The sequence below is a fragment of the Granulicatella sp. HMSC30F09 genome (assembly GCF_001806915.1).
GTDB lineage: Bacteria > Bacillota > Bacilli > Lactobacillales > Aerococcaceae > Granulicatella > Granulicatella adiacens.
Window position 1 is genome coordinate 1 of record NZ_KV786404.1, and the last position, 57,671, is coordinate 57,671.

56 protein-coding genes (1 of these 56 running past the window's edge) are annotated in these 57,671 nt (G+C 36.8%); 52 read left to right on the forward strand and 4 right to left on the reverse strand.

The window, feature by feature from the left end; translation table 11 throughout:
- Window positions 1–54 precede the first annotated feature (54 nt).
- Together yidC and HMPREF3103_RS00010 are read right to left on the reverse strand one after the other, a co-directional pair.
- Window positions 55–984 (reverse strand): membrane protein insertase YidC, encoded by a 930-nt coding sequence (yidC, locus tag HMPREF3103_RS00005; RefSeq protein WP_070436635.1) that lies wholly within the window; start codon window positions 982–984, stop codon window positions 55–57.
- A 68-nt stretch (window positions 985–1,052) separates the two neighbouring features.
- Window positions 1,053–1,325 (reverse strand): acylphosphatase, encoded by a 273-nt coding sequence (locus HMPREF3103_RS00010; RefSeq protein ID WP_070436637.1) that lies wholly within the window; start codon window positions 1,323–1,325, stop codon window positions 1,053–1,055.
- Window positions 1,326–1,423: 98 nt separating this feature from the next.
- Between HMPREF3103_RS00010 and HMPREF3103_RS00015 the strand changes: the two genes are divergently transcribed.
- From HMPREF3103_RS00015 to HMPREF3103_RS00230, 44 genes are all read left to right on the forward strand, one after another.
- Window positions 1,424–1,738, forward strand: coding sequence for a DUF1033 family protein (locus HMPREF3103_RS00015; protein ID WP_070436639.1), 315 nt, complete (start codon window positions 1,424–1,426; stop codon window positions 1,736–1,738).
- Window positions 1,731–4,175: a DNA translocase FtsK gene (locus tag HMPREF3103_RS00020; RefSeq protein WP_070436641.1), complete on the forward strand. Its 2,445-nt coding sequence runs from the start codon at window positions 1,731–1,733 to the stop codon at window positions 4,173–4,175. The genes HMPREF3103_RS00015 and HMPREF3103_RS00020 overlap by 8 nt, the downstream gene beginning before the upstream one ends.
- A gap of 124 nt (window positions 4,176–4,299) precedes the next feature.
- Entirely contained in the window at window positions 4,300–5,358 is a 1,059-nt protein-coding gene (locus tag HMPREF3103_RS00025) for a BMP family lipoprotein (RefSeq protein ID WP_371440372.1), read from the forward strand.
- Between the two features lie 100 nt (window positions 5,359–5,458).
- Window positions 5,459–7,009, forward strand: a complete 1,551-nt coding sequence (locus HMPREF3103_RS00030; RefSeq protein WP_070436645.1) for an ABC transporter ATP-binding protein — start codon at window positions 5,459–5,461, stop codon at window positions 7,007–7,009.
- A gap of 1 nt (window position 7,010) precedes the next feature.
- Window positions 7,011–8,069 carry an ABC transporter permease gene (locus tag HMPREF3103_RS00035; RefSeq protein WP_070436647.1) on the forward strand — a complete coding sequence of 353 codons (1,059 nt, stop codon included), beginning with the start codon at window positions 7,011–7,013 and terminating at the stop codon, window positions 8,067–8,069.
- Window positions 8,070–8,075: 6 nt separating this feature from the next.
- Window positions 8,076–9,035, forward strand: coding sequence for an ABC transporter permease (locus HMPREF3103_RS00040; RefSeq protein WP_070436649.1), 960 nt, complete (start codon window positions 8,076–8,078; stop codon window positions 9,033–9,035).
- Between the two features lie 70 nt (window positions 9,036–9,105).
- On the forward strand, window positions 9,106–10,194 hold the full coding sequence (locus HMPREF3103_RS00045; RefSeq protein ID WP_070436650.1) for an ABC transporter substrate-binding protein: 1,089 nt from the start codon (window positions 9,106–9,108) through the stop codon (window positions 10,192–10,194).
- Window position 10,195: 1 nt separating this feature from the next.
- Window positions 10,196–11,782: an amidohydrolase gene (locus HMPREF3103_RS00050; RefSeq protein WP_070436652.1), complete on the forward strand. Its 1,587-nt coding sequence runs from the start codon at window positions 10,196–10,198 to the stop codon at window positions 11,780–11,782.
- Window positions 11,783–12,037: 255 nt separating this feature from the next.
- The gene (locus HMPREF3103_RS00055; protein WP_070436654.1) at window positions 12,038–12,499 is read left to right on the forward strand and encodes a MarR family winged helix-turn-helix transcriptional regulator; all 462 of its coding nucleotides are present in this window, start codon (window positions 12,038–12,040) and stop codon (window positions 12,497–12,499) included.
- A 5-nt stretch (window positions 12,500–12,504) separates the two neighbouring features.
- Window positions 12,505–13,455, forward strand: a complete 951-nt coding sequence (locus HMPREF3103_RS00060; protein WP_070436656.1) for a beta-ketoacyl-ACP synthase III — start codon at window positions 12,505–12,507, stop codon at window positions 13,453–13,455.
- A gap of 26 nt (window positions 13,456–13,481) precedes the next feature.
- On the forward strand, window positions 13,482–13,712 hold the full coding sequence (locus tag HMPREF3103_RS00065) for an acyl carrier protein (protein ID WP_049554630.1): 231 nt from the start codon (window positions 13,482–13,484) through the stop codon (window positions 13,710–13,712).
- Between the two features lie 22 nt (window positions 13,713–13,734).
- Window positions 13,735–14,688, forward strand: coding sequence for an enoyl-[acyl-carrier-protein] reductase FabK (gene fabK / locus HMPREF3103_RS00070; protein WP_039848752.1), 954 nt, complete (start codon window positions 13,735–13,737; stop codon window positions 14,686–14,688).
- An 81-nt stretch (window positions 14,689–14,769) separates the two neighbouring features.
- Window positions 14,770–15,723: an ACP S-malonyltransferase gene (gene fabD / locus HMPREF3103_RS00075; RefSeq protein WP_070436658.1), complete on the forward strand. Its 954-nt coding sequence runs from the start codon at window positions 14,770–14,772 to the stop codon at window positions 15,721–15,723.
- A 4-nt stretch (window positions 15,724–15,727) separates the two neighbouring features.
- A complete protein-coding gene (gene fabG, locus HMPREF3103_RS00080; protein ID WP_070436660.1) occupies window positions 15,728–16,459 on the forward strand; it encodes a 3-oxoacyl-[acyl-carrier-protein] reductase in 732 nt (243 codons plus the stop codon).
- Window positions 16,460–16,479: 20 nt separating this feature from the next.
- A complete protein-coding gene (gene fabF, locus HMPREF3103_RS00085) occupies window positions 16,480–17,715 on the forward strand; it encodes a beta-ketoacyl-ACP synthase II (RefSeq protein WP_049554626.1) in 1,236 nt (411 codons plus the stop codon).
- Between the two features lie 3 nt (window positions 17,716–17,718).
- The gene (accB, locus tag HMPREF3103_RS00090; protein ID WP_070436662.1) at window positions 17,719–18,186 is read left to right on the forward strand and encodes an acetyl-CoA carboxylase biotin carboxyl carrier protein; all 468 of its coding nucleotides are present in this window, start codon (window positions 17,719–17,721) and stop codon (window positions 18,184–18,186) included.
- Window positions 18,187–18,210: 24 nt separating this feature from the next.
- Window positions 18,211–18,642 carry a 3-hydroxyacyl-ACP dehydratase FabZ gene (gene fabZ / locus HMPREF3103_RS00095; RefSeq protein WP_049554624.1) on the forward strand — a complete coding sequence of 144 codons (432 nt, stop codon included), beginning with the start codon at window positions 18,211–18,213 and terminating at the stop codon, window positions 18,640–18,642.
- 4 nt (window positions 18,643–18,646) lie between these two features.
- Window positions 18,647–20,017, forward strand: coding sequence for an acetyl-CoA carboxylase biotin carboxylase subunit (locus tag HMPREF3103_RS00100; protein WP_070436664.1), 1,371 nt, complete (start codon window positions 18,647–18,649; stop codon window positions 20,015–20,017).
- A 25-nt stretch (window positions 20,018–20,042) separates the two neighbouring features.
- Window positions 20,043–20,903 (forward strand): acetyl-CoA carboxylase, carboxyltransferase subunit beta, encoded by an 861-nt coding sequence (gene accD / locus HMPREF3103_RS00105; protein WP_070436666.1) that lies wholly within the window; start codon window positions 20,043–20,045, stop codon window positions 20,901–20,903.
- Window positions 20,900–21,667: an acetyl-CoA carboxylase carboxyl transferase subunit alpha gene (gene accA / locus HMPREF3103_RS00110; protein ID WP_070436669.1), complete on the forward strand. Its 768-nt coding sequence runs from the start codon at window positions 20,900–20,902 to the stop codon at window positions 21,665–21,667. The genes accD and accA overlap by 4 nt, the downstream gene beginning before the upstream one ends.
- An 86-nt stretch (window positions 21,668–21,753) precedes the next feature.
- Window positions 21,754–22,815 (forward strand): M24 family metallopeptidase, encoded by a 1,062-nt coding sequence (locus tag HMPREF3103_RS00115; RefSeq protein WP_070436671.1) that lies wholly within the window; start codon window positions 21,754–21,756, stop codon window positions 22,813–22,815.
- Window positions 22,816–22,915: 100 nt separating this feature from the next.
- Window positions 22,916–23,305 carry an Asp23/Gls24 family envelope stress response protein gene (locus HMPREF3103_RS00120; protein ID WP_070436674.1) on the forward strand — a complete coding sequence of 130 codons (390 nt, stop codon included), beginning with the start codon at window positions 22,916–22,918 and terminating at the stop codon, window positions 23,303–23,305.
- On the forward strand, window positions 23,305–23,766 hold the full coding sequence (gene nusB, locus HMPREF3103_RS00125) for a transcription antitermination factor NusB (RefSeq protein ID WP_049554618.1): 462 nt from the start codon (window positions 23,305–23,307) through the stop codon (window positions 23,764–23,766). The genes HMPREF3103_RS00120 and nusB overlap by 1 nt, the downstream gene beginning before the upstream one ends.
- Before the next feature lie 692 nt (window positions 23,767–24,458).
- Window positions 24,459–25,307 carry a bifunctional methylenetetrahydrofolate dehydrogenase/methenyltetrahydrofolate cyclohydrolase FolD gene (gene folD, locus HMPREF3103_RS00130; protein WP_070436676.1) on the forward strand — a complete coding sequence of 283 codons (849 nt, stop codon included), beginning with the start codon at window positions 24,459–24,461 and terminating at the stop codon, window positions 25,305–25,307.
- 3 nt (window positions 25,308–25,310) lie between these two features.
- Window positions 25,311–26,645 (forward strand): exodeoxyribonuclease VII large subunit, encoded by a 1,335-nt coding sequence (gene xseA / locus HMPREF3103_RS00135; RefSeq protein ID WP_070436679.1) that lies wholly within the window; start codon window positions 25,311–25,313, stop codon window positions 26,643–26,645.
- The gene (xseB, locus tag HMPREF3103_RS00140; RefSeq protein ID WP_005605298.1) at window positions 26,645–26,857 is read left to right on the forward strand and encodes an exodeoxyribonuclease VII small subunit; all 213 of its coding nucleotides are present in this window, start codon (window positions 26,645–26,647) and stop codon (window positions 26,855–26,857) included. Before xseA ends, xseB begins: the two co-directional genes overlap by 1 nt.
- 4 nt (window positions 26,858–26,861) lie before the next feature.
- Window positions 26,862–27,740, forward strand: coding sequence for a polyprenyl synthetase family protein (locus HMPREF3103_RS00145; RefSeq protein WP_246826932.1), 879 nt, complete (start codon window positions 26,862–26,864; stop codon window positions 27,738–27,740).
- 9 nt (window positions 27,741–27,749) lie between these two features.
- Window positions 27,750–28,565, forward strand: coding sequence for a TlyA family RNA methyltransferase (locus HMPREF3103_RS00150; protein WP_070436682.1), 816 nt, complete (start codon window positions 27,750–27,752; stop codon window positions 28,563–28,565).
- Between the two features lie 3 nt (window positions 28,566–28,568).
- Entirely contained in the window at window positions 28,569–30,290 is a 1,722-nt protein-coding gene (recN, locus tag HMPREF3103_RS00155; protein ID WP_083278669.1) for a DNA repair protein RecN, read from the forward strand.
- On the forward strand, window positions 30,287–31,015 hold the full coding sequence (locus HMPREF3103_RS00160; protein ID WP_070436686.1) for a glycerophosphodiester phosphodiesterase: 729 nt from the start codon (window positions 30,287–30,289) through the stop codon (window positions 31,013–31,015). Before recN ends, HMPREF3103_RS00160 begins: the two co-directional genes overlap by 4 nt.
- A complete protein-coding gene (gene miaA / locus HMPREF3103_RS00165) occupies window positions 31,005–31,946 on the forward strand; it encodes a tRNA (adenosine(37)-N6)-dimethylallyltransferase MiaA (RefSeq protein ID WP_070436688.1) in 942 nt (313 codons plus the stop codon). Before HMPREF3103_RS00160 ends, miaA begins: the two co-directional genes overlap by 11 nt.
- Window position 31,947: 1 nt before the next feature.
- Window positions 31,948–33,150, forward strand: a complete 1,203-nt coding sequence (gene hflX / locus HMPREF3103_RS00170) for a GTPase HflX (RefSeq protein ID WP_070436690.1) — start codon at window positions 31,948–31,950, stop codon at window positions 33,148–33,150.
- Between the two features lie 115 nt (window positions 33,151–33,265).
- Window positions 33,266–33,976: a ribonuclease III gene (rnc, locus tag HMPREF3103_RS00175; protein WP_070436692.1), complete on the forward strand. Its 711-nt coding sequence runs from the start codon at window positions 33,266–33,268 to the stop codon at window positions 33,974–33,976.
- A 17-nt stretch (window positions 33,977–33,993) separates the two neighbouring features.
- Window positions 33,994–37,563, forward strand: coding sequence for a chromosome segregation protein SMC (gene smc, locus HMPREF3103_RS00180; RefSeq protein ID WP_070436694.1), 3,570 nt, complete (start codon window positions 33,994–33,996; stop codon window positions 37,561–37,563).
- 444 nt (window positions 37,564–38,007) lie between these two features.
- Entirely contained in the window at window positions 38,008–39,615 is a 1,608-nt protein-coding gene (locus HMPREF3103_RS00185; protein ID WP_049554747.1) for an ATP-binding cassette domain-containing protein, read from the forward strand.
- A gap of 411 nt (window positions 39,616–40,026) precedes the next feature.
- Window positions 40,027–40,995: an ATP-binding cassette domain-containing protein gene (locus HMPREF3103_RS00190; RefSeq protein WP_049554748.1), complete on the forward strand. Its 969-nt coding sequence runs from the start codon at window positions 40,027–40,029 to the stop codon at window positions 40,993–40,995.
- A complete protein-coding gene (locus tag HMPREF3103_RS00195) occupies window positions 40,992–41,771 on the forward strand; it encodes a hypothetical protein (RefSeq protein ID WP_049554749.1) in 780 nt (259 codons plus the stop codon). Before HMPREF3103_RS00190 ends, HMPREF3103_RS00195 begins: the two co-directional genes overlap by 4 nt.
- 4 nt (window positions 41,772–41,775) lie before the next feature.
- Window positions 41,776–42,579 carry an ABC transporter permease gene (locus HMPREF3103_RS00200; RefSeq protein ID WP_083278670.1) on the forward strand — a complete coding sequence of 268 codons (804 nt, stop codon included), beginning with the start codon at window positions 41,776–41,778 and terminating at the stop codon, window positions 42,577–42,579.
- Window positions 42,580–42,884: 305 nt separating this feature from the next.
- Complete coding sequence (locus HMPREF3103_RS00205; protein ID WP_070436696.1) at window positions 42,885–43,706, forward strand: Cof-type HAD-IIB family hydrolase; 822 nt, start codon at window positions 42,885–42,887, stop codon at window positions 43,704–43,706.
- A 14-nt stretch (window positions 43,707–43,720) separates the two neighbouring features.
- Complete coding sequence (gene ftsY, locus HMPREF3103_RS00210) at window positions 43,721–44,725, forward strand: signal recognition particle-docking protein FtsY (protein ID WP_070436698.1); 1,005 nt, start codon at window positions 43,721–43,723, stop codon at window positions 44,723–44,725.
- 33 nt (window positions 44,726–44,758) lie between these two features.
- The gene (locus HMPREF3103_RS00215; protein WP_070436700.1) at window positions 44,759–45,475 is read left to right on the forward strand and encodes a Bax inhibitor-1/YccA family protein; all 717 of its coding nucleotides are present in this window, start codon (window positions 44,759–44,761) and stop codon (window positions 45,473–45,475) included.
- Window positions 45,476–45,615: 140 nt separating this feature from the next.
- Window positions 45,616–46,602 (forward strand): GMP reductase, encoded by a 987-nt coding sequence (gene guaC, locus HMPREF3103_RS00220; protein ID WP_005605317.1) that lies wholly within the window; start codon window positions 45,616–45,618, stop codon window positions 46,600–46,602.
- Between the two features lie 112 nt (window positions 46,603–46,714).
- A complete protein-coding gene (locus tag HMPREF3103_RS00225) occupies window positions 46,715–47,314 on the forward strand; it encodes a DUF6630 family protein (protein WP_070436702.1) in 600 nt (199 codons plus the stop codon).
- Window positions 47,315–47,404: 90 nt separating this feature from the next.
- Complete coding sequence (locus HMPREF3103_RS00230; protein WP_070436704.1) at window positions 47,405–48,907, forward strand: serine hydrolase; 1,503 nt, start codon at window positions 47,405–47,407, stop codon at window positions 48,905–48,907.
- 40 nt (window positions 48,908–48,947) lie between these two features.
- Here the strand turns inward: HMPREF3103_RS00230 and HMPREF3103_RS00235 are convergent, their stop codons facing one another.
- Both HMPREF3103_RS00235 and HMPREF3103_RS00240 read right to left on the reverse strand, forming a co-directional pair.
- Complete coding sequence (locus HMPREF3103_RS00235) at window positions 48,948–49,574, reverse strand: TVP38/TMEM64 family protein (protein ID WP_005605322.1); 627 nt, start codon at window positions 49,572–49,574, stop codon at window positions 48,948–48,950.
- A gap of 10 nt (window positions 49,575–49,584) precedes the next feature.
- Window positions 49,585–50,619: a glycosyltransferase family 4 protein gene (locus tag HMPREF3103_RS00240; RefSeq protein WP_070436706.1), complete on the reverse strand. Its 1,035-nt coding sequence runs from the start codon at window positions 50,617–50,619 to the stop codon at window positions 49,585–49,587.
- A 150-nt stretch (window positions 50,620–50,769) separates the two neighbouring features.
- On the opposite strand from HMPREF3103_RS00240, the gene HMPREF3103_RS00245 reads away from it, so the two are divergent.
- From HMPREF3103_RS00245 to HMPREF3103_RS00280, 8 genes are all read left to right on the forward strand, one after another.
- Window positions 50,770–51,093 (forward strand): hypothetical protein, encoded by a 324-nt coding sequence (locus HMPREF3103_RS00245; protein ID WP_246826933.1) that lies wholly within the window; start codon window positions 50,770–50,772, stop codon window positions 51,091–51,093.
- A gap of 103 nt (window positions 51,094–51,196) precedes the next feature.
- Window positions 51,197–52,375, forward strand: coding sequence for an iron-containing alcohol dehydrogenase (locus HMPREF3103_RS00250; protein WP_070436710.1), 1,179 nt, complete (start codon window positions 51,197–51,199; stop codon window positions 52,373–52,375).
- Between the two features lie 43 nt (window positions 52,376–52,418).
- Window positions 52,419–54,197, forward strand: coding sequence for an excinuclease ABC subunit UvrC (gene uvrC, locus HMPREF3103_RS00255; protein WP_070436711.1), 1,779 nt, complete (start codon window positions 52,419–52,421; stop codon window positions 54,195–54,197).
- A 147-nt stretch (window positions 54,198–54,344) separates the two neighbouring features.
- The gene (locus HMPREF3103_RS00260; protein WP_070436713.1) at window positions 54,345–55,220 is read left to right on the forward strand and encodes a transporter substrate-binding domain-containing protein; all 876 of its coding nucleotides are present in this window, start codon (window positions 54,345–54,347) and stop codon (window positions 55,218–55,220) included.
- A 13-nt stretch (window positions 55,221–55,233) separates the two neighbouring features.
- Window positions 55,234–55,881: an amino acid ABC transporter permease gene (locus tag HMPREF3103_RS00265; protein ID WP_070436779.1), complete on the forward strand. Its 648-nt coding sequence runs from the start codon at window positions 55,234–55,236 to the stop codon at window positions 55,879–55,881.
- 134 nt (window positions 55,882–56,015) lie between these two features.
- Complete coding sequence (locus HMPREF3103_RS00270) at window positions 56,016–57,203, forward strand: DEAD/DEAH box helicase (protein ID WP_070436715.1); 1,188 nt, start codon at window positions 56,016–56,018, stop codon at window positions 57,201–57,203.
- Entirely contained in the window at window positions 57,169–57,534 is a 366-nt protein-coding gene (locus HMPREF3103_RS00275; RefSeq protein ID WP_005605332.1) for a hypothetical protein, read from the forward strand. Before HMPREF3103_RS00270 ends, HMPREF3103_RS00275 begins: the two co-directional genes overlap by 35 nt.
- A 4-nt stretch (window positions 57,535–57,538) precedes the next feature.
- Window positions 57,539–57,671 carry the 5' portion of a TrmH family RNA methyltransferase gene (locus HMPREF3103_RS00280; protein ID WP_070436717.1) on the forward strand. The gene runs 638 nt beyond the window's last position, so 133 of the gene's 771 nt are visible here — the first part of the coding sequence; its start codon is at window positions 57,539–57,541; its stop codon lies beyond the right edge, outside the window.

Here is a 57,671-nt window from a genome sequence, read left to right on the forward strand (position 1 = left end):
TTTGTGTCTAACTTTTGGGGTGCACTTCAAGACTCTCAAAGGTATTTTGCGTTATTATTTGCGGTTTTGTTTTCCAGCGTTTCTTCCAACTGGTTTATTTTGACGCTGAGCAAACGTTTCTTGTTGTGTTGCTTTTTGTGCTGGTTTGCTTGGTGTTTTACGCTCTGGTAAAACGATATTATCATGATTTAACTCTTCGTCAATTTGAGCTTTAATTTTTGGACGTAAGTAAGTATTTTGAATCCAAGATTGTAAGATTTGAATTAAAGCGGAAGCAAAGAAGTAAATACCAACCCCTGCAGGTGATTGGAAAGTCATCATAAACATCATTACTGGTAAAATATAGTTCATAGAACGACTTTGTTTCTTTGTTTCTTCATCCATTCCCATTTGACTTACGAGAGATTGAATGTAGTATAGGGCAGCAGTAGCAATTGCTAATGGAACAAATTCTTTACCTAGAGCAATTCCCATGAAGTCACTGCTTGAAATCTCGTTAGATAGCAAGATTGCATTATATAATCCGCTCCAAATTGGAAGTGTAATTAAGAGTGGAAGACATCCAGAACCAAGTCCGCCCATTAATGAGACGTTATTTAACTTGTATAGATCCATTTGCTCTTGTTGAATTTCTAGTTTTTCTTGAGGAGTTGCTGCTTGTTCTGCACGAGCAGTAATTTCCGCAATATATGGTTTTAAAACAGCCATCTTCTCTTGTTGCACAAGCATTGATTTCATTTGATGGAATTGTGTTGGCATTAAAACCACACGGACTAGAACGGAGACGATAACAATCGCAATAGCATAATTTCCATTAAACATAGAAGCAATTTGATTTAATAACCATTGTGTTGGGACGACTAGATACTCATAGAGCCATCCAACGGGTTGATGATCTGCATTATATTGCGCGGTACATCCTGCTAATAGTAGTGGAAGAACAGTTGCAACGAAAAGCAGTTGCGTTTTTTTAGTAAGTTTCATAATCACTTTCCTTTTCATTTAATAACATGACTTATTTTACACGGGTTTCGTTGAAATAGCAATGTTCTTTATATAATTTCAAATTTTGTAAAAATAGGTGCATCTAACAAGGGACATTCTTCGTATCGGTCGACGCGTCCGTAAGGAGAAGTGGATGCTTTTACACGTTCAATAAAGCGATTGACAGCGTTTGGCTCTCCTTGAGCAACGGCTAAGACAGAACCATCCATTTTGTTTTGAACCGTTCCAGTAATATCTAGTTGAATAGCGAGTTGCTGTGTGAAGAAACGGAAGCCAACACCTTGAACTCGTCCCCAGACGCGAATTTGTCGAGTAATCATAGAAATACCTCCTTAAATGATGATTAATTTGTCTTCTTTATGAAACAAGATTACCATGATTTCCTAAAATTTGGTATACTAAGATACGAGGTGAAAACATGTTTAAAGTGATTGAAACAGCGGGTCATGATGAACCATGGTGGTTTTTTGAAGACTGGGAAAAGATGATTGTTTCGACAGAAGAGTTTGATAAGATTGAAGATGCTCTTTGTGCCTATCAGGCTCTCTATCAAAAATTTGAAAATAACTATCCAGAAAAACGTGAGAAAGGATCTTGCTGTGTTGCATTTTGGAACACAGTAGAAACAGATTATTGTGTTCCTTGTGAATGTGACCTTCAGATTTTTCATGGAATTATGATTGTTGATGAAAAAAATCAATTAGTAGACTTGAAAGGAGAAGAACGTGGCTAAACAAACAAAGAAAAAAACGTCTAGAAGCAAAAATTCTCAAAACTCAAATCCCTTACTTTCTATAGAAGCGTTAGCGGTATTTTTGATTGTCTATTGTTTATTAGCAATATTTCAACTGGGATTCTTGGGTAAATTTTTTGCAAACGTCATTCGTTTCTTTATAGGAGATTTATTTGTGTTCGGAGGCGTTTGCGGAATCCTTGCTGGATTTGGAATGCTCTTTAGAGGACGAATGCCTAAAATTATTTGGAGATGGACTGTGGCAGCAGTTTGCTCAAGTATTGCGTTACTCCTATTTGTATCCGTAATGACTTATAGTAGCTTTACGAGTTCAGGGTCTCCTTTATTTCAAGAGATGATGAATCGATTTATGGTTGATTTTACATCCAATACGATTTCTCAAAATCTTGGGGGAGGGCTCATTGGTACGCTTTTATATGCGGGAACTTATTTCCTTGTATCTCAATGGGGGACTTACCTACTAGTATTCTTACTCCTTGTAAGCAGTGCATTACTTATTTTTGATATTCATTTAAGTGATGTCATGAATTTTGTTCGAACTCACGTATCCAATCTTTCTCAAAAAATTGCTGAGAAAAAGGCAGAAAAAGAAGCCAAACAAAAAGCGCTTGAAGAAGAGGATTTATATACTCCAAATCCAGAAATCCATCAGGTTGCGCCTACTCCAGTAGAAGAACCTGTAAAGGAAGAGCGAAAAGAACATTCCTTATTAAACCGAATGAAAAATGCCTTCTTTAATGATTATGAAGATGAATCAATGGTAGATACGGAGCAGGAATTGTATGAACCTGTCTACAGTGAGCCAGTAGTTTCTCCAGAGCCAGTTTCGCCGGTAACACCAGTAGTTTCAACTCCATCGCCAATCGCTTCTAAAACACAAGAAAACTCTATCCATGTGGATGATGCGTTTGAGGATGATGGGGAAGATATCGGAGACTTAGCAATGGGAGGCGAGGAAAATGATGAAGATTATCAATTACCTCCAGTGACCTTATTGAATCCTGTTCAACAATCCGATCAATCGAATGAACGTACAATTGTGGAACGCAATATGCGTATTTTAGAGCGTACGTTTGCAAGTTTTGGGGTGGATGCTAAAGTCATGCCAAACCCAATGCTAGGGCCAGCCGTTACAAAATACGAAATTCAACCAGCAATCGGTGTGAAGGTAAGTAAGATTGTTAACTTGAGTGATGATATAGCTCTAGCACTTGCTGCCAAAGATATTCGTATCGAAGCTCCAATCCCAGGAAAACCATATGTAGGGATTGAAGTTCCAAATAGCCAAACAAGTTTTGTATCCTTTAGCGATGTGATTCAATCGGCGATTCAATCTCCAAAACCTTTAGACGTACCATTAGGAAGAGATATCTCTGGTAATGTTCGTCTTTGCGATATTACGAAAATGCCGCATATGTTAATTGCCGGTTCAACTGGTTCTGGTAAATCCGTTTGTATTAACGGCATTATCACAAGTATTTTAATGAAGACAAAACCACATGAAGTGAAACTGATGATGATTGATCCGAAGATGGTAGAGTTGAATGTATACAATGGCATTCCGCATCTATTAACTCCGGTTGTGACGAACCCTCGTAAAGCCGCTCAAGCCTTACAAAAAGTAGTAGCTGAGATGGAAAAACGTTATGAATTATTCGCTTCAATGGGAATGCGTAATATCGATGGGTATAACGCTCATGTCGAACAATATAACCGCGAAACAGGCGAAAATAATCCAACACTTCCTTATATTGTCGTGATTGTAGATGAATTGGCGGACTTAATGATGGTTGCAAGTAATGAAGTAGAAGATGCGATTATTCGTCTTGCGCAAATGGCCCGTGCTGCCGGAATTCATATGATTCTTGCAACACAACGTCCATCTGTTGACGTTATTACAGGGATTATTAAAGCTAATGTTCCTTCTCGTATTGCCTTTGCGGTATCTAGCGGTACAGACTCCCGTACGATTATCGATGCCAATGGCGCTGAGAAACTTCTAGGTCGTGGGGATATGCTGTATATGCCAATGGGTGAAAATAAACCAATTCGTGTACAAGGTGCATTCTTAACGGATGAAGAAGTCGAACGTATCGTTGATTTCGTGAAGAATCAGCAAGAAGTGGAGTATGATGAAGCGATGATGCCTTCTGAAAATACAACTTCTTCTGGTGGTAGTGAACCGGAGGACGAATTATTCTACGAAGTAATCGAATTATTAAAAGAACAAGAAACGATTAGTACTTCCTACTTACAAAGAAGATTCCGTATCGGATTTAACCGTGCAGCACGAATGATTGATGATTTAGAAGCGCGTGGGTATGTCGGTCCTGCAGATGGAAGCAAAGGAAGAAAAGTGAATGTTCATGTTTTCAGTGAAAACAATGCTTCCGAAATGACTGAAACAAATACTTAGAAATGTAAAACACGAACATTTTTCAATAGAATCACCTCCAATAGAAAGATTTATCTTGCTTTTCATTTTATTTATGATAGAATGACTGTAGTAAATCATTTATTGGAGGTTTTTTATTGTGAAAATTAAGAAGAGTTTAGCTTTATTCGCTTTATCTATTGGTGCAAGTGCTGTATTAGCAGCATGTGGGGGTTCTTCTACCAACTCATCTTCATCATCAAATGCTTCAAATTCAGGTTCAAATGATAATTTTAAAGCCGTTATGGTTTCAGATACTGGTGGTATTGATGACAAATCTTTCAACCAAGGTGCTTGGGAAGGTTTGTTAGAATGGGGTAAAAACAATGGTGGTAAGACAAAAGGCAATGGCGTTGATTATATTCTTTCTAAGTCAGAATCTGATTACACAACAAACCTCAACACTGCAGTGTTAAATGAATATAATATTATTTTTGCTATCGGATTTAAATTACAAAAAGCTGTTGAAGAAGCAGCAAAAGCAAATCCAGAAGCTCACTTTGCAATCATTGATAGTGTGGTAGAACAACCAAACGTAGCTTCTATCAACTATAGAGACCAAGAGGCTGCGTTCCTAGCTGGGGTTGCTGCTGGTTTAACTACAAAAACAAATAAAGTTGCTTTTATCGGTGGAATGCACGGACCAGCGCTTGACAAATTCGAAGCAGGATTCAAAGCTGGTGTTAAAGCTGTAAATCCAAATGCAACTGTTGAAATTCAATATGCTGAATCATTCTCTGATGCAGCAAAAGCTAAATCTTTAGCAGAAGCAATGTACGCTTCAGATTTCGACGTTATCTATGCGGCAGCAGGTGGTGCTGGTTTAGGTGTATTTGCAGCAGCTAAATCTATCGTTGAAACAAATCCAGATCGTAAAATTTGGGTAATCGGGGTTGACCAAGACCAACAAGCAGAAGGTAAAGTCAACGATTCTCGTAATGTAACATTAACTTCAACTTTAAAAGGTGTTAAACAAGCATTAATGAAATTTACGGATGATGCTGCTAAAGGAAACTATCATGGTGGAGAACAAGTGGTATACGGATTGTCAGATGATGGTGTTGGTTTAACAGATGGTCAATTAACGGAAGAAGTTAAGGCAAAAGTTGCTGAATATAAGAAAGCAATTATCGATGGAAAACAAGAAGTTCCTGCGAAACCTTAATTAGATTTAACGATTAAAACGAGAGGAATAGGAGTGGAAGAGAATGGATATTTCTTCACTCCTACTCTTTTATACATAGATCATTTATGAGGTGAGAAGAGTGGTACAAGATACATTTGTGATTGAGATGAAAGGAATCACGAAGAAATTTGGGGATTTTGTTGCGAATAACCAAATTGATTTAACGTTAAAGAAAGGCGAAATCCATGCGTTATTAGGAGAAAATGGAGCAGGAAAATCTACTTTAATGAATATTCTTTCTGGTTTGTTAGAACCCACAGAGGGAGAAATTAAGGTCAATGGTGTTCCAACGAAAATTGATTCACCAAATACAGCGAACCGATTGAAAATTGGGATGGTTCATCAACACTTTATGCTAGTGAAGAAGTTTTCAGTGGTTGAGAATATTATTTTAGGGAAAGAACAAACAAAATTCGGTTTTATCAATAAAAATGCAGTAAAAGAAGAAATTTTGGCATTGTCTAAAAAGTATCACTTAGTGGTGGACCCTGACGCTAAAATTGAAGATATTTCTGTAGGAATGGAACAAAGAGTAGAGATTCTTAAAACGCTCTATCGTGGGGCAGATATTTTAATCTTCGACGAACCAACAGCTGTATTGACGCCACAAGAAATTGAAGAATTGATTTTAATCATGAAGCAGTTGACGAAAGAAGGGAAATCGATTTTTCTAATCACTCATAAAATTAAAGAAATTCAAGCAGTAGCTGATCGTTGCACTGTTATTCGTCGTGGAAATGTGATTGGGACAGTAGAAATGGGAAGTGTTTCGGATCAGGAACTAGCAGATATGATGGTTGGACGATCTGTTTCCTTTAAAACGGAAAAAGAAGCTGCAAATCCAACGACTGATGCACTTGTGATTAAGAATTTAGTTGTAAAGGATAGTCGAGGAATTAATGCGGTAAACGGTCTAAATTTATCAGTTCGTCACGGTGAAGTGGTTGGTATTGCTGGAGTCGATGGAAATGGTCAAACAGAATTCATTCAGGCTCTTGCAGGTTTAAGAAAAATTGAAGAGGGTTCAATTGAATTAAATGGAAAAGATTTAACACATCTGCCAACAAGACAAAGAACTGAAACGGGACTAGGACATATTCCAGAAGACCGTCATAAACATGGGCTCGTATTACAAATGGGATTAGATGAGAACATTGGAATTCAAACTTATTATAAAGAACCTCTCTCTAAAAGTGGATTCCTCAATAAAAAAGCATTTGTTGATTTAGCAGAACGCTTAATTGAAGAATTTGATGTTCGTACACCAAGTCCTACTATTTCGGCTGGGTCCCTTTCAGGAGGAAATCAGCAAAAAGCGATTATTGCTCGTGAAATTGATCGTGATCCAAGTCTATTAATTGCAGCCCAACCGACTAGAGGATTAGATGTTGGCGCGATTGAATATATTCACAAACGTCTAATTGAACAAAGAAATAAAGGGAAAGCAGTTTTGCTAATGAGCTTTGAACTAGATGAAATTTTAAACGTGGCGGACCGAATTGCCGTTATGTATGAAGGTAAAATTGTGGATGTATTAGACACTAAGGAAACAAACGAAACAGAATTAGGATTATTGATGGCTGGTTCTACAAGAGAACAAGTAAGAGCCATGAAACAGGAGGAGTTATAAAATGAAAGGTGCGAGTTATAAAAAAGTCCTTATTCCTGTCCTTTCAGTTGTTTTAGGGCTATTAGTAGGGGCCATTATTATGGCGGTATTTGGGTTTGATCCTGTTAAAGGTTATTCAGCTCTTTTAAAAGGTTCTCTTGGAAAACCATTTTATATTGGTGAAACTTTAAGACAAGCTACGCCTCTGATTCTTGTAGGTTTAGGTTTTGCATTTGCAAGTTATGCAGGGTTCTTCAATATCGGGGTAGCTGGTCAAGCGTTGATGGGGTGGTTTGCTTCTGTTACAACAGGACTTCTTTTCCCGGATTTACCTAAAATCGTATTACTTCCTCTATGTATTCTTGTAGGGATGCTTGCAGGGGCTTTATGGGCAGGAATTGCGGGTTATTTAAAAGCTTACTTCAATACGAGTGAAGTTATCGTGACGATTATGTTGAATTATACAGCATTGCATATTGTGAATTATGTGATTCGTGAAGTTCTAACTGAAAAAGCAGAAATTACTGCATCCGTTCCAGAAGCCGCTAGCTTAAAGATGCCTTTCTTATATCAATTAACGAGTAAATCTACATTACATGGTGGAATCTTCATTGCGATAGCTGCTGTGTTTGTTGTCTGGCTTTTAATGAATAAGACAACGACCGGGTTTGAATTGAAAACAGTAGGTTTAAATAAACATGCAGCTGAATATTCCGGCATGAGCGCAAAGAAAACTATTATTTTAGCAATGCTAATCTCTGGTGGTCTTGCAGGTCTTGGAGGAGTTATGGAAGGGTTAGGAACTTTCCAACATGCTTTTGCTTCTGAAAGCTTACCAAGTATTGGATGGGATGGAATGGCGGTAGCGCTATTAGGTCTAAGTAATCCATTTGGAATCTTATTCTCTTCATTAGTATTTGCAATTTTACGGATTGGTGGAATTTCTATGCCGCTACTTGCAAAAATTCCAACGGAGGTTGTTTCAATTGTAGTTGCCTTTATTATTTTCTTCGTTGGGGCGAACTATTTAATGCAAGTGATTGTCGATAAATTTCCAAGTTTTGGGAAAAGAAAGGGGTAAATAGATATGGATTTAGTCACACTATTACAAGTAATTGTCGGAAATATGCTCATCTATTCAACACCTCTTATCTTAACTGGACTTGGTGGTGTATTTTCTGAAAGAAGTGGGATTGTTAATATTGGTCTTGAAGGAACGATGGTTATAGGTGCTTTTGCTTCCGCAGTTTTCAATCTAGCATTTGCACCACAATTGGGCGCATGGACACCTTGGGTAGCGCTCCTTGTTGCGGCTCTTGCTGGAGCATGCTATTCGGTGATTCACGCTGTAGCTACTGTTTACTTACGTGCAGATCATATTATTTCAGGAACGGTGTTAAATTTACTTGCACCCGCTTTAACCGTATTTTTATGCAGACTTTTGTATAACGAACTCGGACAAACGGAAATTATTACGAACTACTTTGGGAAGACGACAATCCCAGTGCTTAGTTCGATTCCTATTATCGGTCAAATCTTCTTTACAGATACTTTCCTTTTAGCCTATTTAGCAATTGGGTTAGCCTTTATTTGTTCGATGATTTTAAACAAAACAAAATTTGGTTTACGTTTACGTTCGGTTGGGGAACATCCTCAAGCAGCCGATACATTAGGAATTAATGTTTATCATATGCGTTTTGCAGGAGTATTAATCTCAGGGTTCTTAGCAGGGATTGGAGGAGCAATTGTTGCTCAATCGATTACACTGAACTTCTCTGCGACAACTATTGCGGGACAAGGGTTTATTGCAATGGCAGCGATGATCTTTGGTAAATGGAATTCTGTGAGTGTGATGTTATCCGCTTTACTCTTTGGTCTTGCTCAAAGTTTAGGGGTTATCGGAAACTACATTCCAATTATTAAAGATATTCCGTCAGTAGGCTTGACGATTGCGCCATATTTGATTACTATCATTGTATTGGTAGGATTCATTGGTAAATCGGAAGGGCCAGCTGCGAACGGCAAAAACTACGTTAAATCAAAATAATAATGAAACTGCTTTTAATTTGGATTGGAATCTTTGTTAAAAGCAGTTTTTTAATGAGAAGGGGTTATAAATGAAAAGACTAGTCACTTTAATGATTGCTATCCTTGCAATGGTAGCTATTTTATTTGGAGTAAAAAATATTATTCAAACTAAAGAAGCAAAAGAAGAATCGAGTTCTTCTTCAGAACAACAACAATTGTTCCTATTTAACTGGGGGAATTATATTGACCCAGAATTAATCAAAGAATTTGAAGCAGAAACTGGAATTCAAGTGGTATATGAAACATTTGATTCCAATGATGCGATGGAAGCTAAATTGAAACAAGGCGGAACTCGATATGATTTAGTATTTCCAAGTGAATCAAGTATTACCAAATTAGTAAATCAGAATTTACTTCAAAAATTAGACCATTCAAAGATTAAAGGACTAGAAAATATTTCTTCTTTCTTATTAAATAGTCCCGTTGATCAAGGAAATCAATACACGATTCCTTATTTCTGGGGAACGGTTGGGATTATGGTGAATACGAAGTACATTGATCCTGAAAGTATACAAACGTGGGGAGATTTATGGAAAGAAGAGTTTAAGAACAAACTTCTTGTACTAGATGGAAACCGTGAAGCGTTAGGGATGGCTCTCCAATCCTTAGGGTATTCATTAAATTCTAAGAATGAAACTGAATTAAAAGCAGCGGAAGAAAAATTAAAACAATTAAAACCAAATGTTCGTGCAGTACTCAATGAAGAAATTAAAACTATGATGAAACTTGAAGAAGCTCCGATTGGAATGGGATATTCAGGAGATGCAGCGGCAGTAGCAGAAGAGAATAAAAACGTCCAATATATCTTACCAAAAGATGGAAGTGCCGTTTGGACAGACAATTTTGCAATTGCACATACAGCAGTGAATGTTGAAGGAGCATATGCCTTTATTAACTTTATGTTACGTCCAGAAAATGCAGCAAAAAATGCAGAGTTTGTTGGGTACGCAACTCCAAATGAAAAAGCCAAAGAGTTGATGGATCCAGAAGTGACTTCAGATGAGACGTTCTATCCATCAGAAGACGTTATCCAATCTCTAGAACATTATGAGTTCTTAGGAAATGAATGGATAACAAAATATAATGAAGCCTTTTTAGACTTCAAGATGGGATTATAATATGCACTATTATTTAAAAAGTAAGAATATCTTTATTGGCGATACAAATGAAGCAGTACCTGCGATTTTAGAAATCAAAGATGGCGTGATTGTGAATCGATTGGATTACAATACTACTCTAGTAGGGGAAGTTACCGATGTAGGAGATCAATTGGTTACTCCAGGTTTTATAGATGCTCATGTTCATTTATATTTGTCTGCCTTAATCCATTTAGGGAAAATGAAAGCTGTGGGAGGAGCCTCTATTGAAGAAGTCGTCACACAAGCGGAATCCATTCCTGAATATAATGGTTGGAAGATTGGAATTGGTTGGTATGCAAGTGATTTTGGACAGCAAATTTTGCCAACGAAAGAAGATCTTGATAAAGCTTCAAAGACAATTCCTATTTGTTTAATTGCAGGGGATGCTCATACGATTTGGCTCAATTCAAAAGCTCTAGAATTGCTAGAATTAACGCTAGATGCGATTCCGCAAAACATCGGCGGAGAAGCAGTAATAAAAGAAGGCGAACTTACAGGAGTGTTCCTTGAAGCAAAAGCCATCTATTATTTATCAAAAGTATTATCTGTTTATAAAGACGATGAAGAACAGGCGTTAAAAAATTATATGTCATACTTAAACCAAATGGGTGTGACGGCAGTTGGGGACGTGGCCTTAACGGGGGAGAGTCCTGATGATATTGTATATCCTGAGCTCTACTCAAATGTGGAAAAAGAGGCCACTGTACGTGTAAGCTTCTTCCCAGCGATGCGAGAAGTAGTGGAACAAAACCGTGAACTTTACAAAAATTACCGTTCCGAAATGCTTCAAATGGGTGGCGTAAAGCAATTTTATGATGGAGTGACAAGTTCGCATACCGCTTATTTAAAAGAACCGTATCCAATGCCATTTTTTGAAGGAGATGTCGGAGGGCCACTCTTAACGGAAGAGAAGATGGAACGCTTAACCCTTCTTGCCAATAAAGAAGGATGGCCTATGAGAATTCATACGGTAGGCGATAAGGCTATTGCTTTAACGCTTCAAAATTTTAAAAAGGCTCAAGAAGAAACTCCATTTGATGCACCATATAAGTTCAATACGATTGAGCATTTAGAAGTGATGGATCCTATAGACCTGCCGTTAACGGCACAAGATTCCCTCATTGTTTCTGTTCAGCCAAGTCATTTATTAGTAGGATATGAAACTTTAGATGAAGAAGTTGGAGCAGAGCGGGCGCGTCATATGTTCCCGTTCAAATCCTTCATAAAAGAAGGTGCGACGCTTGGTTTTGGAACGGATACGCCAGTGGTACTGGATGTTACACCGTTTGAGTCGATGTTTAACGCGGTGGCAAGACAAACTAAAGAACAGTTACCGGAACCATGTTTAATGCCAGAACAACGTATTTCTATTGTTGAAGCATTAAAGGCGCATACTAGTGGTGCCGCTAAAGCATTAAGTCGATTAGATATTGGAACACTGGAAGTAGGCAATTTGGCCGATTTTGTCGTTTTAGATAGAAATATTGTTGTAGGACATCCACAAGACTTATTAAAAGTGAAAGTGGTAGCAACCTATGTAAATGGAAAATGTGTTTTTAAGAAGTAGTGTAAAAGCTAGATAGAGCCGTCTATCTAGCTTTTTTCATATGTTTTCAAAACATTCGTATTCTTTCAAAATTGTTATTTTTATGAAAATGAAAAAATTAAAATCCCGTTGTTATCATAATGTAAGCACTAATAAATTTGAAGATAGTTTGAAATTCAAAATAAATTGCAAAAAATAGTTTGACAGTCAAAGTAAAAAATAATATACTTTGAACATCAAATGATTTGATATTCAAACAAAAGGAGAAAATCTTTTATGGAACCAACTCTAGAGACCATAAACGGGTACTTGGTGGACGTCTTTAACCAAATGCTCGACATTGAAGAATCTTCGCTGGCGCAAAGCCAATTTAATGATTTATCCATTAAAGAGATGCATGCCATTGAAGCGATTGGAATGTATAGCGAACATACGACAACGGAAGTCGCTAATAAATTGAATGTTACTGTTGGGACGCTAACAGTTGCAGTTAATGCATTAGTCAAAAAAGGCTATGTAGTTCGTTTGAAGAGCGAAGCCGATCGAAGAATTGTAATTTTAGGTCTGACCAAGAAAGGTCGCTTACTTTATCGTCTTCATCGTAAATTCCATGAAAAATTAGTTTTAAAAACAATTGAAGGAATGAACGCTGAAGAAATGGCAGTTCTTGTAAAGGGACTTCATAATTTATATGATTTCCTACACGAGGCTGTACTAGCAAATCAAGAAGGGAAGTAGACATTGTGGGGGTTCAAGTGATAGCGACAAGTTCCTATCTCCCAACGTCCGTGATCACAAATGATGACTGGGCGAAACGAGTAGATACTTCTGATGAATGGATCGTAAAGAGAACAGGAATCAAAACCCGATATTGGGCAAAAGAACAGACAACAAGTGATTTGGCAACAATTGCCGCAAAACGCTTAGTTGAAAAGAGTCAGATTAATCCTGAATCTATTGAATTTATCATTGTAGCAACGATGACACCTGATGCAGCAAGTCCTTCTTGCGCGTCTCTTGTACAAGGAGCTATCGGAGCAACGAATGCTTTTGCGTTCGATGTGAGTGCAGCTTGTAGTGGTTTTGTATATGCATTGTCTACTGGACTAAAGATGTTGGAACATGGGCAAAGAACATACGGAATCGTCATCGGAGCAGAAACGATGCTCAGTTCACTCGATTGGGGAGACCGCTCAACGGCTATTCTCTTTGGAGATGGTGCTGGAGCTGTTCTTTTACAAAAAGATGAAGAGCCATTTTTTTTGGCGGAAACATTACAAAATGATGGACAGAAATCTGAGGCATTAGTCGCTGGAAAAAGAATGACAAATCAAACAGTTTCAACCATGACAATGGATGGTCGAGGCGTTTATGAATTAGTCAGCAAAACTGTTCCAGTCAATATCCAAGATACTTTACAAAAGGCTGGATATACAGCTGACGATATTGATTTGTACTTGTTACATCAAGCAAATCGTCGTTTAGTCGAACAAGTGGCTAAGAAATTAAAACAACCGATCGAAAAATTCCCAATGAATATCGATCATGTTGGAAACACTTCGGCTGCAAGTATTCCGATTTTGTTAAATGAACTCGTAGAAAATGGAACATTGAAAATCGGAGACCATAAAAAAATTCTTCTATCAGGTTTTGGCGGTGGCCTTGCCTGGGGAAGCATCACAATCACATTATAATTTTTAAAATATTGGAGGAAAACACAATGACATTTGAAAAAATTCAAGCAATTATCGTAGATCAATTAGGTAAAGAGGAAGAAGAAGTACAATTAACTACTCGTCTTAAAGATGAATTAGACGCAGATAGTTTAGATTTATTCCAAATCATCAACGATATCGAAGATGAATTCGATGTGAAAATCGATACTGAAGAAGGTCTAGAAACAGTTCAAGACTTAGTGAACTACGTTGATAAACAATTAGCTGAAAAATAATCACAAAAAAGGATGGTAACACATGAAATCAAGAATCTGCGAAATGATTGGAATTGAATATCCGATTATCCAAGGAGGAATGGCATGGGTTGCAAATCCTGCGCTTGCAAGTGCTGTGTCTAATGCTGGCGGTTTAGGAATCGTTGCATGCGGACATGCTCCTGGCGAAGTCGTTAAAGGATTTATTGAAGAAATGAATCGTTTAACAGATAAACCTTATGGTGTAAATATTATGCTATTAAGTCCATTTGTTGATGAAGTAGTGGATGTTGTCTGTCAGGCTGGCGTTAAAGTGGTTTGTACTGGTGCTGGTAGTCCTGGCAAATACATGGCGAAGTTTAAAGAAGCTGGTATCACAGTTATTCCAGTAGTAGCTTCGGTTGCTTTAGCAAAAAGAATGGAAAAAGAAGGAGCAGACGCTATTGTAGTAGAAGGAATGGAAGCCGGTGGACACATAGGTAAGTCCACAACTATGGCTCTATTACCTCAAGTAGTAGATGCAGTGAGTGTACCGGTGATTGGTGCAGGTGGTATCGGAGATGGTCGCGGAATGGCAGCTGCTTTAATGTTAGGTGCTGATGCGGTTCAACTTGGAACAAGATTTTTGGTCTCTACTGAGTGTACTGCACATGACAACTTTAAAGCTTCTGTTTTAAAGGCAAAAGATATCGATACTGTTATTACTGGACAAATTACAGGTCATCCAGTTCGAGTTTTACGTAATAAATTAACGAAGATTTATCTTCAAGCGGAAAAAGAGGAAACTAGTAAAGAAAATCCGGATTTCGAACGTTTAGAAGAAATCGGACGTGGTGCTTTACGTAGAATCGTAGTGGAAGGGGATACTCAAATGGGATCGATGATGGCCGGACAAATTGCTGGTTTAATCTCAAAAGAACAAAGCTGTTCAGAGATTATTCAAGAATTGATGGCCGAATCTCATGAAGTCATCCAGAAAGAACTTGCACGTTTTTAATTAAATGAAAAAAGGGAATGGTGAAATATGCTTATTTAGCATATTTCCACCATTTTTTTACAGCGCAATAGGAGGAAACTCATGAAAATCGCATTTTTATTCCCAGGTCAAGGAAGTCAAAAAGCACAAATGGGCTTAGAGATTGCTGAGAACTTCGAAGTGGCTAAATCTGTTTTTGAAGAGGCTAGTAACGTTCTGCCATATTGTGTGACTGACATTATTTCAGAAGAGCCTGCTACACGTATCAACCAAACAGAATATACGCAACCGTTGTTATTAACGGTTTCTCATGCATTAGCAAGCGTCTTAGAACAAGAAGGAATCACACCGGATGTGACGGCTGGTTTATCTCTTGGTGAATATTCAGCGCTTGTTGAAGCCGGGGTCCTTGATTTTAAGGATGCTTTAAAATTAGTCGCTAAACGCGGTCAATATATGCAAGAAGCGGTTGTTGAAGGCGAAGGGAAAATGGTTGCCGTTCTAGGTCTTGAAGACAATGTTATCGAAGACATTTGTCGTGAAGTTTCAACACCAGAATCCCTTGTAGTTCCGTCAAACTACAACACACCAGGACAATTAGTGATTGGTGGTCATGCAGATGCAGTTGATATTGCAAGCGAAAAATGTTTAGAAGCTGGCGCAAAAAAAGCTGTGCCACTAGTAGTATCTGGTCCTTTCCATACACCATTAATGGAAGCGGCGAAAGTTCGTTTTGCTCCTGAAATGGAAGCGGCAGAGTTACACGAAAGTAAATGCCCTGTATTAAGCAATACGCTTGGCACACCGCATGAAGGCGTACCTTCAAAAGACGTTCTCTGTGATCAAATTACGAATGCCGTGAAATGGAAACAAAATGTAGAGTGGATGCTTCAAGATGGTGTAGATGTCTTCATTGAAGTAGGTCCTGGAAAAACATTGACGCAAATGGTGAAACAAATTGCTAAAGCAAAAGGTGCTTCTGTTCAATTATTCCAAACAGATAGCCTTAAAGCAATGACAGAAACCATTGAAAAAGTAAAGGAACTGAAAGGATAACGAAATGAAATTTAAAGATAAAACAGTTATTGTAACAGGTAGCCGTCGTGGGATTGGTCTTGGAATCGCATTAGAATTCGCTAAACTTGGCGCTAATGTTGTCTTAAACGGTACTCGTGAAATTGATGCAGAAACACTTGCTCAATTTGATGCTTATCCTGGTGAAGTAATGACATATGTTGGTGACGTTTCGAAATTCGACGTAGCTGAAAGCTTTATTAACGAAGTAAAAGAGCGTTTTGGACGCATCGACGTGTTAGTCAATAACGCTGGAATTACGCGTGATGGTTTATTAATGCGTATGAGTGAATCTGATTTTGACGATGTAATGAATATTAACTTAAAAGGATACTTCAATATGATTCGTTTTGCGACTCCAGTTTTCGTAAAGCAAAAATCAGGAAGCATTATTAACATTACTAGTATCGTTGGGGTTACAGGGAATGCAGGTCAAGCAAACTATGCTGCAAGTAAAGCCGGAATCATTGGTTTAACAAAATCTGTTGCTAAAGAAATTGGTTCTCGTGGGATTACAGTAAATGCTATTGCTCCTGGATACATCGATACAGATATGACACAAGCATTACCTGAAAAGATTCGTAATGAGTGGGAAAAACAAATCCCAGTACGTCGTTTCGGTACAGTAGAAGACATTGCTGAAGCATGTGTGTTCTTAGCGGAAACAAAATACGTTACAGGACAAGTGTTAAACGTTAACGGCGGATTATACATGTAATCTCTTAAAGGAGGAAAACAATGAATCGAGTAGTAATTACAGGAATGGGAGCAATCACTCCTTTAGGAAATGATGTAGCTAGCTTCTGGGAAGGCCTTAAAGAAGGCAAGAACGGAATCGCTCCAATTACAAAATTTGATAAAAAAGATCTAGATGTTTATGTGGCTGCTGAAGTGAAAGACTTCGATGCTACAAAATACATGGATCGTAAAGAAGCAAAACGAATGGATTTATTCTGTCAATACGGACTTGCAGCAGCAATGCAAGCGGTAGAAGATAGTGGGATTACTCCAGAAAATACAGACTACGACCGTTTTGGTGTTATGGTGGGTTCTGGTATCGGTGGGTTAACCGTAATGGAAAGCCAAATCATCAAAATGCATGATAAAGGTCCAACTCGTGTAGCTCCATTATTTGTTCCAATGGCTATCGGTAATATGGTCGCAGGGAACATCTCAATGAAGATTGGTGCACGTGGTGTATGTACGTCATTAGTAACAGCCTGTGCGACAGGAACACATGCCATTGGGGAAGCGTTCCGTAACATTAAACATGGTTACTCAGATGTCATTTTAGCCGGTGGTGCTGAAGGTTCTATCTGTGAAATCGGAATTGCAGGATTTGCTGCTTTAACGGCTCTTTCAAGCAGCGAAGATCCAAATGCAGCTTCGTTACCATTTGACAAAAAGCGTGGCGGATTCGTAATGGGTGAAGGAGCGGGGGTTCTTGTTCTTGAAAGCCTAGAACACGCACAAAAACGCGGTGCTAAAATTTATGCAGAAGTCGTTGGATATGGTGCTACAGGAGATGCTTATCATATGACAGCTCCAAATCCTGACGGAAGCGGTGCTGGTAAAGCAATCCTACAAGCCATTGAAGAAGCAGGAGTAGCTCCAAGCGAAGTAGACTATGTGAATGCTCACGGAACAGGTACTCCAGCGAACGATTCAGCTGAAACAACTTCAATTCGTTATGCATTAAAAGAAGCAGCGGATAAGGTTCATGTGTCTAGTACAAAATCAATGACTGGTCACTTATTAGGAGCTGCAGGAGCAATTGAAGCAATTGCATGCGTGAAAGCTGTTGAGGAAGATTTTATTCCACCAACGATTAATGTTACAGAGCAAGATGAAGCTTGTGATTTAGATGTAACTCCAAATGTTGGTGTTGCAACGAAAGTAGAAGTAGCGATCAGTAATTCACTTGGTTTCGGAGGACATAATGCCGTTATCTGTGTGAAGAAATGGAAGGATTAATACATGAATGTAGAAGAAATTAAAGAACTAATGACTTTGTTCAATGAATCGAACATGACGGAGTTTCATTTATCAAATGAAGAGTTCGAAGTGCAATTTAGTAAACGTGAGGAATACCCTCAAGTCGTTTCTAATGCTGTTGCACCCATTGCAAATGTGGCTAGTTCAGTGGAAGCAGCACCAGTGAGTGTCCCTTCTTCTGCTGAAACTCAAGAAACACCACAAGTCGCAACAGATGCAAAATACATTACAAGCCCAATCGTTGGGGTAGTTTACTTACAATCTTCACCGGATGCAGATCCATTTGTACAAGTGGGTAAACAGATCACTTCAAACGATACTGTATGTATTGTCGAAGCAATGAAAATCATGAATGAAATTAAGAGCGACTTCAACGGTGAAGTGGTGGAAGTCCTTGTAGAAAACGGCCAAATGGTTGATTTCGGACAAAAATTATTTGCGATTCGCTAAACCCAATTTTAGGAGGAAATAAAGATGAACATTATGACTGTAACTGACGTAGCTGAGTTAATTCCTAACCGTTACCCAATTTTATATATTGACCGTGTTGATGAATTAGTACCAGGTGAACACGTTGTAGCACGTAAAAACGTGACATTTAACGAAAGCTTCTTCCAAGGACATTTCCCTGGTGAGCCTGTAATGCCTGGTGTGTTAATCGTTGAAGCATTAGCACAAGCTGGATCAATTCCATTATTGAAATTAGATTCTTTTAAAGGAAAAACAGCTTACTTAGGCGGATTAAACAATGTTAAATTCCGTCAAAAAGTAACTCCAGGGGATGTGTTAACACTTCAAGTGGATATCGTTAAATTGAAAGAATATGCAGGAATCGGTAAAGGCGTTGCTTATGTCGATGGTAAGAAAGTCGCAGAAGCTGAATTAACCTTTATTATTGGACGTTAAGCCTATGTTTAATAGAGTACTAATCGCAAACCGTGGAGAGATTGCTTGCCGTATTATTCGAGCTTGTCGTGAGTTAGGAATTGAATCGGTAGCAGTCTATTCCCAAGCGGATAAAGATGCTCTTCATGTACAATTAGCGGACCACGCTGTCTGTATTGGCCCAGCTGCTTCAAAAGATTCTTACTTAAACGTAGAGAATATTTTAAGTGCAGCTGTAACTACTGGCGCACAAGCAATCCATCCTGGATTTGGATTTTTATCTGAAAATGCAAAATTTGCTAAAATGTGTGCAGAATGTCAAATAACTTTCATCGGACCTTCTAGTGAAGTTATTTCTCAAATGGGAGATAAAGCAGAAGCACGTAAACAGATGATTGCAGCAAATGTTCCAGTTATCCCAGGAAGCGATGATGTAGTGCCAACTGTAGAAGAAGGAATTGAACTGGCTAAGCGAATTGGATTCCCTCTGTTAATCAAAGCTGTCGCAGGTGGTGGAGGAAAAGGAATCCGTCGTGTGGAGTCTGTGGAAGAATTTGAACATCAATTTGTCACAGCTCGACAAGAAGCCTTACAAGCCTTTGGTAATGCAGATGTGTACATGGAAAGAATCATTTATCCTGCAAAACATATTGAAATACAAATCTTAGCGGATCAACATGGAAATGTGGTCCATCTTGGCGAGCGTGATTGCTCACTTCAAAGAAAAAATCAAAAAATCATTGAAGAAGCTCCAAGTCCTTCTCTTTCTACTCAACTTAGAAGAGATATGGGTGAAGCAGCTGTTCGAGCCGCTAAAGCAGTAGGGTATCAAAATGCAGGTACCATCGAGTTTCTTGTAGATGAGGACAAACACTTCTATTTCATGGAAATGAATACCCGAATTCAAGTGGAACATCCTATTACAGAAATGATTACGAATGTGGATTTAGTCCAACAGCAAATCAAAATTGCTGCCGGAGAAGAGCTTCCGTTTACCCAGGAGGATATCTCTTTTTCAGGACATGCCATTGAGTGTCGTTTAAATGCTGAAAATCCGTTTGAAGGGTTCCGACCTTCTCCAGGAAAGGTAACTTTTCTCCATCAACCTGTTGGGGGAATGGGCGTTCGTATTGAATCTGCTCTATACACTGGCTATCAAATTCCACCTTTCTATGATTCGATGTTAACGAAGTTGATTGCACATGGTAAGACACGAGAAGAAGCGATTCTAAGAATGAAACGCATGTTATTTGAATTAGTAGTAGAAGGTGTAGATACCAACCAGGAATTTGTGGAAGATTTACTAGATTCTTCAGCATTCAAACGCGGTGATTATACAACCGCTTATGTTGAATCGGAATTTTTGAAACATTGGAATCAGCCTAAAGAAAATTAGAATGATTTAGTAAAGGAGTGATTAGATGGGTCTGTTTAAAAGACGATCGTATATCACCATCAATCGTATAAAAGTAGACTTGTCTGAGCAGTCTGAGTTACCTACTGTACCAGATGGAAAATGGATTAAATGTCCTGGTTGTGGTAAGACCGTCTACAAAGAAGATTTAGGAGCGCTTAAAGTTTGTCCAAATTGTGATGGACATTTTAGAATTAGTGCTGCAGAACGTTTAGCAATTACAGTTGACAGATTCGAAGAACTTTTTGAAGATGAAAAACCAAAAGCGAATGTCGCCTTCCCAGGGTACGAAGCGAAATTAGAAAAAGCAGCAAAGGTTGCTAAAGAAAATGAAGCTGTTACTGTTGGGATTGCTACCATCGGAGAAGAGAGCTTCATTTGCTGTGTCATGAATTCATTTTTTATGATGGGTTCAATGGGACAAGTTGTTGGTGAAAAAATCACCAAGGCTTTTCAGGAAGGAATCAAACGCCAATTACCAGTAGTTATTTTTACTGCTTCTGGGGGAGCTCGAATGCAAGAAGGAATTTTTTCTCTGATGCAAATGGCTAAAATTTCTGGGGCGGTTGAAGAACATCATCAAGCTGGTTTATTTTATTTAACCGTATTAACGGATCCGACAACTGGTGGTGTAACAGCTAGCTTTGCGATGCAAGGAGACATTATACTTGCTGAACCTAAAGCCATCGTAGGATTTGCAGGGAAGCGAGTTATTGAACAAACAATGAATCAACAACTTCCTGATGATTTCCAAACAGCGGAAACCGTTCTAGAGCAAGGTTTTATTGATGCAGTGATTCATCGTAAAGAGATGAAAAAAACAATTCATAAACTTCTTGTACTTCATAGAAAGGAGTCAAATGCATGAAACCGATGAAAATTGTTTCGTTGGCGCGTGACGTGAATCGTCCAACGACAAAAGAATGGATTAAAGCTGTATTTGACGATTTCATTGAATTACATGGAGATCGTTATTATGCAGATGATAAAGCTTTAGTAGGTGGGATTGCTACCTTAAATGGAACTCCTGTTACCGTTATTGGGATGGAAAAAGGGCATACTCTTCAAGAAAATCTCAAAACGAATTTTGGCCAAGTGCATCCAGAAGGATACCGAAAAAGTGCACGATTGATGAAGCAAGCGGAGAAGTTTAATCGTCCAATTGTTACCTTTATTAATACAGCGGGTGCTTTTTGTGGGGCTACTGCAGAAGAACGTGGAATCGGAGAAGCTATCGCGAATAATCTTCGTATTATGAGTCATCTCAAAGTTCCTATTATTGCCATTCTCTGTGGTGAAGGTGGTAGTGGTGGAGCCTTAGGGTTGGCAGTCGCTAATGAAGTTTGGATGATGGAGTACGCGATGTATTCTATTCTTTCTCCTGAAGGATTTGCATCTATTTTGTGGAAAGATGGATCGAAAGCTGCCCAAGCTGCTGAACTCATGAAATTTACTTGTCAGGATTTATTAGATCAAAAAATTGTTGACCGAGTGATTTTTGAGAAGAAAAAATCTAATGAACAAATTGCATCAGAATTACGTGAGCAATTAAAAGTGCAATTAGATTTTTGGATGAAAAAATCGAAAGAGGAGATTGTATCTCGTCGATTAGAACGATTTAATCAGTATTAAAAATGAGTAAAATCAAGGAGCCTGACTTTGTTGTTAGGCTCTTTTTTGTTATACTAAAGTTACCATTTTCATTGGAGGGATTGTTTATGACACGTTTAGAAAAAGTAAGAAATTCCATGAAAGAACAAGAAATTGATGGATTCATTGTTTATAGTCCATACAATTTACGTTATTTAGCCAACTTTACTGGAACAACTGGGTTTGCATTAATCACATTAACAGATGCTTATTTTGTTACCGATGCTCGTTACACACAACAAGCTCAACAACAAGCAAAAGGATTTCATGTGATTGAACACAAAACAGGTTGGGTTCCAGCATTTGAAAAAATCATTCGCGAAAACGACTTAAAATTTGTTGGGTTTGAAGCAGACCATGTTTCAGTTTCTCAATTAGAAATTTTTGAAGATGCATTTGATACGGCATTGATTCCAACACAAAACATTGTCGAAAAAATTCGTGAAGTGAAAGACGCTGGGGAAATCCAAACGATTCGTGAAGCATGTCGTATTTCAGATGCTGCATTTTTACACATTTTAGATTTCATCAAACCAGGAGTAACTGAAATCCAAGTGGCAAATGAATTAGATTTCTATATGAGAGGACTAGGTGCGACTGGAGTTTCATTTGATACGATTATTGCAAGTGGAGTTCGTTCTTCAATGCCTCACGGAGTTGCGAGTGCAAAAGTGATTGAAAAAGGTGACCTTGTAACACTAGACTTTGGTTGCTATTACAATGGGTATGTGTCAGATATGACTAGAACCATTGCAGTAGGCGAACCTATCGACCAATTAAAAGAAATTCACAATGTTGTCTTACAAGCTCAATTAAAAGTAAGCGAAGCAGCAGGTCCTGGTAAAACAGGTGTAGAATTAGACAAGATTGCTCGTGATTACATTTCTAGCCGTGGCTATGGAGAATACTTCACTCATTCAACAGGACATGGTATCGGTCTTGAAATCCACGAAGCACCAAATGTTTCTCGTATTGCAACACAAGCATTTGTACCAGGAAATGTGATTACAAATGAACCCGGAATTTATCTTCCAGGTGTGGGTGGTGTACGTATTGAAGATGACATTATTATTAATGAAACTGGTGGCGAAGTTATTCAACAAGTTCCTCGTGAGTTAATCATCCTTTAAAATGGACTGTAGTTGTTAGAATACCTGTTTCATGGTAAACTAAATGAGACTGAGAAAATCTTTTAAAGAGTAATTTTCTAGTAAAAAAGGAGGTTACAAAATGGAACAAATGAAGAAATATTCTAAAGATAAAGAACTAGGAGCAATTGAAATTGCACCTGAAGTAATCGAAAGTATTGCAGGGATTGTAGCTGCACAAGTAAAAGGATTTTATCCTGTTCCTGGTTTATTAAATACCATTTTTGGTGGGAAAGAACTATCTAAAGGGGCATACTTAACAGAGGAAAATGGAGCCTTTGTGATCGATATTTACGGAAACGTAGACTATGGGGTTTCTATTCCTAAAATAGCATTATTATTACAAAACAAAATTAAAGAACAATTGCTATTCAGTTGTGAACTCGTTATTTCACAAGTAAATGTTCATGTTCATGAGATTTTACCTGTGAAACAAGAAGAAACTGAATTATTTGAATTGGGGGATGAATAGTGAGTCGTAAACCATTAAAAAGACGAGCACTACGTGTGTTGGCAATTCAAGCATTATATCAATTAGATATGACTCCAGAAATGCACATTGTGGATGCGCTCAGTCTTGCGTTGGAATGCTCAGAAGATTCACCTTATTCTAGCGATGCAATTACGGAAGAAGATTTATTAAACGAAGTTCCGGAAATTACTTACAGCATAGCATTAGTAAGAGGAGTACAAAATAATCTCGAAAAGATTGATGGATTAATTGAAAAACACTCTAAGAGATGGAAATTAAATCGTATTGTACGTTTAGACTTGATCATCATGCGAGTTGCAATCTTTGAGATGACTTCTCCAGAATTAGAAGTTCCACAAACTGTAGCGTTAAACGAAGCAATTGAAATTGCCAAAACTTACAGTGATGAAAAATCAGCGAAATTTATTAATGGTATCTTATCAAACTTTGTAAATGGGTAAGATTCTACTACACGAAGAGTCTGAAGCAAACGTTTCAGACTCTTTTTTAAAGGATGTGAGCAATCACGGCCAGAAATGGAATGTTGGACCGGAACACCGGAAGGAATGTGAAACGTTCCGCGGATGTTTCGGGAAACGAACGCCATTTCTGCGATTGCGAGCTCGACTAAAAATAGGATGTGAGTCTTCGCGGTAAGAAATCGACCACTGGACCAAACCAACGCAAGCATCGTTAAAGACGATGTGCGTATGGTTTGGGAAGTGGACGCGATTTCTGCGAAGCCGAACTCAACTACAGGATGCGAGAAAAGGCGCTTATAGGCGATGACGGTTCGCAGGTTAGCCGTAAGCGGTCTGGAAGACCGTGCGGACTAAACTCGAAAGGCTTGAGCCTATGCCTTTTCGAGCTCAACTAAAAACAGGATGTGAAGCAGAAAGACAGAAGCAAAGAATATTCTCACAGTGCGAGAATATTCTGCTTCGTAGTCTTTCGTTCGCACAGTTTATTAGACTTTCTTGAATCACGAGTGATGAAAAGAAAGTCAATAAACCACTGCGCCTAAGTCATGTCACACCCCATTGAATGCACTAAAAAATTATCATATATGATAATTCACGCATTTGTTAATTTCACTATACATATTTTATTTTTATCAATTTAACAACATTATTTTAAGAAAAAGGAGACTTCTATGACGCAAATTCTAGATGGGAAAGCATTAGCTGGAAAAATAAGAGAAGAACTAAAACAGGAAGTACAACAGCTTTCTAGTAGTGGAGTGATCTCTTCGCTAACGGTTATTCTTGTTGGAGAAGACCCAGCTAGCCAAGTATACGTGCGCAATAAAGAACGCGCTGCTACTGAAGTAGGCATTCATTCAAACGTGATTCGCCTCAGTGAAGAAACGACACAAGAAGAGTTATTAGAATACGTGAATATACTCAACCATGATGTTAGCGTTCATGGGATTTTGGTGCAATTACCCTTGCCAAAACATATCGATACAGATGCAGTCTTAGAAGCAATCGTTCCTGAAAAAGACGTCGACGGTTTTCACCCAGTAAACTTAGGAAAGTTACTTCAAAAAGATGAATCGATTGTCCCATGTACTCCACAAGGAATTATGGAATTCTTCAAAGAATACAATATTGACCTTATTGGAAAAGAGATGGTTATCATTGGTCAAAGTACAATTGTGGGACGGCCAATGGCACTTTTAGGATTGAATCATGGAGCAACAGTTACGGTTTGTCATAGCCGTACAAAAGATTTAGCGCAAGTGGCAAAACGCGCTGATATTCTCATTAGCGCAGTAGGAAAAGCAGGACTTATTACAAAAGACTTCGTAAAAGAAGGCGCTGTTGTGATTGATGTTGGGATTAATCGTAATGAAGCAGGAAAACTCTGCGGAGACGTTGACTTTGAAGAAGTAGCGCCACTCACAAGTGCGATTACACCAGTACCTGGCGGAGTAGGTCCAATGACCATTGCGATGTTACTAGCCCAAACCGTAAAAAATGCAAAAAGTAAGAAGGAGTAGGACATGGAACAAGAATACTTAACCGTCACCGCGTTGACGAAGTATATTAAAACTAAATTTGACCGTGATCCGCACTTAGACCGTGTTTATTTGACGGGAGAAATTTCGAACTTTAATAAAAATAGTGTGCATAAGTATTTCAACTTGAAGGATGAAAATGCGATTATCGCTGCAACCATGTTCCAAGGCGCCTATAAGAAAATTAAATTCCAACCCGAAGAAGGAATGAAAGTTCTTGTGATTGGTCGTGTTACGGTCTATGAGAAATCTGGTAAATATCAAATGATTATTGAGCACATGGAACCAGATGGGGTAGGCGCTCTTTATCAAGCCTATGAACAGTTGAAGAAAAAATTAACTGAAGAAGGAGTATTCTCTGGACCGAAGAAACCAATTCCTGTATTTCCAAAGAAAATTGCGATTTTAACGAGTGATACAGGTGCTGTTATTCGAGATATTCAAACAACGGTAGCTCGACGTTTTCCAATCGCACAGCTCGTGTTATATCCAACCGTGGTACAAGGAGTTCATGCCGTTCCAAGTATTCTTAAAAATTTGGACTTAGTAGAACAGTCGGATGCCGATGTGGTTATCATTGGTCGTGGTGGTGGTTCCATTGAAGACTTATGGGCGTTTAATGAGGAACCTGTTGTTAGACGTGTTGCTTCATTCTCACTACCGATTATCTCGAGTGTGGGGCATGAAACAGATACGACCTTAACGGACTTTGCCGCGGACCAACGTGCAGCTACACCGACTGCCGCAGCAGAGCTCGCAACGCCGGTACTCAATGATATTCATCTAACACTTGGAAACTTAACGGGTCGTTTGCAAACAACGATGCTCAACCAATTGAACACTCGTAAAGAGTTATTAAGTAAACTAGAAAAGTCTGGTATTTTTGTAAAACCAGAACGCATGTATGAAGTGTATGCACAGCAAGTGGATCAATTGCGATTGAAGTTGATGCAAGGGATGCAACAAAGACTTCATCTGGCAAAACAACAATCGATGCAATTTACTCACCGTCTACAATTAGTTTCACCAGAACAATTGTTAATTCAACAAAAGCAAAAACTTGAATGGTTACAAAAGCAATTACTTGATAGTAATCAAAACTACTTGCAGGATAAGCAAATTAGGTTCCAACAACTAGTAGAGAAATTGGATTTACTTAGTCCATTAAAAATTATGACACGAGGATACGGTATTGTGTTTAAAAATGGAACAATCGTAAATTCGGTAGAACAAATTGTAAATAATGAAGAAATAGAGATTCGTTTAAGTGATGGTCTTGTAAATGCGACCGTTAATGAAAAGAACAAGGAGAGTTTATAATGGCGAAGAAAACATTAAAATTTGAAGAAGCAATGTCTGCATTAGAACAAATCGTAAGACAATTAGAAAGTGGAAATGTTCCACTTGATGAAGCATTAGATAAATTTAAAGAAGGAATGGAACTTAGCCAATTTTGTAATGAAACATTAACAAAAGCAGAAGAAACTGTTCGAGCAATGATTACAGTGAATGCAGAAGGAAAAGAGGCATAATCCTATGGTGAAGTCTGTCATTCAACAACTTCAACAAGACGTAGCCAATCACTTAACAAAGCTTATTGAAGAAAGACCAACAGAAGCTCGCTTGAAAGAAGCTATGCTTTATGCGGTACAGTCGGGTGGGAAACGCATTAGACCGCTCTTAACGCTTGCGGTTGCTTCTGTTGGAACATCGACAAATAAAGCCGCGTTAGACTTAGCATGTGCCTTAGAGATGATTCATACGTATTCCCTTATTCATGATGACTTACCGGGAATGGACGATGATGACATGCGTCGCGGTCGTCCAACTGTGCATAAAGCGTTTGACGAAGCCACTGCGATTTTAGCTGGGGATGCATTACTGACATTAGCATTCGAAGTGGCTGCAAATGCTAACTTGGAAGCTCGTCAATTAGTTGAAGCAGTGAAGATTTTATCGACAGCTTCTGGTATGAGTGGCATGATTTCTGGCCAAATGAAAGATATCGCTAGTGAAGAAGTGACGATTACGCTCGAGCAAATGAAAGAAATCCATCGTGAGAAAACAGGAGAATTGTTATTAGCTGCTGTTCGTCTTGGGAATCTTTTTGTATCTGATGAAACTCAGAAAGAAGCTTTTGTCTCTTATGCAACTCACTTTGGTCTAGCATTCCAAATTCAAAATGACTTACAAGATGTATGCTGGACAAGTGAACAAACGGGTAAAGAAACAGGGAAGGACTCAGAACTAAGTAAAAATACATATCCGAGTCTCTTGGGTGTAAAAGGTGCAAAAGATGCCTTAGCAAGCGAAATTGAGTCTTGTAAGCTTTCATTGCATAAAGTGGCATTAACGCCTGAAACCCAACAAACAAAGGCTCTTCTCATTGAATTTTTAACGTATTTAGAAATATAGGAGTAACTAATGGAAAAAGAACGTGTGGATATTTTGGTTGTCCAACAAGGACTGACGGATTCCAGAGAAAAAGCAAAACGTCTTGTTATGGCAGGACAGATTGTGGATGCGGTGAATCATAACCGATACGATAAACCGGGGGAAAAAATTCCTGTGACGAGTTCATTGATGATTAAAGGCGAACCGTTAAAATATGTCTCTCGTGGCGGCTTGAAATTAGAAAAAGCCTTAAAAGAATTTGATGTCAGTGTCGATGGAAAGATTTTATTAGATATCGGGGCTTCTACGGGTGGTTTTACAGATGCGGCCTTACAAAATGGCGCCAAACAAAGTTATGCGCTCGATGTGGGGTATAACCAATTAGATTATAAACTTCGCCAAGATGAACGTGTCGTTGTTATGGAACGTATGAATTTCCGTTTCGCAACACCAGATGATTTCACAAAAGGGCAACCAGATGTGGCATCCATTGACGTATCATTTATCTCATTGAAACTGATTTTACCGCCATTAAAACCAATTCTAAAAGAAGGCGGCGACGTGCTTGTATTGATTAAACCACAATTCGAAGCAGGTCGTGAACGCATTGGGAAAAAAGGAATTGTCAGCGATCCACAAGTCCATGAGGATGTATTAGAAGATATCTTGAGCTTCAGTGAACAAATCGGATTTACTGTAGAAAAAGTAACGTATTCACCAATCACTGGTGGAAGTGGAAATATTGAATTTTTAGCGCATTTAAGAAATACGGCTCCAAATGAGGTTCGTTCATTTGAAGAACTCGCGCGTGAGACGGTTAAAGAAGCGCAACGATTAAAAAAGTAAAGGGTGACGAACTTGATTCAAGAGATTTATATTAAGAATTTTGCCATTATCGAAGAAGTTCAGTGTACGTTTGAAAAAGGGATGACGGTTTTAACCGGGGAAACGGGCGCTGGGAAATCGATTATTATTGATGCGGTGGGCCTATTAATTGGTGAACGTGCATCGCTTGAAATGATTCGTTATGGTGAAGAAAAATCCTTGATTCAAGGGGTATTCCGAATTGAGGATCCAGCTGTTGTTGAAAAGCTGCAAGAATTCGGGGTTGAAGTCGTTGAAGATGAATTAATGATTCAACGTGAATTATTGCAAAATGGAAAATCAAACTGTCGCATTAATGGTCAGTTAGCGACTGTTGCGCTCCTCAAACAAATCGGACCTTACTTAATCGATATTCATGGCCAAAATGAGCATTTCTTATTATTAAACGAAGAAAAACACTTAGGGCTATTAGATGAATTCGCACACCATCAAATGGGCACATTGTTGGTAGAGTACGATGAAGCTTATGCAAAAGTCGTAACAGCTAAACAAGAACTAAGAGCTCTACAGACAGCAGAAAAAGAAGATGCACAGCGCGTGGATCTATTGAAATTTCAGCTTCAAGAAATCGAAGAAGCCAATATTTATGTGGGTGAAGAAGAGCAGTTAAGCGAAGAAAAAGAATACTTTACGCATTTCCAAAAAATCCAAACGGCTCTTCAGACAGCTCTTGCTGCTCTTGAAGGTGAAGAATATTCAAGCGTTGATGCCATCGGAGAAGCTACTCGTGAAGTGGAAAGCTTAGAGTCAATTTCAACAAGCTTTAAGACACTTTCTACGCAAATGAGCGAGGCTTACTATCAACTGCAAGATGCTGCAAGTGCGATTCGTCATGAAATCGAAAATGCCGAATTTGATGAAGAACGCCTTGCTTTTATTGAAGAGCGTCTTGATGTTTACTATCAATTAAAACGAAAATATGGGGATGATGCAGAAGAGATTCTAGCCTTCCAAGATAAAGCAAGAGACGCTTTGAATAAGATTGAAAATAAAGAGACTTTAATCGCTGAAACTGAAAAAGTGTTGAAGCAGGCCACTCTTGAAGCCTTTGCGATTGCAGAGAAGATTTCAATTATTCGTCGTGAAGTGGCAAAACGCTTAGAAGCAGATATTGTGAGCGAATTGCACGGTCTCTACATGGAGAATGCGCAATTTGCCATTCAATTTGAGACAACTGAAGCCTTACTGGAAACCGGGATTGACATCGTTGAGTTTTACATTTCAACGAATAAAGGGGAACCCTTGAAACCTCTTAGCAAGATTGTCTCTGGTGGGGAGTTATCTCGTATTACCTTAGCGATGAAATCCATCTTCACGAAAGAACAACTTGTTGGAACAATTATTTTTGACGAAGTGGATACAGGTGTCAGCGGACGTGTGGCGCAGTCGATTGCTTCGAAAATGCACTACATTTCAGAATACGCACAAGTGTTGAGTATTACGCATTTACCTCAAGTGGCAAGTATGGCGGATACACATATTCACATTGAGAAAGTTGAAGAGGGAGAGCGGACGCATACGATTCTAAAAGTGATGAACGAAACAGAACGTACCGAAGAAATCGCACGTATGCTTTCAGGTACAACGATTACCGCATTAACACTTGAAAATGCAAAAGAATTATTACAAATTTCAAACGCGATTAAACAAGAAAATGATACACGAGCAGAAGGTGAACGCAAATGACAAAAATCTTTGCACATAGAGGGAGTAAAGGAACGCATCCAGAAAACACACTCGCATCTTTTAGAGAAGCGGTACTTGTCGGTAGTGACGGCATTGAACTTGATGTCCATTTAACAAAGGATGGACAGTTAGTCGTGGTTCACGATGAAACGGTTGACCGTACAACCAATGGTACTGGTGAAATCAGAAACTTAACGCTAGCAGAAATTAAAGCAATGGATGCAGGAAGTTGGTTTAAGAACGATTTTGCAGGTGAGAAGATTCCAACGCTAGACGAAGTACTTCACTTATTAAAAGAATTGAACTTTAACGGACAATTAAATATCGAGCTAAAAACAGATATTATTCAATATGAAGGACTTGTTGAGAAATGTCTCGCGCTCCAAGTTACCGAATCTTGGCCATTTGCAATTGTCTATTCTAGCTTTAATCCATATACACTAGTTGAGCTCAAAAAGATGAAGCCAAATCAAGAAATAGGACTTCTCTTTGAGTCAGTTGAGTGGGCAAATAAAGGTGATGCTATGCTTGAAAAAGAATCGTATCATCCTGATTTGAAGTTGCTTGAATGGACGCTTAAATGGAATACGAATCAGTTGCCTTTACGTGTATGGACAGTGAATGAAGATACAGACATCAACCGTTGCTTTGAACTAAACATCGAAGCTATTTTTACGGATTATCCGCAAAAGGCGTTACAACTAAAGGAGAATTATGAGCGATAAGCTACCAAAAATTATGATTATCGTGGGTCCAACCGCGGTAGGGAAAACAGCTCTCAGTATTGAACTAGCCAAACACTTCAATGGGGAAATCATTAATGGAGATTCGCTTCAAGTTTATAAGGAGCTTGATATTGGGACTGCAAAAGTTACTGAGGAAGAAAAAGAAGGTATTCCTCACCACCTAATAGATATTTGTGAGTGGGATGAACCTTTTACTGCAAGTGACTTTAAAGAGAAGGCAGAAACAGCTATTGCAGACATTACGAGTCGTGGGAAACTACCGATTATCGTTGGTGGAACAGGACTCTATATCGAAGGTCTATTATATGGATTTCATTATAGTGGCGAGGGTTCGAATGATCCGGACTATCGTTTATTAAAAGAACAAGAGCTAGAAGAAAAAGGTTCAGAAGTACTTTGGAATGAATTGAATGCCGTAGATCCAGAAGCCGCTGCCAAGATTTCGGTGAATAATCCTAGACGCGTGATTCGTGCGCTAGAAGTGATTCATGCGACAGGTAAGAAGTTTTCAAGCCTAGAAATTCAAAAGACGCCGCACTATGATGCGTTTATTATTGGGTTAAATACAGATAGAGCACTTCTATATGAGCGCATCAATTTGCGTGTAGAACTGATGAGTGAGGCTGGTCTTGAAGAAGAAGCAAGAGATTTATATGAAAAATCAAAAGACCTAGATATCCAATCGGTTAGTGGAATTGGATATAAGGAATGGATTCCGTATTTTGAAGGGGAACAGTCGCGTGAGGTGATTATTGCGACCATTCAACAAAATTCAAGGCGATATGCCAAACGTCAATTAACGTGGTTTAGAAATCGACTACCGCAAATTCGTTGGGTGAATTTATTAGAGAGTCCAAAAGATAAAGAAGAACTATTAGAAGAACTATCAGCTTTTGTAGAGGAGGGATAGAATGGAACAAAGAGAACGCGTATTAATCGTAAGCGTACAAACGACGCAAACGGATGAGGATTTCGCATATGCTAACCAAGAGCTTGCGCAATTAGTCGATACAGCGATGGGTGAAGTAGTTGCTACTGTGACACAAAAACGTGAGTCGATTAGTGGACGTACCCTTGTTGGAAAAGGAAAAGTTGAAGAAATCAGCCATCTTGTCGATGAACTAGAAGTGGACCTTGTTGTATTCTATCAATCGCTCACAGGTTCGATGGTGAAAAATCTCAATGAATCGATTAACTGTCGTATCATTGACCGAGTGCAATTGATTTTAGATATTTTTGCTATGCGTGCTCGTTCTAAAGAAGGGAAGCTGCAAGTACAGCTCGCGCAATTAAACTACTTACTACCTCGTCTTTCGGGTCAACGTGAAGGCTTGTCTCGTCAAGGTGGGGGAATTGGTACTCGTGGTCCAGGGGAAACACGTTTAGAAACTGATAGACGTTATATTCGTAAGCAAATCCAAGATATCGAAGAACAGTTAGAACAAATCAAGAAACATCGTGAACGTTCACGGGAGAAGAGAAAGAGTTCAAATGGATTCCAGCTTGGATTAATTGGATATACGAATGCTGGGAAGTCAACGATTTTAAATCAATTAACACAGGCAGGAACCTATCAAATGGATCAATTGTTTGCGACTCTTGATCCACTAACAAGACAGGTGGACTTGTTCCCGAATTTTGAAGTGACTTTAACGGATACGGTAGGATTTATCCAAGAATTGCCAACAACATTGATTCATGCTTTTGAATCGACGCTTGAAGAAAGTGCGGATGTCGATTTATTAGTACATGTGGTGGATGCGTCAAACACACAGTTTTCATTACATGAAAAAACAGTCATCGATTTAGTAAATGACTTAGAAATGCAAGAAATTCCGATGGTAACAGTCTACAATAAGACAGACTTGATTGAGGGAGAATTTCAACCAAACCTTTATCCATCGATTCAAATTTCTGCAGTCAATGATGCAGATGTGGAACGATTAAAATCATTTTTAAAAGAACAAGTCAAAGCGCAAATGACTTACTATGAAGAATGGTTGGAAGTGACGGAGACGAAGGAGTTGAATCAACTGCAACAACGCACTCTTGTCGAGTCATTAAACTATGACGAAGAAAAGAATCAATATTGTGTCAAAGGCTATCGTAAATAATATGCAAAAAGCGGCTTGAACTTATGAATCAAGCCGTTTTATTGTGGAGTACATTTGTAATCCAACCATAAAACTCGTATAATGTTAAAGATAAGGATTTTTTCAGGAGGCCATCATGAAAGAGATAAAAGCACTCTCAAAAATTTTAAAAGAGAAGTTCGATATTTCGTTTAACAACGAGGCATTGCTCATGGAAGCGATGACTCACTCTTCGTATGCAAATGAACATAAGGAAATGAAGGGAATCTACAATGAGCGTATTGAGTTTCTAGGAGATGCTGTTTTAGAATTAACGATTTCCGATTGGCTCTTTCGACAATTTCCTCACTTCCAAGAAGGGCAATTAACGAAACTACGAGCTCAAATCGTTTGTGAGGATAGCTTATCGTTGCTTGCGAAGGAATGTTCTTTGAATGAGTATTTGCTGCTTGGAAAAGGAGAAACGCTGAGTGGCGGACGTGAGAAGCCAGCTATTTTATGTGACGTGTTCGAGGCCTTTATCGGTGCTCTATATCTTGATAAAGGAGTGAACGAGGTTCAACGTTTTCTTAATCTAGTCGTTATTCCTAAAATTAAGAATGGACGATATGAACTAATTACTGATTTCAAAACAGAGTTACAAGAATACTTGCAACAAAATGGTCCGGTACACATCCGTTATGAATTAGTTAAAGAAGAAGGACCTTCACACGATAAAATATTTACTGTTCAATTAATAGTTGATGGGAAAAAATACAAGACTGCCAGCGGCAAGACGAAGAAAGCAGCCGAGCAAATGGCCGCAAAATTGACTATGGAAGAACTAACAAAGAGTTCACTTTCATAGAAAGAAAGGATTAAAGCATGCAATTAGAAAAAATTGAAATGTCGGGATTTAAATCATTTGCCGATAAGACAACAATTGAATTCGATAAAGGCGTGACTGCGGTTGTAGGACCTAATGGTAGTGGAAAGTCCAATCTTTCTGAAGCGATTAAGTGGGTTCTTGGGGAACAATCGGCTAAGAGTTTGCGTGGAAAACGGATGGATGACGTCATTTTCGCAGGTTCTCAAACTAGAAAACCAGTGAATATTGCTGAAGTTAATCTATATATCAATAACGAAGATAAAGTGTTGGCAACGGATCAAACACAGGTGGTATTAACACGCCGCTTGAATCGTAATGGAGCAAGTGATTTCTTAATTAACAAGAAACCAGTTCGTTTGAAAGACATTACAGACTTAATGATGGACTCAGGGCTAGGGAAAGACTCGTTTGCGTTGATTTCGCAAGGGAAAGTCGAGCAAATCTTTAACGAAAAACCTGAAGAACGACGAATGATTATCGAAGAAGCGGCTGGAGTACTTAAATACAAAGACCGTAAAAATCAAGCGCAACGTAAATTGAATCAAACACAAGATCACTTAAATCGTGTGGAAGATATTCTTCATGAGATTGAAGGTCAATTAGCACCACTAGAAGAACAACGTGAAAAAGCGATTGCTTACGTTTCTAAGAAAGAACAGCTAGAAGATGTAGAAACCGCTCTTTTAGCAGTCGAAATCGAAACGTTGAATGCTCAGTGGAAAGTAGCTCTTCAAGAAGTAGAACAACTTCAAGAGCAATTAGCGCAAACAGAGGCCACTTTAGAAACTCTTCAAGTGGACATTGAGGAAAATCAAGTAAAACTTGAAGCCCGTAATGAAGATCTCGATGCAAAACAAGAGGAATACGTAGAATTAATCCAAAAAGTAGAGCAACTCGATGGTCAACGTAAAGTCTTCGAGCAACGTCGACAATTTGCAGAACGTAGTGATGAAGAAAATCAAGAAGCACTAGCTGCTGCTCTTCGTGAGTTAGAAGAAGTGGAAGAAAAATTAGCTCTTCTTGAAAAGAATCAAGTAGAACGTAAGGTTGAATTAAAGAACGTAGAAGAGGCTTGGAGCCAATTAGTCGAAGAATTAGACCAATTAAGTCAAAGTAATGAAGAAAGCGTTAAAGAGCTTCAAAATCGTTATATTGAGCAGTTACAAGAAATTTCACGTTTACTAAACCAAGAGAAGAACCTTGAGAAGTCTATGGAAGTAAACCAAAACACTCAAGAAAAAATGACAGAGCGTTTTGATTCCTTTGATGAAGAACATCGAGCTTTAGAAGAAAAAGCAAATCAATTCATTGAAAAGATTGAAGAACTCACAAAAGAAAAAGCAAGTTCTGAAAAACAGCTTCTAGATCTAAAAGAAAAATTATCAAAAATCAATGAGCGACACTCTATTCTTTCTAATGAAGGGATGGAAAAGGAACGTCATCTTCAACAATTACAAGCGACCGTTCGAAGCTTGAAACAAGTATCTGAAGATTATGCTGGTTACTATCAAGGCGTTCGTGAAGTTTTAAAGCATAAATCAGATTTGCCAGGTGTTGTCAATTCAGTAGCAGAACTCATTCGTGTAGATGAACAATTAACGACAGCCATCGATATCGCGCTGGGAGCGACGAGCCAACATATCGTTGTAACGGATGAGAAGGCTGCTGCCAAAGCAATCACGTATTTGAAGACGAATCGTCTAGGTCGTGCAACGTTTTTACCTTTATCGATTATTAAAGAAAAACAGGTACCAGACTCAGTTTTGAACCAAGCTAAAAAAGTGGACGGCTTTATTGGTATTGCAAGTGAACTTGTATCAACAGAACAAAAATTCGATTCGATTATTAAGAACTTACTAGGAACAACACTTGTAACAACAAACTTGCAAGTAGCGCAACTATTAGCGAAACAACTCGGTTACCGCTATCGTATTGTCTCACTTGAAGGAGATGTCGTAAACGCAGGTGGTTCGATGACAGGGGGAGCTTCTAAGAACTCTGGTCAACAATCACTCGTTCGACGTAACAGTCAACTAGAAACAGTGACGAAGCAATTTGAAGAAGCAAAGGCTGAATACGAAAAATTGTCAGCACAGTTCCAAAAAGTGACAGCTGAAAAGAACAAGCTAGAAGAAGAGTATCGCGAATTAAATGCGAGTCATATTCAATTGGAACAAACCCTCAATCAACTAGAATTCCAATCAAGATTTGCGCTTGAAGAAGTTCAAAAACACGAACGTATTCAACAAGCAAATCAATTTGAAATGGATGAACTCATTGAAGCATATGAGCAATTAGAAGAGCAATACGTTGAAAACCATGAAAAATTGGTGGCCCTTCAAAAAGCAAATGCATCCTTGAAAAAAGAATTGGATTACCTTCAATTATCGAATGAAGATAAGACCCATCAAATTCAAGAAAAACAAAAAGAATTGCAAGAACTTGGTACGAATCGTGCTCGTGTACAAGAGCAATTTAACCAAGAAAAACGTGAAATTCATCAAACGAAACTTCAAAAAACTCGTTTAGAAGATCAAATTGAATTATTACATTCTAAGAAATCGGAACAGTCTCGTAATCAAGAGGAAGATGAGGCGATTTACGCGAAGATTCAAGAAGAGTTTGATGCGTTAAAAGGTCAAGTGGATGAATTAGATACACTGATTAAGGAATTACGTGAGGAGCGTTCAGCACTAGAAATTCATGTAAAACAATCAGAAGCTGCTAGAACACAAGCGCAACATCAATTACAAGATCAGTTGAAGAATCAAACACGATTAGAAACGAAAGCGAATCGTTTCGAAATTTCAATTGACCAAAAATTGACGTACTTGAGTGAAGAATACGAATTAACGTTTGAAGCAGCGATTGCCAAAACAACACTTGATATGTCGATTGAAGAAGCTTCAAAACTCGTTCGTAGCCTAAAACAACAAATCGAACAAATGGGTGCAGTAAACTTGTTGGCGATTGAAGAGTTTAAAGCGGTACAAGAACGATTTACATTCTTAACAGCGCAACAACAAGATTTACTAGAAGCTAAACAGACGCTGGAAGAAACCATTACGGAAATGGACGAAGAAGTAACGACACGCTTCAAGACAACCTTTGATGCCGTAAGTACTCAATTTGAGCGTACATTCCCACGCTTATTTGGTGGTGGACGTGCAACACTTGAATTAACAGATCCAGAGAACTTACTCGAAACAGGAATTGAGATTATTGCTCAACCACCGGGTAAGAAGCTTCAATCACTCAGCTTACTTTCTGGTGGAGAACGTGCCTTCACAGCGATTGCATTACTCTTTGCAATCTTAGAAGTGAAGCCAGTTCCATTCTGCTTACTCGACGAGGTTGAAGCCGCACTGGATGAAGCAAACGTAGCGCGTTACGGTCGTTACTTAAAAGAATTTACAAACCGTACGCAATTCATCGTGATTACGCACCGTCGTGGTACGATGGAAGAAGCCGATGTATTGTATGGAGTAACCATGCAAGAATCTGGGGTATCAAAACTTGCATCCGTTAAGTTTGAAGACTTTGACGAATTAGAAGAAGTGAAATAAGAGTAAGAGGTAGCCCATACGCGCTACCTCTTATTTTATAATACGAATGGCTTATTTTATGGTATACTATAAGAGATACGTTCAATGTGCGTATAATGAAAGCAGAAATGCTTAAAGGAGTTTTATAGTTGATTAAATTAATTGCACTAGATGGTGCTATTTCTAAAGTCATACAATATTAAGGAGTGTTAGCCCTTATTTAGGGGCTTTTTTGATTTATACGTATTAAATTTTAATTTGAATCACAGAAATTTGTGAAGTGTTCTTTTTAATGTTTGTGTTTCTTAGACAGCGTAAATGATTCTGTAAATATGTGTATTGACAAAATTATCGGAGTTGTTTAGGATTAAATTGAAAGTTAACTATTTTTTTGTTGTTTTTTGTGAAAAACGAAACTTGTATTATTGAATTTAAATTTTCTAAATTAGAGAGGCTGGAATCAGAATGTTTAGATACTTAAGATTCATACTAGTAGGTAATAAGCGAATATTTATATGTGCTGTGTTATTTTTAGCTTTACTATCTCTTGATGGAATTGGTGCACCGTATTTTTTAGGGAAATTTACAGATTATATGAACAAAAGTGATTTTGATAGCAGTATACATACAGTATTTTTATGGCTGATTTTTTTACTGTTAATTGTTTTATCACAATTTCTATTTAGTTTCTTTAAAGGAAAGTTTATTCAAAATGTAAATTATCAGTTAAAAAATATACATGCAGTAAATTCTGTTAGAAAAGAGAATTTACAGCAATCACCAAGTTCTTACATAACTAGTATTACTATTGAAGTCCAGCAAATTGAACAAAAATTTATCAATAATGTATTTACTATGATTTTGTGTACACTTCAAGGTGTTGTTACATTTATATTTTTGATGAATATCAATATGTTAGTGGGTTTACTTTTTGTTAGTTTGGGAGCTATACCTGCTCTAATTCCTAAGTTAACTAAAAAATGGTTAAAGAAAGGAACTATACGTTGGCAAGAAGCCAATGATCAATATATAGGATTTTTAACAGATTTTTTAGAGGCACGCCCGTTGATGAAAAGATTTGGTGTGGTAAATAATGTACTAAAAAAGTTGAATGAGAAGTTAGGAGTATCTGAAAAAAATTATTTTAAGATGGATTTTAATCAGAATATCGCTAATACCGTTATTAGTTTACTATATGTGTGCTCATTATTGATAGCATTAATGCTGGGAATAAGTTCTGTTCAAAATGGATATATGACAGTAGGGAGTTTGCTTACTATTTATATGGCAGCTGATAGGGTTGTATCTCCATTAATAACTGTTGCTTCTACATATAATGTGATTCAATCAATTGATCCAGTATTGAATAAAGTGCTAACTCTTAATAGTAAAGCCGAAGAATATGAGCAACTGCTAGAGTTACCAACAAATACAGAAGTTATCTTAGAATTTAAACAAGCTACAGTAGGATATCAAGATAATGAATTGATTAAAAATATTGATTTTTCACTTGGAAGTTATGATAAGATATTATTCAAAGCACCTTCAGGTTCAGGAAAGAGTACTTTTTTAAAAACTATTTTAGGGGAAACGAAGATATTATCTGGTACTATCAATTATGGGCAAGAAAAAGGAATTGAACTTTTTTCTGTTGTTTCTCAAAAACCATTTATCTTTGACGAAACATTGCTGTTTAATCTGACGTTTGATAGTCCAATAGATGAAAGTAGAGTCATTGAAATTTTAAGAAGAGTAGGAATGAAACATTTAGCAACAAAAGAGATGTTACATACTAAAATGGATAAACAATTACATTCTCTGTCTGGTGGAGAATTAAAACGGTTAGAGTTAGCAAGAGCATTATTATTTGAAAAACCATGCTTACTTGTTGACGAAGCTTTATCAGGGCTGGATGATGAGAGTTCAAAAATTTTGAATGATTTGATAAAAACTTATTCTGGAGCAGTTATTGATATAGAACATCACATTTCAGAGGAAATGATGGTTGGATATGATAAAATCATTACTATCAAGGACAATCATCTAGTTATAAATAAGATGTTAGTAGAGTAATTAATAGTTAAATAGTGTAATTAGATAATTTTTGTGATTGGAAGAACTGATTTTATTGCATACAAAAATCCTAATGATGATCAAATGGTTCTATAATTTATAGGGTTGGTGAATTTTCTCCATCAACCTTATAAATTATAGAACCAATAAGAGGTGGACAATAGAGTCTACCTCTTATTTTTTTAATACGAATGGCTTGTTTCGTGGTATACTATATGAGATACGTTCAATGAGCGTATTGTGTTTAACCATTCTCCAATAAAACTACCTATTGTGGAAGAAAATGATATACTATTATTTCCAGAATACGGAGCTTATACACTTTCAAATTATCGTAGTTTTCAATTAAAAAAAAGACCACGAGAATATTTTTTTGAAGATGGGATTATTAAAGAATAAAGAGGTGAGATAATGCTTCGTTTGATGCATGTTTACAAAAGCTATGTAGATTCAGATAAACAATTAAATAAAACGTGGATAGAAAGAATTTTCAGTGAAAAAGCGAAAAAAAAGGTTATTAGTGACTTGAATCTCGAAATTCACCAGGGCGAAATTGTCGGTTATATTGGTGAAAATGGAGCAGGAAAGTCTACGACTATAAAAATGATATTAGGAATTATCCCAGCTGATTCGGGAGAAGTGACAGTTTTTGGGAGAAAATCTTTTAATAATCGTAGAAGAAACGCAAAGGATATTGGTGTTTTGTTCGGACAGAAATCTCATTTATGGTGGGATTTACCACTTATTGATTCATTTAATTTTTTACAAAAAATCTATTCAAAAACTTCCAAGCAGGATATGGAGTGGCTGAAATGGTTAATGAGTGAATTAGAAGTGGATGATTATGTAGATCAACCAGTGAGAGAATTGTCACTTGGTCAGAGAATGCGTGGTGAATTCATTTGTGCATTGATTCATTCTCCAAAGCTCGTGATTTTAGATGAACCAACAATTGGAATTGATGTTCAGACAAAGAAAAAAATGATGGAAATGATTTTAAAAATTAATGAACAAAAAAATACGACTTTTATGATTACAAGTCATGATTTTCAAGAAATCGAAAAAGTTAGTCAAAAAATCATTATTTTGGATAAGGGAGAGAATGCTTATCAAGGTTCGATAGAAGATTTTAAGAACCAATATAGTTTTCTAAAAAAGATAATGTTGGAACATGAACAAGGAAAGGCTATAAAAGTGACTCATCCAAATATTAAAGAGTTGGCAAGGAACATTACTTCAACCGAGTTCTTTTTTGATACACGTAACTTATCCGAGGAGCATGCAATTGCTTTCTTTAAAAAAGAATATTCTTCGAATAATGTAGAAGTTTCTAACTTGAGTCTGTCTGAATTAATGACTGTGAAGAAGGTGTTGAAATGAGAGGGCTATGGGCCTATACTGCCTATCAATATCAATCGAATAAGAAATACCAAATGAATAATATGATGACGATTTTGAGCACATTTATTGCTGTTTCTATTCAATACTATATTTGGTTATTTGTGGAAAAAACGAACGGTATTAGAACTGAACAGATTATAATTTATACAATGTTTGCATTGACCTTGTCTAGTGTATTGCCAATGTTTTCTGCAGCAGATTTTATGAATCGAATTATTTTAAAAGGAACGATTGCAAACTATTTACAACGACCGCAACTTCCATTCTTTGTGAATGTAGCTGTTCAATTAGGAAACACTTGGTATAAGATTGTCTATCGCATTATTCCTATTTGGGTGATTTATATATTCTTTTTTAGAATTAATATCTTAGAAGAAATGGATAGCTTATTTTGGGCTTTATTATCATTAACGCTCAGTTGGATATTAGCCATGATTCTAGGACATGTGATAGGTTTGTTTTCCACATTCTTAATGAGCATCAATGGAACAAAAAGTTTATTGTCAGGTTGTTTATTATTATTTGGTGGAGGAGTTCTTCCAATTGATATTTACCCAGAGTTTTTACGTAAATTCGTACTAAAATTACCTTTTGTAGCGATTCAGTATTTTCCTAGTGCTATGTTAAGTGGTAGCCAATTGTTTTATTACGAAGATGCAATTTTTGTTCAACTTTTTTGGATTGTAGTCTTTTTTGCACTACTGCTTTTGGTACAACAACGAACTTATTTCAAACTAGAAATAATGGGAGGGTAGTATTTTGTTTTACAAAATGAAGTTATATCATAAGATTTATGCAGCATTTATAAAAATGGATATAAAAAGAATTAAGATGTATCCAATAGACTTTCTGTTAGGAAATATGGGATTTTTTCTTGAGACTATTTCAACATTATTTGTCTTGTATATTATTGTCTCTACAACCGGTATTTTAGGTGAATTTAGCGGTTACCAAGTGTTATTTTTCTATGCTTTTATAATGATAGTGAATGCAGTTTGGGAGATTTTTTTTGTGACTGTCTTGGAAGTTCCTTATCTGATTCAAACAGGAGAACTTGATATTTTTTTGGTAAGACCTTTAAATGTTTTATTTCAATTTGTGATTTTTCAACTGGATGAAGAATCGGTATTAGAGGCATTGGTTGCGTTGCTACTGTTAATAGTATCAATTTGTCAGCTGCCGACTTTATGGACTTTAACTTTTTTTGTGAAGTTAGTGCTCTTTATTGTATCTTCAATTCTTGTCAAGTATGCAGTGTATTTACTATTGAGTTGTACGGCTTTTTGGTGGGTATCCAATGATGGACTAAAAAGCATTTTTTGGGAAGTTTCTCAACTTGGAAATTATCCATTGTCGATTTATCCGAATTGGTTGAAGACATTACTTGTGGTAATTCCATTTGGTTTTATTGGGTATTTTCCTGTTAGAGAGTTATTACTTCATACAAAGCAACTTTCTTTAGAAACTTTGATGAATGTATCTTCAGGACCAGTTCTATTGATTCTGATTTATCATATTTTCTGGAAAAATGGATTAAAAAAATACCAAAGTATTGGTGGATAGTGATTTTGATGATTATTTGTGCTCTTTGACTAATCCTAGTATTGAGTCCCTCAAAAGTAAAATTTGGTTTTCCGATAAATCTTGTTACCAATAATTTTATACAAACTTCATCAGTGATTAATGAAATGATTCATCGAAGAAAAACAAAGAAGCTATATCCCTGTGATATGGCTTTTTCTATAGGAATAGTCACAAACCTAAAAATTTGGTATAATTCAAGAATGAAATCAAAGGAATGACAATCTCTAGGAAATGCACCCCTAAACATTGTTTGCACCCCCCTAGAGTAAAAAAGGAGAAAATGTATGATAAAAGTCATTGCACTAGATTTAGATGGAACATTATTAACTGGTGAAAAGAAGATAACTGAAGAAAATAGAAAAGCTATTAAATTAGCCAAAGAAAATGGGATTAAAGTAGTTCTTTGTACTGGTCGACCAATTGTAAGTATTGTTCACTTACTTGAAGAATTAGACCTGATGGGGGACGATGATTACGCAGTTAACTTTAATGGAGGTTTGATTCAAAAAACAAAATATGGAGAAATCGTTTATGAAACAGGACATACTGTAGAAGATATGAAATATTGCTATGAAGAAGTAACCAAAGTAGGGCTTCCATTAGTTATGATTGATACGGTGAGAGCTTACGAGCCAACGCCTCCCAAAGGACGTCCGTCAATTTATAATACATTACCGCATCCAATTACCTTTGAACAAAAGAATCCAGAAGAATTTGAAGAAGGACATATCTTTAATAAAGCCGTTCTTTGCATCGATCATGACATCTTGGATGAAGGAATTGCAAAATTACCAAAAGAATTCTTTGAACGTTTCAACTGTATGAAATCAAGATCATTCTTGTTAGAAGTCGTTCCAAAACATGTATCAAAAGGAAACGGCTTGAAGATGTTAGGAGAGATTCTAGGAATTTCATTGGATGAAATGGCAGCATGTGGTGATGAGGAAAATGACTTACCAATGTTAACAGTTGTCGGTTATCCAGTAGCCATGGGCAATGGTTCAAAAGAAGTCAAAGATGTGGCAAAATATGTAACAGCAACGAATGAGGATTCAGGAGTTGCTAAGGCTATTTACCATATTATAAAAATGAATAAACAAGCGTAAAGTGAGGGGAAAATATGGGATTATTTGATCGAATTAAACGTGCCTTTACCGGTGAAGATGAAGTCATTAAACATGAGGAAAAGAAAGAATCAATTGTTATAGAAAAATATGACAAGGGGATGGAGAAAACACGTCGTAGTTTCTCTGATCGTTTAAACGAATTCCTTGCTGACTTCAGAGAAATTGACGAAGACTTCTTTGAGGATTTAGAAGAAACTTTTATTTCTTCAGACGTTGGTTTTGAAATGACATTAGCCATTACAGATGCCTTACGTGATGAAGTTCGTCTGCAAAATGCAACGACTTCTGGTCAAGTAAAAGAGGTCATCATTGAGAAGATGGTCGATATTTACGAAAAAGGGGAAGACAATCTGTCTGCATTGAAGAAAGCAGAAGGTCGTCCAACTGTGTTAATGTTTGTCGGCGTGAATGGGGTTGGTAAAACAACAACGATTGGTAAGATCGCTTGGAGACTGAAGCAAGAAGGTAACAAAGTTTTACTTGCTGCAGGAGATACATTCCGTGCAGGTGCAATTCAACAATTGGAAGTATGGGGCGAACGAGTTGGCGTTCCTGTTGTATCAGGGCGTGAAGGAGGAGATCCATCCTCTGTTGTATTTGATGCGATAAAAAAAGCGAAGGAAGAAAACTTTGATTATTTATTAATCGATACAGCTGGACGTCTTCAAAACAAAGTGAACTTGATGAAAGAATTAGAGAAGATGAATCGTATCATCTCCCGTGAAATTGAAACGGGAGCAGATGAGACTTTATTAGTTTTAGATGCGACAACTGGACAAAACGCTCTTGTGCAAGCAAAACAATTCGGAGAGACAATCAACATTACAGGACTAATCTTAACGAAATTAGACGGAACTGCAAAAGGTGGAGTGATCCTTTCTATTCGTCATGAATTAAATATTCCTGTTAAATTCATTGGTTTAGGTGAACAGATGGATGACTTGCAACCATTTGAACCAGAACAATTTATTTACGGATTAGTAAAAGATATGCTATAATACGTTTATATTAAATTGAAATGAGGCGATATAATGGAGAATAATCATTATAGTGTTCAATCTAGTATTGAAGGAAGAAATCAGTTTTTCATGAAAGTATACGGCTGGATGTTTGGAGGAATTGCAATTTCTGCTGTGGTTGCTTATTTATTTAGCACGACTCCGGCATTATTCAGGCTATTTTATAATTTCATGGCAGCAACACATGGATATGGTATGTGGGGAATTTTCTTATTACAATTAGTTCTTGTATTTTTAATGCGACCTAATTACGAGAACCTAGGAAATCCTATTCGCTATATGGTCATGTATTGCTTGTATGCAGCACTAACAGGGTTAACATTCTTTACATTAACTTTTGTATATGATTTAGGAAGTATTGTTCAAGCATTTGCTTCTACATGTGCTTTGTTCGTAGGGCTATCTGTTGTAGGATTTACAACAAAAAAAGACCTAACTGGATGGGGTCAACAAGCATTGGGCGCTTTAATAGGTCTAATTCTTGCAAGTCTTCTTAACTTATTCTTCTTCCGTAGTTCTATGGTAGAGTGGATTATGTCAGGTATTTCTTTAATCATCTTTATCATATTAACAATTTATGATACACAAAAACTAAAAAGAATGTATGATTACTTCGAAGGACAATCAGCACTTGAAGGAATTGCTATTCTTGGTGCGTTAGAATTATATCTTGACTTTATCAATATCTTCTTAGATATTCTTCGTTTATTCGGAAGTGGAAAAGATTAATTTGTTTAAATAGGTCTGGGTTTATCCCAGGCTTATTTTTTTGTAAAAATATTTTTAATAGGAAAGAAATAATTACATGCATTATAGTAGAAAATCATGTATACTACCTACGTACGCATTAACGATATAGGAGGAAATTTATGTTTGAGTTAAATGCATTCGATTATGAGGATATTCAATTAGTCCCAAATAAATGTATTGTAAATAGTCGTTCGGAGTGTGATACTACAGTAAAATTAGGGAAGTTCACTTTTAAACTTCCTGTAGTTCCAGCTAATATGCAAACTGTCATTGATGAATCTGTAGCAGAGTTTTTAGCAAAGAATGGGTATTTTTATATTATGCATCGTTTTGATGAGCAAAGTCGTTTGCCATTTGTAAAACGAATGAAAGAGAATGGTTTAATTTCATCTATTAGTGTGGGTGTAAAACCGCAAGAGTATGATTTCATTCTAGAATTAAAAGAAAAAAATTTAGTTCCTGACTATATCACAATAGATATCGCGCATGGTCATTCAAATTCTGTGATTGATATGATTGGTCATATAAAAAAACATTTACCAGAAACTTTTGTAATTGCTGGAAATGTAGGAACGCCAGAAGCCGTTCGTGAACTTGAGAATGCTGGGGCAGATGCAACAAAAGTAGGGATTGGACCTGGAAAAGTATGTATTACAAAAATTAAAACAGGATTTGGTACTGGCGGATGGCAGTTAGCGGCTCTACGTTGGTGCTCTAAAGCTGCTCGTAAACCTCTCATTGCAGATGGTGGAATTCGTACGCATGGTGACATTGCTAAATCTATTCGTTTTGGTGCCACAATGGTTATGATTGGTTCACTTTTTGCAGGACATGAAGAGTCACCCGGTAAAACTGTAGAAGTGGATGGACAACTTTATAAAGAATATTTTGGAAGTGCTTCTGAGTACCAAAAAGGGGAACGTAAAAATGTGGAAGGTAAGAAAATTGTCGTTCCATATAAGGGATTGCTTCAAGATACTTTAATTGAAATGCAACAAGATTTACAATCATCAATTTCATATGCAGGCGGAAAAGATATCGAAGCCATTCGTAAAGTAGATTATGTGATTGTAAAAAACTCTATTTTTAATGGGGATTCTATTTAAACAGATTGTTAAGCAGAAAGAGAAATCTTTCTGCTTTTTTAATTTGATATTTATTCTTCGAAAATTGTTTGTTATACTAATCTAAAGAACTCCATAAAAGGAGGAAAAAACTATGTGGCTATTTAATCGAAAAAGTCGAAGGAAAGATGAATTCGAATTGGAAGAGACGCTTGATAGTGAAACTGTCGAAGTAGACAGTGATTCCGATGAAGATTGTTATCTCCAAATTTCGGAAATTATCACAGACCATAATCAGACCGTAAAAGGATTATTAGAAAATTATTTTGAGGATCCTAGACTTTTATTGGAAGAGTTCCAAGAAGATTGCGATGAATGGAATGAGGATTCTGAACTTCTTCATGAGGAATTGATGGATGATTATTGGTTGATTCTTCTATTGACTTTAGAAAAAGAATCATATGCTAAAAGGATATACTGGAGAGATAATGTAGAAACTGTCATGAAAAATCTCAAACAGTTAAAAAAGCTAAAAGAGATTTCTCTTGATGAACGTTTAAGCCATTGTAACTATCAATCTTTAGCGGAATTTCTAGAGTGCATTTCAATGGAACTCCAGAAGCTTGAGATAATTATTGGAACTTTCGAATTGGATGATGAGAATGTTTTAATTTTTTCAATGATGGAAAAAAGGATGGGAAAATTCAATAAATTAGTGAATACAATAGAGAAAAGTTGGAAGCAAATTTCGTAACGATTACAAAATGGTTACATTTTTGCTTCTTTCTATTTGAAAACTTAAGAAAATCTTAGTAAAATAAAATAGATTGTAAGGAGGATAGTGATGAATAAACGAAATTTAAAGTTTCTACTTGGAGTACTGAGTTGTTCTTTTGTATTAACTAGTTTAGCACCCATTTCAGCGGAGGAAACGACAGAAGAATCTGTTTCGCAAACAACTGTTGTGGAAGAAACAGAAGAAGCACCAACAACGGTCGCTCCGGAGAAGAAAGAAGAAACGACTCAGCAAAAATCAACAGAACTTTCTATTGAAGATGAGATTTTCGAGATCACTCAAAGATATGGTTATGATGTTAGTGAGTATTATCGACCAGAAAGTGCCATTTTAGTCGATGCTGAAACTGGACAAATTTTATATGGTGACCATATTGATAAGCCTTGGGATCCTGCTAGTACTACTAAACTAATGACAGCTTATTTAGTATATGAAGCTATTAAAGCTGGAAAAATTACATTAGATACGAAAATTACTGCGACTGAATTAGACAGAGCTATTTCTACGATTGATGATATTAGTAATAATCAAATTAGAGCAGGCATTGAATATCCGGTTCGAGATTTATTATATTTAATGATGTATCCTTCTTCAAATGTAGCTACTGTAATGCTTTCGCACGCTATCAGTCAATCAAATGAAGAATATATTAAAATGATGAACGATAAAGCAAAAGAACTTGGTATGACGAATTCTAAGTTCTATAATCCAAGTGGGGCAGTAGTGTCGGCGTTCCGTGGATTATATACAGTGGAAGGTGTTCCAGATGAATATAATCAAACAACTGCTAGAGATTTAGCAACTTTATCTTATTATTTCTTAAAAAATTTCCCAGAATTTCTTGAAATCACCAGAGAGCCAGCAGTGACAACAATGGAAGGAACGGTAGTAGAAGAAACATTCTATACATTAAACCAATTAGCAAGTGGAATGAATCAAGGTTATTTCCATGTTGATGGTTTTAAAACCGGATCTTCTCCAAACGCAGCTTTGAACCATGTTATTACAGCCAAAGAAAAAGGCAGACGAGTAATCGAAGTGTTAATGGGAGTAGGTAGTTGGAGTGATTATAATACTAGCGTGTATTATAGGGCTCAATTTGGGAATGCTATTTTAGAAAAGGCATTTACGGAATATCATGAAGAAATAGTTTTAAAAGCTGGTGTTCATGAAATTGATGGTCAGAAAATAAAAGTAGAAAAAGATATTAAAGCTATTACCAAAGGCGATTCAAAACCAACCTATAAGTTAGTTGGCGATGAGATTATCGTTGAAAATACTTTTCCAACTTTAACAAAAGCGATTAAAAGTAATGTACATAAGGTTACTAAGGTAGTAGAAGAAACAACAACTGAAGAAGCTGCAACTACGTCTGAAGCTAAGAATGAAAGTGTATTGTCCTTTAATGATGAGGATACAAGCACTTTTGTTGGATGGTTACGAAGCTTAAGTAAAAACCCATTATTACTTGCTGGTATTTTATTAGCTTTAAGTGTATTTATTAGTGGGATTGTGATTGCAACTGTTCAAGTATTCAAAAAAGATTATTAAAACAAGAAACCCCTGAGAATTTCTTCTCAGGGGTATTTGTTTATTTAAAGAATGCCCAGAACCAATCGATGATGAATCTTAATCCGATGGTATAAGCAGCTAATGTAAACGGCTTAAAGACTAGAATAATAATAATGAACTTTTTATAAGTCATCTTTGTTAAACCAGCTAACATACATAAAAAGTCATCCGGAGAAACTGGGAAGAACATCATGAAAGCAAAAAAGTAGTCAAACCATTTTCCTTTATCCAGCCAATTGATATAACGATTATACGTATTTTCACTTACCATTGATTTTACGAATTGTTGACCGTATTGACGTGCAAGGTAGAATGCGATAATTGAACCGATAATAATACCGATGTAATTGTAGACATTCCCGATAATATTTCCGTAAATATAAACTCCAGCAATACTTGTTAGAGCGCCAGGTATAATTGGAACAACTGTTTGTAATATTTGGAGAAAGATAAAAATTGGAGGCCCCCAAATGCCAGCCTGTAACATATATGCAGATAAAGTCTCTTCAGAAGTGAATAAGCCTTTTTGCCAAGCCCAAACAATAAATACGACTGTTGCAATTGCTCCTAAAATGGAAGCGATATTCATTACTTTCTGAGCGGTAGGTGAGAGTGGCTTTCCTTGTTTAATTTCGTTGGTTGTCATTGTTGCTCCTTTATGATTTTAAATTTCTTTCTGTTGCAACTTTATCGTAAAATTGTTGCCATTGGAGAAGAATACTCTCTTTTGAGTAAAATTGTTCGCCACGTTTTGAGCCTTCACATGCCATAGCATAGTACTCAGGATCTTCTTTAAGTTTAGTTAATTGTTCTTTAAACGTTTGTTGACTTGTCCCTTTTAAATAGTAGTCAAATAATATTGGCTTGTACTCAGGTAAGTCACGTAATAGAAGAGGAATATTAGCATTCATGGATTCTAAAATAGTCATAGGGAATAATTCTTCAAAAGAAAGTTGTAACATGACGTCAGCCATATTAAAAAATTCATTCATTTGGTTTCTTTCAACCAATCCTAGAAAATGAACATTATCAGGAAGATCATCCATATGTTCCATAATTTCTTTTCGTCCCTCAGAAATTCCTTTAAAAGCAAAGTCTCCAGCCCAAACAAACTGAATTTCAGGCATTTTTTCAGCTAAATCGATAAATTCTAGAACACCTTTTCTCATTTGCAATTGTCCAGCAGATACGACTGTGAACTGATCAGGATTTAATCCAAATTTCTTTCTTAATTCCCCTTTAGATTGATCAGTGATTTTATAAAAGGTATCACGAGATACAAAGTTTGGAATATAAGTAACTTTTGAACGATCGACTCCATATTGTTCTAAGTCATCAATAAAACGGGGATTAACAGTTACTAAATAATCCGCTTGTTTGTAAAAAGATAGGACATATTTATAGAACAATTCTTTTATTGGTTTTGGAAGAGAAATACTTTTTTCGAGTGTTTCAGGTAAGAAATGTACTGATGCTATTGTTGGTTGCTTCTTATTGTTTAAGAATGACTTAAACAGAAAGTCTGGATTAATTGTATGAATATGATTAATATCAGCAATCTTTAATTGGTTTACAACTACTTTGTATCCTTTAAGACCTTCAGTTACTAAATTAATTTGTTCCTCTGTTGCAGACATCACTCCTTGTCCTTTGACACTGTCTGCACGAGTTAGCATATTTATTGTAAGCATATTGACTCCTTAATAGTATATTTCCAACCCATTTTACCATGAATTAAAGCATTTGGAAAACAGCATCAACAAAATTTAGAAAAATTAATGTTTTTGCCTTATTGTTTGAATTTTTGTATACTAAAAAAGAAGAAAGAATCGAGGGTGTTTATGAAAAAAAGTAAAAGATCTAATAAAAAATCTAAAGAAGAAGAAATGACACTAGTAGATTGTTACTATATTCCTTCTGTTATAGCGGAACAATTTCAGCTTTTAAGAGAGCATTGTGCACTAGAAGTTGAAAAGGAACTAGCATTATTGTTTTCGAAAGTAGTTCGCGAGTACCGAGAAGAGGTGGGACAAGTAGTTGTTTCTTATGATGATAATGGAAATAAGACTTGCGAAATCCCTCTAAGTCCTATTGAAGTTTCAAAATTGGAAAAAGAGATTTCAGCGGAAAGATTAAATAAATATATCTTATCAAAGATTCATTGATAATAGAAAAGTAAGCTGGGCATTGTCCAGTTTATTTTGTTAGAAGTCTAGGAGTTAATTATTTTTAGCAAACATCATTTGATAAAGCGTGAGGTGAAGAGAAATGGAAAAGAGTATTCAAAATTTTACTTTTCAAAATCCAACAAAAATTTTATTTGGGAAAAAACGTATAGAGGAAATTGATAATGAAATACCTAAAGATGCAAAAGTCCTCATCTTATATGGTGGAGGATCAGTCAAAAAAAATGGAGCCTTTGAGAGAGCAGTTTTAGCTCTTGGAGGACGCGATTGGGATGAGTTTTCGGGAATAGAGGCAAATCCTACATTCGAAACGTTAATGAAGGCTGTCCATAAAGTAAGAGAAGGAGGTTTTACCTACTTACTTGCAATCGGAGGTGGTTCTGTCATTGATGGAACTAAATTTGTCTCTGCAGCCAGCCTGTTTGAAGGAGACCCTATAGATTTATTTGGTTGGGGAATTGGAAAAGGACTACCCGTTCAAGAGATTGTACCATTTGGAACGATTTTAACCTTACCAGCAACTGGTTCTGAAATGAATTCTGGAGCAGTGATTAGTTTTATTGAAAAAAATGCAAAAGTAAGTTTTAGAGGGCCAAAGACGTTTCCAGTATTTTCAGTATTAGAGCCCGAACTAACCTATACATTACCTGAACGTCAATTAGTAAACGGACTCTTAGACTCATTCATCCATGTAATGGAGAATTACTTAACCTATCCAGTAGGAGGGATTCTTCAGGATCGTTATGCAGAAAGCATCCTTCAAACGTTGATTGAGATTGCTCCTCGTATTATTGATATTCATCATATTGATTATAACGATAGAGCTACTTTTATGTGGTGTGCCACTAATGCGTTAAATGGGACAATTAATTTAGGCGTTCCGACGGATTGGTCTTCTCACGCATTAGGTCATGAAATCACTTTAAATCATGGAATAGACCATGGGAGAACATTATCAATTGTATTGCCAGCGATGATGAAAGTTAGGAAAAACCAAAAATGGGAAAAGTTAGTTCAATATGGAAAACGCGTCTGGGGATTAGATGGAGAAGAGAATGAGGTTGTGGAACAAGCTATTATAAATACAGAAAAATTTTTCTCATCTCTGGGTGCTCCTACTCGATTTAGTGATGTAGGTTTAGGTGAAGAAGTAATCCCAGCATTAGTGGAAGGACTAAAACGTCATAAGAAGGTCGCTTTATCTGAACATGGGGATGTGACTCCTGAAGTTGCTTATGAGGTATATAAAACGGCTTTATAAATAGAATGTACTTTTTATTAGTCTTGAATGAAAGGAAGATTAAATGGCTAGTGAATTGATTGAAAGCAAACTTAAGAATCTTCCAGATTTACCGGGTTGCTATATTATGAGAAATAGTAACGATGAGATTATCTATATTGGGAAGGCCAAGAATTTAAAAAATCGTGTTCGTTCTTATTTCAGAGGTGCACATGATACGAAAACTGAAAAACTAGTTAGTGAAATCCACCATTTTGAGTATATTGTGACAAAGACAAATAAAGAATCTCTTTTACTCGAAATTAACCTGATAAAAAAATATCAACCGTACTACAATATTAAGTTGAAACAAGGGACGATGTATCCTTATTTAAAAATCACTTCAGAGAGGGATCCGCAATTAGTGATTTCTCACAAAGTTGAAAAAGATGGAGGAATTTATTTTGGGCCTTACCCTAATGTAACTGCTGCTACGTCTACCCAACAACTCATTCAAAAAATTTATCCATTAAGAAAATGTGGGAAGAATGAAACCAGAGCTTGTTTTTATTATCATTTAGGACAGTGCATCGGTTGTTGCGACCATGAAATTTCTGAGGAAGAGTACAAAACACAAATAAAAAAAATTCAACGCTTTTTAAATGGAGATGTAAAAGCCATTAAAGATGATTTGAATCAGAGAATGTTAGAGGCCTCTGAACGATTGGAATTCGAAAAAGCTATGGATTATCGTGATCAAATTCAATACATTGAAGCAACGGTTGAGAAGCAAAACATAATGAGTTCTGATTTCACGAATCGAGATGTATTTGCGTACTTTGTTGATCGAGGATGGATTTCAATTCAAGTATTTTTATTAAGACAATCAACGATTATTAAAAGGGAAGCAGCGATGTTTCCTATTTATGATCAAATTGAAGATGAAGTTCTATCCTTTATTATCCAGTTTTATGAAGATCAAAACCATATTTTACCTAAAGAAATATTAGTTCCGGATGCTTTAGATATTGATTTACTATCCGAGACACTGGGGGTAAAAGCTGTATCCCCAAAAAGAGGATCTAAAAAAAGAATGCTAGACTTAGCGACTCAAAATAGTGAGATTTCTTTATTAGAGAAGTTTAGAAGAGAAGAGCAGAGTCAGTTAAAAACATTAGGTGCTTTAGATGAGTTATCACAAGCTCTTGGACTTGAAAAGTTGTCGGTGATTGAGTCTTTTGACCATTCAAATATTCAAGGTACGAATCCTGTTTCTGCTATGGTTGTTTTTCGAGATGGGAAACCCGATCGGAAACATTATCGAAAATTTAAGGTGAAGACGGTCCTTGGAAGCCATGAGTTCGCGACGACGCAAGAAGTGATTAGAAGACGTTATTCTAGATTGCTAAGAGAAAAAGCGGACCTTCCTGATTTAATCTTAATGGATGGTGGAAAAATTCAAATGAAAGCTGCTATGGAAGTTCTAGAAGATGAACTAGGCTTATCTATTCCGGTTTGTGGGATGGTAAAAAATGATAAACATAAAACGGCCTCTTTAATTTATGGAGAAAAATTTACTCCTATTGAATTAGATCGAAAAGGACAAGCCTTTCAATTGATTCAAAGAGTCCAAGAAGAGGTTCACCGATTCGCTATAACTTTTCATAGACAAGTTAGAAGCAAGAATACTTTCTCTTCAAAATTGGAGTTAATAGATGGAGTAGGACCGAAAACTAGAAAGAAACTTTTAAGTCATTTTAAGACTACTACCGCAATAAAAAATGCTAGTGTTGAGGAGTTACGGAAGATTGGAATCTCTGAAAAAGTTGCAAGCAATATAATAACAACGTTTCAGAATGAATAAATTTTTAAGAGTAAAAACATAAAAGTGAAACAGGTAAATTATCTGTTTCATTTTTTAGTTTACTTTTCAAGACTTAATCTTTGTTTTTTTTGGATGGATGTGCTATCTTTTTGATTGTTGAAAAATAAATAAAAGGTGGTTAAACCAATGAAAAAATGGATGAAAGCTGGTTTCGTTGCTGTGGCTACATTATTAGCAGCATGCGGAGCAAACACAACAAAAACACAAGAATCAACTGTATCAGTTTCAGATGCGCAAGCAAACTGGGATAAAATTGTTGAATCTGGTGTCATTAAAGTATCAACAGCAGGTACTTTATATCCACAATCATTCCATAATGATAATAATGAACTAACTGGTTACGATGTGGAAATCATGAAGGAAGTTGCGAAGCGTTTAAACCTTAAAGTTGAATTTACGGAAATGGGTGTTGACGGAATGTTAACAGCTTTAGATAGTGGAATGACGGATATCGCTAACTATTCAATTGAAGAAGGTGCGAAAAACTTCGATGACTATTTACACACTACACCTCATAAATACTCATTTACATCAATGGTTGTTCGTGGAAGCGATAATTCAGGAATCCATTCTTGGGCTGATGTAAAAGGTAAAAAAGCAGCAGGTGCAGCTAGTACAAACTACATGAAGATTGCTAAAAAACTTGGTGCGGAATTAGTTGTTTATGACAACGTAACAAATGATGTATATATGTCTGATTTAGTAAACGGACGTACAGATGTAATTATCAACGATTACTACTTACAATCAATCGCGGTCGCTTTTGCTAAAGATAAATACGACATTAAGATTAACGAAGGTGTTTACGCAAACCCTTATAGCTCAAGCTTCTCAATTTCATTAAATAACACTGTATTACGTGATAAGTTCAATGAAGCGATGGATGCAATGAAGAAAGATGGAACATTGAAAAAAATCTCTGAAAAATTCTTCGCTGGTCAAGACGTAACAGAACCTAAAGAATTCAAAACAGAAAAAATCGATATTTCAGATGTAGACTAATATGTTAAATAAAATCTTCGATATCAGTATTGCGATTAACAATTTTTGGTTTATTCTTAGTGGATTAGGATATACATTAGGAGTCGCATTAACAAGCTTCGTATTCGGAACGATTTTAGGATTTATTCTCGTATTAATGAGACGGTCAAGGTTCCGTTTTCTACGATGGATTGCAACGTTTCATGTGTCCTTTATGCGAGGAACACCAACGCTAGTGTTTTTATTTTTACTATATTTTGGTTTACCATTCTTAAAAATAACGTTACCCGCTTTAGTCTGTGCGCTCCTTTGCTTTAGTATTGCAAGTAGCGCGTATATTTCCGAAGTATTACGTTCGGCAATGGATGCAGTGGATAATGGCCAATGGGAAGCAGCGATGTCTCTTGGGATGAGTTATCGTCAAACTTTACAAAAAGTCATCGTACCTCAAGCGTTTCGAATTGCAATCCCACCATTAAGTAATGTGTTACTGGATATGATTAAAGGATCGTCTCTAGTTGCGATGATTTCACTACCTGATATTTTCCAAAATGCGAAAATTGTAGGTGGTCGCGAACAAAACTATATGACGGTTTATATTTTAGTAGCAATTATTTACTGGATTATCTGTTTGCTTTTCGAACAAGGGCAACGATATTTAGAAAAGAAAATGGCACTTTAATAGAAAATAGTACAGAGAACTGTGTAACAGCAGTTCTCTTTTTTATAGAAACGTTGAAACTATTTGAAGTATAGGAGTTTCTTCGTTAAAATGAATAGGACTCAAAAGAACATTGGTTATCGGAAAGGACACTTATGAATACGAAAATTATTTGGGAGCAACACGGCTTCCACACATTAACACCGATACAAGAAAAGACACAAGAACTGATTAAAGAGGGGACAGATATCGTAGCCATCTCACCAACAGGGACTGGGAAAACATTAGCGTATGTCGTTCCTATTTTGGAAAGAGTAAAAGCAGATAGGACATTGCAAGCTCTTATTGTGGCGCCTTCACAAGAATTAGCCCAACAAATTGGAACAGTGATTAGAGAATGGAAATCTCCAGAAATCCGTGTGCAAGTTTTAGCAGGCGGTGCAAACGTTAAACGCCAAGTAGAGAAGTTAAAAGAAAAACCAGAAATTGTTGTCGGAACACCTGGTCGACTATTAGAACTTTCTAAACTTCGTAAATTAAAGCTTCATCAAGTAGAACTACTCGTATTAGACGAGGCAGATTATTTACTAGACCCGGAGCAATTGAATAATACGAGAGAACTTGTAAAAAAACTTCCTTCTGAAAGACAAGTACTTTGTTTTTCAGCGACAAAGAATAAAAATTTAGAAGAAGTGAATAAATGGATTAATATGCAACCGACTTTTATTGAAGTTTCAGAGAGAAACGCTGCGCATGCGAATGTAATTCATGGATATATTGAATGTCCAACTAGAAAACGTGATGAGATACTAAGAAAGCTCGCTTTCTCAGAAAATGCAAACCAAGCATTAGTTTTCGTTAATTCGATTGCAAACGCCGCATTACTCGGAGAAAAGTTATCGTTTCATCAAGTCCCAGTTGCACTTTTATCAAGTGATGCTCATCAATCGGAACGTAAGAAAGCTATTGATTTATTTAAAAAAGGGCAGATTCCGTTCTTACTTAGTACTGATGTAGCACAGCGGGGACTGGATATTGAAGATTTACCACTTGTTATTCATTATGATATTGCAGACTCAACAGATGAATATACACATCGTTCTGGTCGCACAGGACGAATGGGGAAAGATGGTTTAGTTCTGAGTCTAGTGAACGACCGTGAACTAAGAGACTTGAAGAAAGTTGCGGGAAAACATAAACTAGTTCCATTCGAATTATATGCAGGACAATTAAAACCAGTTGAGCAATTGAAGAAGAAAGAAGTAAGTTCTAAGAAACCAATTCAGAAACGAAAGAAGGGGAATAAGAATGGAAATCATCGAGGATTTAAAAAGTCAAATTAGTTTCTTCGGATTTGAAATGACAGATACCGATAGCTTAATAGCTTTAGATAAAGGAGAACAGAACTTTGTACTCTTTTGGGCTAAAGATGGTTTCGTTCTGTTTGAAACTTCTAAAGAAGGTGTTTGGAGAGCAAATAGACCCATCGTTATTCCTTCAAATCGTATTCAAAAAGTTTCTTTTGAAAAGAGGCTCTTAGGAAATCCGAAACTAATATTGCAATATTTAGATAAAGAGGAGACTTTCGTTGTACCGATGAAATGCAGATTTCATCAAAATCAAAAAACAGAAGTAAAGAAATTTATTAATACAATAGAAGGATTAAAAGGGTAGTTGTATGGAAAGTATAAGTTCACCTAAGAACGAAAAAATTAAGGAGCTTGTTAAACTTCAGACTGCAAAAGGTCGTAAGAAAGCAGGAATGTATCTACTTGAAGGGGAACACCTTGTTGAAGAAGCGATTAAAGAAA

Bases quoted from the DNA above. Each gene is read 5' to 3' on its own strand.
- yidC (WP_070436635.1), bottom strand. From the start codon at position 984: ATGAAACTTACTAAAAAAACGCAACTGCTTTTCGTTGCAACTGTTCTT.
- HMPREF3103_RS00010 (WP_070436637.1), bottom strand. From the start codon at position 1,325: ATGATTACTCGACAAATTCGCGTCTGGGGACGAGTTCAAGGTGTTGGC.
- HMPREF3103_RS00015 (WP_070436639.1), top strand. From the start codon at position 1,424: ATGTTTAAAGTGATTGAAACAGCGGGTCATGATGAACCATGGTGGTTT.
- HMPREF3103_RS00035 (WP_070436647.1), top strand. From the start codon at position 7,011: ATGAAAGGTGCGAGTTATAAAAAAGTCCTTATTCCTGTCCTTTCAGTT.
- HMPREF3103_RS00040 (WP_070436649.1), top strand. From the start codon at position 8,076: ATGGATTTAGTCACACTATTACAAGTAATTGTCGGAAATATGCTCATC.
- HMPREF3103_RS00045 (WP_070436650.1), top strand. From the start codon at position 9,106: ATGAAAAGACTAGTCACTTTAATGATTGCTATCCTTGCAATGGTAGCT.
- HMPREF3103_RS00050 (WP_070436652.1), top strand. From the start codon at position 10,196: ATGCACTATTATTTAAAAAGTAAGAATATCTTTATTGGCGATACAAAT.
- HMPREF3103_RS00055 (WP_070436654.1), top strand. From the start codon at position 12,038: ATGGAACCAACTCTAGAGACCATAAACGGGTACTTGGTGGACGTCTTT.
- HMPREF3103_RS00065 (WP_049554630.1), top strand. From the start codon at position 13,482: ATGACATTTGAAAAAATTCAAGCAATTATCGTAGATCAATTAGGTAAA.
- fabK (WP_039848752.1), top strand. From the start codon at position 13,735: ATGAAATCAAGAATCTGCGAAATGATTGGAATTGAATATCCGATTATC.
- fabD (WP_070436658.1), top strand. From the start codon at position 14,770: ATGAAAATCGCATTTTTATTCCCAGGTCAAGGAAGTCAAAAAGCACAA.
- fabG (WP_070436660.1), top strand. From the start codon at position 15,728: ATGAAATTTAAAGATAAAACAGTTATTGTAACAGGTAGCCGTCGTGGG.
- fabF (WP_049554626.1), top strand. From the start codon at position 16,480: ATGAATCGAGTAGTAATTACAGGAATGGGAGCAATCACTCCTTTAGGA.
- accB (WP_070436662.1), top strand. From the start codon at position 17,719: ATGAATGTAGAAGAAATTAAAGAACTAATGACTTTGTTCAATGAATCG.
- fabZ (WP_049554624.1), top strand. From the start codon at position 18,211: ATGAACATTATGACTGTAACTGACGTAGCTGAGTTAATTCCTAACCGT.
- HMPREF3103_RS00100 (WP_070436664.1), top strand. From the start codon at position 18,647: ATGTTTAATAGAGTACTAATCGCAAACCGTGGAGAGATTGCTTGCCGT.
- accD (WP_070436666.1), top strand. From the start codon at position 20,043: ATGGGTCTGTTTAAAAGACGATCGTATATCACCATCAATCGTATAAAA.
- accA (WP_070436669.1), top strand. From the start codon at position 20,900: ATGAAACCGATGAAAATTGTTTCGTTGGCGCGTGACGTGAATCGTCCA.
- HMPREF3103_RS00115 (WP_070436671.1), top strand. From the start codon at position 21,754: ATGACACGTTTAGAAAAAGTAAGAAATTCCATGAAAGAACAAGAAATT.
- HMPREF3103_RS00120 (WP_070436674.1), top strand. From the start codon at position 22,916: ATGGAACAAATGAAGAAATATTCTAAAGATAAAGAACTAGGAGCAATT.
- folD (WP_070436676.1), top strand. From the start codon at position 24,459: ATGACGCAAATTCTAGATGGGAAAGCATTAGCTGGAAAAATAAGAGAA.
- xseA (WP_070436679.1), top strand. From the start codon at position 25,311: ATGGAACAAGAATACTTAACCGTCACCGCGTTGACGAAGTATATTAAA.
- xseB (WP_005605298.1), top strand. From the start codon at position 26,645: ATGGCGAAGAAAACATTAAAATTTGAAGAAGCAATGTCTGCATTAGAA.
- HMPREF3103_RS00145 (WP_246826932.1), top strand. From the start codon at position 26,862: ATGGTGAAGTCTGTCATTCAACAACTTCAACAAGACGTAGCCAATCAC.
- HMPREF3103_RS00150 (WP_070436682.1), top strand. From the start codon at position 27,750: ATGGAAAAAGAACGTGTGGATATTTTGGTTGTCCAACAAGGACTGACG.
- HMPREF3103_RS00160 (WP_070436686.1), top strand. From the start codon at position 30,287: ATGACAAAAATCTTTGCACATAGAGGGAGTAAAGGAACGCATCCAGAA.
- miaA (WP_070436688.1), top strand. From the start codon at position 31,005: ATGAGCGATAAGCTACCAAAAATTATGATTATCGTGGGTCCAACCGCG.
- hflX (WP_070436690.1), top strand. From the start codon at position 31,948: ATGGAACAAAGAGAACGCGTATTAATCGTAAGCGTACAAACGACGCAA.
- rnc (WP_070436692.1), top strand. From the start codon at position 33,266: ATGAAAGAGATAAAAGCACTCTCAAAAATTTTAAAAGAGAAGTTCGAT.
- smc (WP_070436694.1), top strand. From the start codon at position 33,994: ATGCAATTAGAAAAAATTGAAATGTCGGGATTTAAATCATTTGCCGAT.
- HMPREF3103_RS00185 (WP_049554747.1), top strand. From the start codon at position 38,008: ATGTTTAGATACTTAAGATTCATACTAGTAGGTAATAAGCGAATATTT.
- HMPREF3103_RS00190 (WP_049554748.1), top strand. From the start codon at position 40,027: ATGCTTCGTTTGATGCATGTTTACAAAAGCTATGTAGATTCAGATAAA.
- HMPREF3103_RS00195 (WP_049554749.1), top strand. From the start codon at position 40,992: ATGAGAGGGCTATGGGCCTATACTGCCTATCAATATCAATCGAATAAG.
- HMPREF3103_RS00205 (WP_070436696.1), top strand. From the start codon at position 42,885: ATGATAAAAGTCATTGCACTAGATTTAGATGGAACATTATTAACTGGT.
- ftsY (WP_070436698.1), top strand. From the start codon at position 43,721: ATGGGATTATTTGATCGAATTAAACGTGCCTTTACCGGTGAAGATGAA.
- HMPREF3103_RS00215 (WP_070436700.1), top strand. From the start codon at position 44,759: ATGGAGAATAATCATTATAGTGTTCAATCTAGTATTGAAGGAAGAAAT.
- guaC (WP_005605317.1), top strand. From the start codon at position 45,616: ATGTTTGAGTTAAATGCATTCGATTATGAGGATATTCAATTAGTCCCA.
- HMPREF3103_RS00225 (WP_070436702.1), top strand. From the start codon at position 46,715: ATGTGGCTATTTAATCGAAAAAGTCGAAGGAAAGATGAATTCGAATTG.
- HMPREF3103_RS00230 (WP_070436704.1), top strand. From the start codon at position 47,405: ATGAATAAACGAAATTTAAAGTTTCTACTTGGAGTACTGAGTTGTTCT.
- HMPREF3103_RS00235 (WP_005605322.1), bottom strand. From the start codon at position 49,574: ATGACAACCAACGAAATTAAACAAGGAAAGCCACTCTCACCTACCGCT.
- HMPREF3103_RS00240 (WP_070436706.1), bottom strand. From the start codon at position 50,619: ATGCTTACAATAAATATGCTAACTCGTGCAGACAGTGTCAAAGGACAA.
- HMPREF3103_RS00245 (WP_246826933.1), top strand. From the start codon at position 50,770: ATGAAAAAAAGTAAAAGATCTAATAAAAAATCTAAAGAAGAAGAAATG.
- HMPREF3103_RS00250 (WP_070436710.1), top strand. From the start codon at position 51,197: ATGGAAAAGAGTATTCAAAATTTTACTTTTCAAAATCCAACAAAAATT.
- uvrC (WP_070436711.1), top strand. From the start codon at position 52,419: ATGGCTAGTGAATTGATTGAAAGCAAACTTAAGAATCTTCCAGATTTA.
- HMPREF3103_RS00260 (WP_070436713.1), top strand. From the start codon at position 54,345: ATGAAAAAATGGATGAAAGCTGGTTTCGTTGCTGTGGCTACATTATTA.
- HMPREF3103_RS00270 (WP_070436715.1), top strand. From the start codon at position 56,016: ATGAATACGAAAATTATTTGGGAGCAACACGGCTTCCACACATTAACA.
- HMPREF3103_RS00275 (WP_005605332.1), top strand. From the start codon at position 57,169: ATGGAAATCATCGAGGATTTAAAAAGTCAAATTAGTTTCTTCGGATTT.